This is a genomic window from Vibrio sp., from assembly GCF_038138445.1.
Lineage (GTDB): Bacteria > Pseudomonadota > Gammaproteobacteria > Enterobacterales > Vibrionaceae > Vibrio.
In genome coordinates this window covers 1-57,671 of record NZ_JAYQDQ010000010.1, presented here as the reverse complement: position 1 = coordinate 57,671, position 57,671 = coordinate 1, and the positions used below count along the sequence as shown (strand labels likewise).

The 57,671-nt window shown below is 42.9% G+C and carries 58 protein-coding genes, 1 tRNA gene and 1 riboswitch (1 of these 60 running past the window's edge); of the genes, 21 read left to right on the top strand and 38 right to left on the bottom strand.

Going from position 1 to position 57,671, the window contains the following annotated elements:
• From AAFM34_RS05145 to AAFM34_RS05130, 4 genes are all read right to left on the bottom strand, one after another.
• On the bottom strand, positions 1–164 hold the 5' portion of the coding sequence (locus AAFM34_RS05145) for a HipA domain-containing protein (protein WP_341660658.1). 1,243 nt of this gene lie to the left of the window's left edge; only the first 164 of its 1,407 coding nucleotides appear in the window; it begins with the start codon at positions 162–164; its stop codon lies off the left edge, out of view.
• Entirely contained in the window at positions 157–492 is a 336-nt protein-coding gene (locus AAFM34_RS05140; protein WP_341660656.1) for a helix-turn-helix domain-containing protein, read from the bottom strand. The genes AAFM34_RS05145 and AAFM34_RS05140 overlap by 8 nt, the downstream gene beginning before the upstream one ends.
• A gap of 198 nt (positions 493–690) precedes the next feature.
• Positions 691–1,173 carry an NUDIX domain-containing protein gene (locus tag AAFM34_RS05135; protein WP_341660654.1) on the bottom strand — a complete coding sequence of 161 codons (483 nt, stop codon included), beginning with the start codon at positions 1,171–1,173 and terminating at the stop codon, positions 691–693.
• A complete protein-coding gene (locus tag AAFM34_RS05130) occupies positions 1,170–2,108 on the bottom strand; it encodes a histone deacetylase (protein ID WP_341660678.1) in 939 nt (312 codons plus the stop codon). The genes AAFM34_RS05135 and AAFM34_RS05130 overlap by 4 nt, the downstream gene beginning before the upstream one ends.
• 158 nt (positions 2,109–2,266) lie before the next feature.
• On the opposite strand from AAFM34_RS05130, the gene AAFM34_RS05125 reads away from it, so the two are divergent.
• Positions 2,267–2,947 (top strand): SDR family oxidoreductase, encoded by a 681-nt coding sequence (locus AAFM34_RS05125; protein ID WP_341660652.1) that lies wholly within the window; start codon positions 2,267–2,269, stop codon positions 2,945–2,947.
• 37 nt (positions 2,948–2,984) lie between these two features.
• On the opposite strand, the gene AAFM34_RS05120 is transcribed toward AAFM34_RS05125, so the two are convergent.
• Complete coding sequence (locus AAFM34_RS05120) at positions 2,985–4,934, bottom strand: DNA topoisomerase III (RefSeq protein WP_341660650.1); 1,950 nt, start codon at positions 4,932–4,934, stop codon at positions 2,985–2,987.
• A gap of 90 nt (positions 4,935–5,024) precedes the next feature.
• A complete protein-coding gene (locus tag AAFM34_RS05115; RefSeq protein ID WP_341660648.1) occupies positions 5,025–5,363 on the bottom strand; it encodes a Grx4 family monothiol glutaredoxin in 339 nt (112 codons plus the stop codon).
• A 268-nt stretch (positions 5,364–5,631) separates the two neighbouring features.
• Between AAFM34_RS05115 and sodB the strand changes: the two genes are divergently transcribed.
• The 3 genes from sodB to AAFM34_RS05100 all read left to right on the top strand — a co-directional run bounded on the left by sodB (position 5,632) and on the right by AAFM34_RS05100 (position 7,717).
• Positions 5,632–6,216: a superoxide dismutase [Fe] gene (sodB, locus tag AAFM34_RS05110; RefSeq protein ID WP_152429998.1), complete on the top strand. Its 585-nt coding sequence runs from the start codon at positions 5,632–5,634 to the stop codon at positions 6,214–6,216.
• 130 nt (positions 6,217–6,346) lie between these two features.
• Entirely contained in the window at positions 6,347–6,856 is a 510-nt protein-coding gene (locus AAFM34_RS05105; protein WP_341660646.1) for a VC2046/SO_2500 family protein, read from the top strand.
• A 198-nt stretch (positions 6,857–7,054) separates the two neighbouring features.
• Positions 7,055–7,717, top strand: coding sequence for an SDR family oxidoreductase (locus tag AAFM34_RS05100; RefSeq protein WP_341660644.1), 663 nt, complete (start codon positions 7,055–7,057; stop codon positions 7,715–7,717).
• A gap of 20 nt (positions 7,718–7,737) precedes the next feature.
• On the opposite strand, the gene AAFM34_RS05095 is transcribed toward AAFM34_RS05100, so the two are convergent.
• Positions 7,738–8,199, bottom strand: a complete 462-nt coding sequence (locus tag AAFM34_RS05095) for a low molecular weight protein-tyrosine-phosphatase (protein WP_341660641.1) — start codon at positions 8,197–8,199, stop codon at positions 7,738–7,740.
• Between the two features lie 90 nt (positions 8,200–8,289).
• On the opposite strand from AAFM34_RS05095, the gene cobO reads away from it, so the two are divergent.
• Positions 8,290–8,895: a cob(I)yrinic acid a,c-diamide adenosyltransferase gene (cobO, locus tag AAFM34_RS05090; RefSeq protein ID WP_341660639.1), complete on the top strand. Its 606-nt coding sequence runs from the start codon at positions 8,290–8,292 to the stop codon at positions 8,893–8,895.
• Positions 8,896–8,959: 64 nt separating this feature from the next.
• On the opposite strand, the gene AAFM34_RS05085 is transcribed toward cobO, so the two are convergent.
• The 3 genes from AAFM34_RS05085 to apbC all read right to left on the bottom strand — a co-directional run bounded on the left by AAFM34_RS05085 (position 8,960) and on the right by apbC (position 13,234).
• Complete coding sequence (locus tag AAFM34_RS05085; protein ID WP_341660637.1) at positions 8,960–11,101, bottom strand: AsmA family protein; 2,142 nt, start codon at positions 11,099–11,101, stop codon at positions 8,960–8,962.
• A gap of 152 nt (positions 11,102–11,253) precedes the next feature.
• The gene (udk, locus tag AAFM34_RS05080; protein ID WP_152429993.1) at positions 11,254–11,895 is read right to left on the bottom strand and encodes a uridine kinase; all 642 of its coding nucleotides are present in this window, start codon (positions 11,893–11,895) and stop codon (positions 11,254–11,256) included.
• A gap of 265 nt (positions 11,896–12,160) precedes the next feature.
• Positions 12,161–13,234 (bottom strand): iron-sulfur cluster carrier protein ApbC, encoded by a 1,074-nt coding sequence (gene apbC, locus AAFM34_RS05075; protein WP_341660634.1) that lies wholly within the window; start codon positions 13,232–13,234, stop codon positions 12,161–12,163.
• A 158-nt stretch (positions 13,235–13,392) separates the two neighbouring features.
• Here apbC and metG point away from each other — a divergent pair, with 158 nt between their 5' ends.
• Both metG and AAFM34_RS05065 read left to right on the top strand, forming a co-directional pair.
• Positions 13,393–15,468 (top strand): methionine--tRNA ligase, encoded by a 2,076-nt coding sequence (gene metG, locus AAFM34_RS05070; protein ID WP_341660676.1) that lies wholly within the window; start codon positions 13,393–13,395, stop codon positions 15,466–15,468.
• A 205-nt stretch (positions 15,469–15,673) separates the two neighbouring features.
• A complete protein-coding gene (locus AAFM34_RS05065; RefSeq protein ID WP_341660631.1) occupies positions 15,674–16,486 on the top strand; it encodes a hypothetical protein in 813 nt (270 codons plus the stop codon).
• 41 nt (positions 16,487–16,527) lie between these two features.
• Here the strand turns inward: AAFM34_RS05065 and udp are convergent, their stop codons facing one another.
• The 11 genes from udp to moaA form a co-directional block, all read right to left on the bottom strand.
• On the bottom strand, positions 16,528–17,292 hold the full coding sequence (gene udp, locus AAFM34_RS05060) for a uridine phosphorylase (RefSeq protein WP_341660629.1): 765 nt from the start codon (positions 17,290–17,292) through the stop codon (positions 16,528–16,530).
• Positions 17,293–17,542: 250 nt separating this feature from the next.
• Positions 17,543–19,843 carry a zinc/cadmium/mercury/lead-transporting ATPase gene (locus tag AAFM34_RS05055; RefSeq protein ID WP_341660627.1) on the bottom strand — a complete coding sequence of 767 codons (2,301 nt, stop codon included), beginning with the start codon at positions 19,841–19,843 and terminating at the stop codon, positions 17,543–17,545.
• A gap of 57 nt (positions 19,844–19,900) precedes the next feature.
• Complete coding sequence (locus tag AAFM34_RS05050) at positions 19,901–21,367, bottom strand: MATE family efflux transporter (RefSeq protein ID WP_341660625.1); 1,467 nt, start codon at positions 21,365–21,367, stop codon at positions 19,901–19,903.
• Between the two features lie 76 nt (positions 21,368–21,443).
• Complete coding sequence (locus AAFM34_RS05045; protein WP_341660622.1) at positions 21,444–21,860, bottom strand: CBS domain-containing protein; 417 nt, start codon at positions 21,858–21,860, stop codon at positions 21,444–21,446.
• Between the two features lie 151 nt (positions 21,861–22,011).
• On the bottom strand, positions 22,012–24,561 hold the full coding sequence (locus tag AAFM34_RS05040) for a hypothetical protein (protein WP_341660620.1): 2,550 nt from the start codon (positions 24,559–24,561) through the stop codon (positions 22,012–22,014).
• Positions 24,562–25,264: 703 nt separating this feature from the next.
• Entirely contained in the window at positions 25,265–25,438 is a 174-nt protein-coding gene (nrtS, locus tag AAFM34_RS05035; protein ID WP_371833251.1) for a nitrate/nitrite transporter NrtS, read from the bottom strand.
• Positions 25,439–25,505: 67 nt separating this feature from the next.
• A complete protein-coding gene (gene moaE, locus AAFM34_RS05030; protein ID WP_341660618.1) occupies positions 25,506–25,964 on the bottom strand; it encodes a molybdopterin synthase catalytic subunit MoaE in 459 nt (152 codons plus the stop codon).
• 5 nt (positions 25,965–25,969) lie between these two features.
• A complete protein-coding gene (gene moaD / locus AAFM34_RS05025; RefSeq protein ID WP_341660616.1) occupies positions 25,970–26,215 on the bottom strand; it encodes a molybdopterin synthase sulfur carrier subunit in 246 nt (81 codons plus the stop codon).
• Positions 26,212–26,691 carry a cyclic pyranopterin monophosphate synthase MoaC gene (gene moaC, locus AAFM34_RS05020; protein ID WP_341660614.1) on the bottom strand — a complete coding sequence of 160 codons (480 nt, stop codon included), beginning with the start codon at positions 26,689–26,691 and terminating at the stop codon, positions 26,212–26,214. The genes moaD and moaC overlap by 4 nt, the downstream gene beginning before the upstream one ends.
• Positions 26,692–26,699: 8 nt before the next feature.
• A complete protein-coding gene (gene moaB / locus AAFM34_RS05015; RefSeq protein ID WP_341660612.1) occupies positions 26,700–27,212 on the bottom strand; it encodes a molybdenum cofactor biosynthesis protein B in 513 nt (170 codons plus the stop codon).
• 82 nt (positions 27,213–27,294) lie between these two features.
• A complete protein-coding gene (gene moaA / locus AAFM34_RS05010; RefSeq protein WP_341660609.1) occupies positions 27,295–28,281 on the bottom strand; it encodes a GTP 3',8-cyclase MoaA in 987 nt (328 codons plus the stop codon).
• Positions 28,270–28,405: riboswitch (molybdenum cofactor riboswitch) on the bottom strand. It overlaps the preceding gene by 12 nt.
• A gap of 175 nt (positions 28,406–28,580) precedes the next feature.
• On the opposite strand from moaA, the gene yvcK reads away from it, so the two are divergent.
• A complete protein-coding gene (yvcK, locus tag AAFM34_RS05005; protein ID WP_341660607.1) occupies positions 28,581–29,468 on the top strand; it encodes a uridine diphosphate-N-acetylglucosamine-binding protein YvcK in 888 nt (295 codons plus the stop codon).
• On the opposite strand, the gene luxU is transcribed toward yvcK, so the two are convergent.
• The 3 genes from luxU to uvrB form a co-directional block, all read right to left on the bottom strand.
• Positions 29,454–29,792: a quorum-sensing phosphorelay protein LuxU gene (luxU, locus tag AAFM34_RS05000; RefSeq protein ID WP_341660605.1), complete on the bottom strand. Its 339-nt coding sequence runs from the start codon at positions 29,790–29,792 to the stop codon at positions 29,454–29,456. The genes yvcK and luxU overlap by 15 nt on opposite strands.
• 4 nt (positions 29,793–29,796) lie before the next feature.
• Positions 29,797–31,194, bottom strand: a complete 1,398-nt coding sequence (gene luxO, locus AAFM34_RS04995) for a quorum-sensing sigma-54 dependent transcriptional regulator LuxO (protein ID WP_341660602.1) — start codon at positions 31,192–31,194, stop codon at positions 29,797–29,799.
• A 312-nt stretch (positions 31,195–31,506) separates the two neighbouring features.
• The gene (gene uvrB / locus AAFM34_RS04990) at positions 31,507–33,537 is read right to left on the bottom strand and encodes an excinuclease ABC subunit UvrB (protein ID WP_341660600.1); all 2,031 of its coding nucleotides are present in this window, start codon (positions 33,535–33,537) and stop codon (positions 31,507–31,509) included.
• A 548-nt stretch (positions 33,538–34,085) separates the two neighbouring features.
• Between uvrB and AAFM34_RS04985 the strand changes: the two genes are divergently transcribed.
• Positions 34,086–34,161 (top strand) — tRNA-Asn (locus AAFM34_RS04985).
• A 536-nt stretch (positions 34,162–34,697) separates the two neighbouring features.
• Positions 34,698–35,285, top strand: a complete 588-nt coding sequence (locus AAFM34_RS04980) for an outer membrane beta-barrel protein (protein ID WP_341660598.1) — start codon at positions 34,698–34,700, stop codon at positions 35,283–35,285.
• A gap of 49 nt (positions 35,286–35,334) precedes the next feature.
• Here the strand turns inward: AAFM34_RS04980 and AAFM34_RS04975 are convergent, their stop codons facing one another.
• The 12 genes from AAFM34_RS04975 to AAFM34_RS04920 form a co-directional block, all read right to left on the bottom strand.
• A complete protein-coding gene (locus tag AAFM34_RS04975) occupies positions 35,335–35,829 on the bottom strand; it encodes a hypothetical protein (protein ID WP_341660596.1) in 495 nt (164 codons plus the stop codon).
• On the bottom strand, positions 35,826–36,536 hold the full coding sequence (locus AAFM34_RS04970; RefSeq protein WP_341660594.1) for a winged helix-turn-helix domain-containing protein: 711 nt from the start codon (positions 36,534–36,536) through the stop codon (positions 35,826–35,828). The genes AAFM34_RS04975 and AAFM34_RS04970 overlap by 4 nt, the downstream gene beginning before the upstream one ends.
• 262 nt (positions 36,537–36,798) lie before the next feature.
• Entirely contained in the window at positions 36,799–37,239 is a 441-nt protein-coding gene (locus tag AAFM34_RS04965; RefSeq protein ID WP_341660592.1) for a polymer-forming cytoskeletal protein, read from the bottom strand.
• Positions 37,125–38,093 carry a M23 family metallopeptidase gene (locus tag AAFM34_RS04960; protein ID WP_341660590.1) on the bottom strand — a complete coding sequence of 323 codons (969 nt, stop codon included), beginning with the start codon at positions 38,091–38,093 and terminating at the stop codon, positions 37,125–37,127. Before AAFM34_RS04960 ends, AAFM34_RS04965 begins: the two co-directional genes overlap by 115 nt.
• Positions 38,094–38,263: 170 nt before the next feature.
• Positions 38,264–38,710: a flagellar export protein FliJ gene (locus tag AAFM34_RS04955; protein ID WP_341660588.1), complete on the bottom strand. Its 447-nt coding sequence runs from the start codon at positions 38,708–38,710 to the stop codon at positions 38,264–38,266.
• 9 nt (positions 38,711–38,719) lie between these two features.
• Positions 38,720–40,066 (bottom strand): FliI/YscN family ATPase, encoded by a 1,347-nt coding sequence (locus tag AAFM34_RS04950; protein WP_341660586.1) that lies wholly within the window; start codon positions 40,064–40,066, stop codon positions 38,720–38,722.
• Entirely contained in the window at positions 40,059–40,808 is a 750-nt protein-coding gene (fliH, locus tag AAFM34_RS04945) for a flagellar assembly protein FliH (RefSeq protein ID WP_341660584.1), read from the bottom strand. Before fliH ends, AAFM34_RS04950 begins: the two co-directional genes overlap by 8 nt.
• 3 nt (positions 40,809–40,811) lie before the next feature.
• Positions 40,812–41,831, bottom strand: coding sequence for a flagellar motor switch protein FliG (locus AAFM34_RS04940; RefSeq protein ID WP_341660582.1), 1,020 nt, complete (start codon positions 41,829–41,831; stop codon positions 40,812–40,814).
• Positions 41,794–43,542, bottom strand: a complete 1,749-nt coding sequence (fliF, locus tag AAFM34_RS04935) for a flagellar basal-body MS-ring/collar protein FliF (RefSeq protein ID WP_341660580.1) — start codon at positions 43,540–43,542, stop codon at positions 41,794–41,796. The genes AAFM34_RS04940 and fliF overlap by 38 nt, the downstream gene beginning before the upstream one ends.
• Positions 43,543–43,545: 3 nt before the next feature.
• On the bottom strand, positions 43,546–43,902 hold the full coding sequence (fliE, locus tag AAFM34_RS04930; RefSeq protein WP_341660578.1) for a flagellar hook-basal body complex protein FliE: 357 nt from the start codon (positions 43,900–43,902) through the stop codon (positions 43,546–43,548).
• A 13-nt stretch (positions 43,903–43,915) separates the two neighbouring features.
• On the bottom strand, positions 43,916–45,247 hold the full coding sequence (locus AAFM34_RS04925) for a sigma-54 dependent transcriptional regulator (protein WP_341660576.1): 1,332 nt from the start codon (positions 45,245–45,247) through the stop codon (positions 43,916–43,918).
• Between the two features lie 2 nt (positions 45,248–45,249).
• The gene (locus tag AAFM34_RS04920; protein WP_341660574.1) at positions 45,250–46,074 is read right to left on the bottom strand and encodes an OmpA family protein; all 825 of its coding nucleotides are present in this window, start codon (positions 46,072–46,074) and stop codon (positions 45,250–45,252) included.
• 498 nt (positions 46,075–46,572) lie between these two features.
• Here AAFM34_RS04920 and AAFM34_RS04915 point away from each other — a divergent pair, with 498 nt between their 5' ends.
• The 8 genes from AAFM34_RS04915 (at position 46,573) to lafA (ending at position 53,874) form a co-directional block, all read left to right on the top strand.
• Positions 46,573–47,388, top strand: a complete 816-nt coding sequence (locus AAFM34_RS04915) for a FliM/FliN family flagellar motor switch protein (protein ID WP_341660572.1) — start codon at positions 46,573–46,575, stop codon at positions 47,386–47,388.
• Entirely contained in the window at positions 47,388–47,756 is a 369-nt protein-coding gene (gene fliN, locus AAFM34_RS04910) for a flagellar motor switch protein FliN (RefSeq protein ID WP_341660570.1), read from the top strand. Before AAFM34_RS04915 ends, fliN begins: the two co-directional genes overlap by 1 nt.
• A 14-nt stretch (positions 47,757–47,770) precedes the next feature.
• Positions 47,771–48,529, top strand: coding sequence for a flagellar type III secretion system pore protein FliP (gene fliP / locus AAFM34_RS04905; protein ID WP_371833250.1), 759 nt, complete (start codon positions 47,771–47,773; stop codon positions 48,527–48,529).
• Positions 48,530–48,541: 12 nt separating this feature from the next.
• A complete protein-coding gene (gene fliQ / locus AAFM34_RS04900; RefSeq protein ID WP_341660568.1) occupies positions 48,542–48,811 on the top strand; it encodes a flagellar biosynthesis protein FliQ in 270 nt (89 codons plus the stop codon).
• A complete protein-coding gene (gene fliR / locus AAFM34_RS04895; protein WP_341660566.1) occupies positions 48,811–49,587 on the top strand; it encodes a flagellar biosynthetic protein FliR in 777 nt (258 codons plus the stop codon). Before fliQ ends, fliR begins: the two co-directional genes overlap by 1 nt.
• A complete protein-coding gene (gene flhB / locus AAFM34_RS04890) occupies positions 49,584–50,711 on the top strand; it encodes a flagellar biosynthesis protein FlhB (protein ID WP_341660564.1) in 1,128 nt (375 codons plus the stop codon). The genes fliR and flhB overlap by 4 nt, the downstream gene beginning before the upstream one ends.
• Positions 50,712–50,742: 31 nt before the next feature.
• Entirely contained in the window at positions 50,743–52,833 is a 2,091-nt protein-coding gene (gene flhA / locus AAFM34_RS04885) for a flagellar biosynthesis protein FlhA (protein WP_341660562.1), read from the top strand.
• Positions 52,834–53,046: 213 nt separating this feature from the next.
• Entirely contained in the window at positions 53,047–53,874 is an 828-nt protein-coding gene (lafA, locus tag AAFM34_RS04880) for a lateral flagellin LafA (protein WP_341660560.1), read from the top strand.
• Positions 53,875–54,014: 140 nt separating this feature from the next.
• Here lafA and AAFM34_RS04875 read toward each other — a convergent pair whose 3' ends face one another.
• Positions 54,015–55,022: an LD-carboxypeptidase gene (locus AAFM34_RS04875; RefSeq protein WP_341660558.1), complete on the bottom strand. Its 1,008-nt coding sequence runs from the start codon at positions 55,020–55,022 to the stop codon at positions 54,015–54,017.
• A 464-nt stretch (positions 55,023–55,486) separates the two neighbouring features.
• On the opposite strand from AAFM34_RS04875, the gene AAFM34_RS04870 reads away from it, so the two are divergent.
• The 3 genes from AAFM34_RS04870 (at position 55,487) to AAFM34_RS04860 (ending at position 57,242) form a co-directional block, all read left to right on the top strand.
• Positions 55,487–56,062, top strand: a complete 576-nt coding sequence (locus tag AAFM34_RS04870) for a VOC family protein (protein ID WP_341660556.1) — start codon at positions 55,487–55,489, stop codon at positions 56,060–56,062.
• 287 nt (positions 56,063–56,349) lie between these two features.
• Positions 56,350–56,982, top strand: a complete 633-nt coding sequence (locus tag AAFM34_RS04865) for an alternative oxidase (protein WP_341660554.1) — start codon at positions 56,350–56,352, stop codon at positions 56,980–56,982.
• Positions 56,983–56,999: 17 nt separating this feature from the next.
• Positions 57,000–57,242 (top strand): hypothetical protein, encoded by a 243-nt coding sequence (locus AAFM34_RS04860; protein ID WP_341660552.1) that lies wholly within the window; start codon positions 57,000–57,002, stop codon positions 57,240–57,242.
• A 141-nt stretch (positions 57,243–57,383) separates the two neighbouring features.
• Here the strand turns inward: AAFM34_RS04860 and AAFM34_RS04855 are convergent, their stop codons facing one another.
• Positions 57,384–57,650 (bottom strand): hypothetical protein, encoded by a 267-nt coding sequence (locus tag AAFM34_RS04855; protein WP_341660550.1) that lies wholly within the window; start codon positions 57,648–57,650, stop codon positions 57,384–57,386.
• Positions 57,651–57,671: the final 21 nt, after the last annotated feature.

Genomic DNA, 57,671 nt, shown 5'->3' with positions numbered 1-57,671 from the left:
GCCTGATCATCGAAAAGGATGCGGGGCGAAATCGGGAAACCAGTGTGTTTCCATTCTTCTTCATAGATGAATGAGAACTCTGTTTCTGTTCCGACGGGGAGAGTCAAACGACCAATTTTGGTATTCGTACCGATAAACACGTCTAACTGTTGTAACTTACTCATACCAACCTTCCTCATTGCTTCTCACGCTGTTTTCAGCTTGGGAGGTTATTTGGCTATGTGGACAAACAAATAGGTTTAAGTCAATAAGGCGTAACGACAACCCTAAGATATCCATAAGGACGAGTACATTGGCAAAGGTGACACTGGTATCGCCTTTTTCTACCTTCATGACTGTCCTACGAGATAAATTGGCTTTCGAAGCGAGATCATCAATGCGCCAGCCTCTATCGGTGCGCTTTGAGCGAATGGCGCTCCCTAACGTTTCCATACTGAACTCGGTATTCAAATCAGGCATAGGTTGTGCCTTCACCATCTTACCTTTTTTCATAAGTGCCTTTTAATGTACTTTTGCCACTATTGAGTTAGCCTTAACATATAAGTTCACTATAACTCACTTTTGTAGTAACTGAATTAAAAAATTTCTATAAGTGCAATTTAAATCACTTATAATTAATTTATTGGTTCAATCAACGTTATTGAGCAAAGAACAGAACGCCACCAAACTGACTTTGTGGCAGGAGATAGCTTACAAATAATCAACCTCTTCTTTCTCACCCTGAACATAACTGCCTAGATGGGTCGAAAATTCTTGGTTGTCGATAAGTTCGAGTAGCTTGTGGGCAAGTTCTTTGGGGTATATGCGCTTTTCGGTGAGTTCAGACAAAGGCACCCACTCTACCTTTTGGATGTAATGCTCATCGTTTAATCCAACAAGGTTATTAAGGTGGGGCTCGCCGCGATGACTTGTCACATGGTAAAACAGCTCACAGTGGTAGCGGTTTTTCTCGGTTTCTAAAAACTCGCGCACACAAACCAGATCGCCCACTTCAATCTCTAGGCCTGCTTCTTCTTTAAATTCTCTAACTAAACATGCTTTGGAGCTTTTATCCCCCTCTTCCATACCACCGCCGGGTGGCACCCAATATTCGCCGGTGAAGTCTTTGACTTTTAAAAGCAATATCGAGTGCTGATGAATAAGAATGCCTGCCGCTCTAATTCTTTGTTTCATGATTTTTCTTCGCTCTTAGCATAAACCTCAAAGGCGGCATTCAATAACTGCATATGAATAGGCACCAATTCACTGTGATCGCTTCGGTAGCCACCACCGACCACACAGGCTATCGGTAGCGCGCGTTGCTTTGCCATCTCAAACATGCGCTTATCGCGGGCAAAAATCGCTTGCGTGCTGATGTTAAAATAGCCTAGTTCATCTTCTTGATGGATATCCACACCTGCGTCATACAAAATCAAATCCGGTTGATGAAGATTAATCGCCATTTCCACAACCGACTCAAACGTGCTGAGAAATTCGCTGTCGCTGGTCTCTTTTGGCAGAGCAATGTCCATATCTGAGTCTGGCTTTCTGGCCGGAAAGTTTTTATCACAATGGAAAGAAAGAGTAACAATCGCTTGGTTGTCTTGGCATAAGGTCGCGGTTCCATCGCCATGGTGAACATCACTGTCAACGATGAGCACCTTATCGATACCCTCTTGACGCAGTGCTCGTTTGGCAGCCAACACCAAATCATTCAGCAAACAAAAGCCGCTGCCATAATCATAATGTGCGTGGTGATAACCACCACTGAGATGGATAGCAATACCTTTGTCTATGGCAAGCTCTGCGCTCAAGCATGTTCCGCCAGCGGAGGTGAGCGTGCGCTCAATCAAGCTCTCACTCCATGGAAAGCCAATACGCCGCATGGGCGAAACCGCTAACGTCCCGGAAAAAAGCTGCTCTATATACTGCTTGCAGTGGGTTTGCTCAACTTCCTCTCTTAACAGCGGCTCGGGCTGATGGTAGCAAAACCCTGCTTGCCACTGACTATCGCTTTGGCGCTTGGTTTCGATTTTTTGATAAAGGAGCCGATATTTGTGAATCGGATACCTATGCCCATCAGGCAAAGGGAGCTTGGAGTAAATTGGGTGATAGACTAGTGGAATCATTAGGTTTTGTTGACCTTTTTGAGCGACTATCTGCGCATATTTTGATGCTTGGCATGGTAACAAGTTGTCGCCCAATTGCAAAACATGCTTAAATTGATTTGCTTAGAGCAAGACGTCTTTTTTCTTAATTACCCTTCCCTAACGAATAAGGATTACCCATGACTACAGTGGTTATTACTGGCGCGAACCGAGGTATAGGCTTGAGCTTGGTTAAGCATTACCTTGCCAAAAACTATCAAGTACATGCAACGTATCGCTCGCAAAGTCATGCCAGCGAACTGTTTAAGCTCGAAAGTCCAAACTTGCATTGCCATCAGCTCGATGTCACTAACTACGCCCGTTATGAAACCTTATCAAGCCAGCTTCCTGAGATAGATATTTTAATCAACAACGCAGGATATTATGGGCCAAAAGGCTATATGTTTGGTGAAACTGATATTGAAGAATGGCGTAAGGTACTGGAAATCAATACCATAGCGCCGATGAAATTGGTTGAAGCCCTTTACCCTAACCTTGAAAGAGGCTCACTGAAAAAGATCGCCTGTATCTCTTCAAAAATGGGTAGCATGGGTGACAATACATCTGGCGGAGCCTATATCTACCGCTCTTCAAAAGCCGCGCTCAACTCTGTCGTGAAAAGCTTAAGTAACGATCTCGCCAGCCAAGGCTTTACTGTATTGGCGCTTCATCCTGGCTGGGTACTTACAGACATGGGCGGGCCGAACGCCATGATCACTACAGAGACTTCCGCTTCAGGCTTAATTGAGGTTATTGAGTCTGCAACGGCAGACAACTCGGGTGAGTTTATTAACTTCGATGGCTCGCCAATACCTTGGTAACTGATAGCTTGATAACTGATACCTTGGCAATAAGGCGTTAGCTTGCGACGCGCTTTTTACCACTGTATTTAGCGCGCCCGCCACGCTTGCGTTTATAAGCAGGCTTTTCCACTTTTGGTAAATGGCGCAGCGATTCAGGAACAGGTTGTGACTTTATTTGCTGCATCAAACCATCAATCTTTCCTTGAAGCGCCGACATAAAAGGTTGATAAGCTTGATTTCTCTCCGCCATTCCCTGCAATTGGTGCTCCCAGTGGGCGGTAATATCAGGATAGGTTGATTCAGCAGGCAGAGCATGAATAAGACCTCGCCCCGCAGGCGAACTTAAAATTGTTTTGCCTTGTCTTTTAAGAAGCTGGCGCTTAAACAAGGTATCGAGGATCCCTGCGCGAGTCGCTTCAGTACCAAGACCATCGGTCTCTTTTAAGATCTTTTTTAACTCTTTGTCAGAGACAAAACGCGCAATACCTGTCATGGCTTGCAACAAGCTCGCTTCCGTAAAATGTTTGGGAGGCTCAGTTTTACGATCTTTGATTTCCCCTTCCCGGCAAGTTAGCACACTGCCTTTGGGTAAAGGAGGAACGGTATCTACCCCTGTGTCTTCTTCATCGGTTTTACCAAGTAGCGCTTTCCACCCCGCAGAAACCAGTTGGCGCCCCTTGGCAACAAACTCACCACCAGCAATATCAAACACCAGTTTAGCTTCGGCATACACAGCCGCAGGATAGAACTGCATTAAATATTGACGCGCAATTTGCTGGTAGATTTTCATCTCATTGGCGGATAACGCATTGACTGACGCTTTTTTAGGCGTGGGAATAATAGCGTGGTGAGCATCGACCTTTTTATCATTCCAAGCTTTGGATTTGAGTGTTAAGTCGGCTTGAGAGACGGCTGAATTAAGCTCTTTGGCATTATTGCTAATGGCATCACACACACTGCTTGCCTCAGAATAATGACCTTTGGGAAGGTAACGACAGTCAGAGCGTGGATAGGTAATCAGCTTGTGTTTTTCGTACAAGGACTGACAAGTGTCAAGGACTTGCTGAGCGCTCATACCAAAGCGTTTGGCTGCATCGATTTGTAGCGCAGACAACGAATACGGCAGCGGTGCGAACTGCTTGGTTTGTTTTTGCTCTGATTCAACCACCTTCGCCGCCTGATTGGCGATTCGGCTTGCAACATTCTCCACCAGCTTTCGATTGAGTACTCTGCCCTCTTCGTCTTGCCAAGGGCGGCAAGCCTCACTGGGTTTCCAACGAGCACGGATATCAAATTGACGCGCGCCATCTTGATAAGGGATCAGCGCATCGAGCGTAAAATAATCCCGAGGAACAAAGTTTTCTATTTCTTCATCGCGTCGCACCACCAAGCCAAGTACTGGCGTTTGTACTCGCCCAACAGAAAGGACACCTTGATAGCCCGCTTGCTGGCCAAGCAAAGTATAAGCTCGTGACATATTCATGCCATACAGCCAGTCAGCACGAGAGCGCGCCAACGCTGAAATAGAAAGAGGAATAAACTCCTGATTACTGCGCATTTGATTTAAGGCGCGTTTTACGGCGGGAAGGTTGAGATCACTGATCAAAAGTCGCTGCGCACTGGTTTGCTTAGCTTTCGCCACTTTACAGTAGTCCAACACTTCATCGACTAGAAGCTGCCCTTCACGATCGGGATCGCCTGCGTGGATGATTTCTGTGCAGGTTTTGAGCAGCTTTTTTACCACGGTTAATTGCTTGCTGGCCGATTTTCTTGGTCTAAGCTGCCACTGCTGCGGCACTATGGGCAAATCTGCCATGTTCCACTTTTTGTATCTACCATCGTAGGCATCAGGCTCTACTTGCTCCAGCAAATGGCCAATGCACCAGGTCACCACATCACCATTACCGCAACGAATAAAACCCTGGTCTTTTTTCTGTGGATTAGGCAGCGCTGCCGCAATAGCGCGGCCAAGGCTTGGTTTCTCGGCGATAAATAGACGCGTCATAAATAATTTCAAGCAGATACAATAAGGGCTACATTAACCAATGTAGCCCTTAGAAATCAAGAAAAACTGTAAATTTAAACAGTAGTTCCTTTATTCTTCTTTGTCTGAGCCTGCGCGCTCTGCCGCTTCTTTGATCAATGGCTGAAGCTCACCTTTTTGGAACATCTCAATAATGATGTCACAACCGCCAATCAGCTCGCCTTCAATCCAAAGCTGAGGGAAGGTTGGCCACTGAGCGTAGGCTGGCAGTTCAGCGCGAATATCTGGGTTTTGTAGAATATCAACGTAAGCGAACTTCTCGCCACAAGCCATCAATGCTTGAGACGCCTGAGATGAAAAGCCGCAGCTAGGTAGCTTTGGAGAACCTTTCATGTACAACAGGATAGCGTTCTCTTCAATTTGCTGTTTAATTTTATCTATGGTTTCCATTGCTTCCTCTTTATATGGTATTACCGCAAATTATTAGCATATTTTAAACCATTGTCAGAGAATAAAAAGCCTATAATGTTTATGGCTTTATACCACAAGTTTATTTCATATAGAATTCTGCTGTGATGCTTTTAATAAAGTGAAAACTTGCTAAACTATAGCGCAGTTACCAAAACGACATGGCGGACCATGGTCCACCATGATAATAAATTACACTGGAAGCAATCGAGAGAGTTTAACTCTCTCATATTTAATGGAGAATCGAGCAATGGCATTTGAACTACCAGCTCTTCCTTACGCAAAAGATGCACTAGAACCACATATCTCAGCTGAAACTCTAGATTTCCACCATGGCAAACACCACAACACTTACGTTGTTAAGCTAAATGGTCTTATTCCAGGTACTGAGTTTGAAGGTAAATCACTAGAAGAGATCATCAAGACTTCTTCAGGTGGCGTATTCAACAACGCAGCTCAAATCTGGAACCACACTTTCTACTGGCACTGTCTTGCGCCAAATGCAGGTGGTGAGCCTACAGGTGCGGTTGCAGAAGCAATCAATGCTGCGTTTGGTTCTTTCGCAGACTTTAAAGCTAAGTTCACTGATTCAGCAATCAACAACTTTGGTTCTTCTTGGACTTGGCTGGTTAAAAAAGCGGACGGTTCTCTAGATATCGTTAACACGTCTAACGCTGCAACGCCTCTAACAGAAGCAGGTACGACTCCACTGCTTACTGTTGACTTGTGGGAACACGCTTACTACATCGATTACCGCAATGTTCGTCCTGATTACATGAACGGTTTCTGGGCGCTAGTTAACTGGGATTTTGTTGCACAGAATCTAGCAAAATAATTCTGCTACCAGTCTCTAACGCTTATTGCGTATCAAAAGCCAGCATCTGCTGGCTTTTTTCTTTTCTGTTCAACCATTTCACTAAAGTTTGTCTGGGTGTCGCCGTTACATAAGCATCAAGCGAGGTAAGATGCAAACTCAGATTCATACATTAGACAAAGCGGGAATAATTAACGAACTTCAGTTCGGTGATGGGATTAACCATGCCGTTCACGAAGGGCGTCGTGCTGACTTTGCTTTGATTCTATCGATGTTTTCTGATGATGTTAGAGATAATACCCCGATTGAGAAAGTCACTGAAATAGACACAACAGAAGAGGCCTTAAGACGCCGCTTTGAATTATCACAGCCTCAAGAGCTTCGCTCCAACCAAGAATCTTATCCAGTGGCGGCCACTCAAGCTGAGCTATTTCACACCTCAGGTCTGCCAAGTGCCAAACTGAGCCACTACCTCAAACCTGATGCTTTGGCTTATCTACCGGAAGACACCTTCAATCTTCCCGAAGACATCTACCACAACCTATCAGGGCACCAACGTCGCCAATTAGGTGAGACTGGCAGCAAATCTATCATGCCAATCGATCTATACAATCAATTGGTCACAGCCCAAAGAAACTTCCAAATTCAAACACAAGTTTAAAGATCTATTCAGATCACAATTACTTTCATATCACTCATTTAATAATCAACAAGTTTCTCATAAATGTGAATGAGCGCAAGTTATTTAATTTAACCCCAAGATATACACAATTTATTTGACCTTATTCACACCAAACGCACAATTAATCTACCATGATATGTGGACAAACTTTCAAGGCCGCCAATGGAGGCACAGTGTATGGACATAAAAAGTGCTGTAATATTAATAACTTCCGCAGGAACTCAACTCGGCAGCACCCTAGCTATGCACTTTGCATCTCTTGATGGAATTGTCATTCTTTGTGATACCAATAAATCTCAATTAAATGAAACTTTTGAGCGATGCAAAAAAATTTCGTCGAATATTTATCAGCATGCAATGAATGATCATTCTTTAGATAGCATTAACTCATTGTTTACCTTTATTGATCAATCCGTTCATCAATCCCCTGATGTACTGATCAATGCACTCACTAGCCAAACCATGCCAAAATTCTTTGATGAAAAAGCCAGCGATATTTTCACTCAGCATCTATCTTTGATGGCCGCCACTTTATTTACCTTTGGTCAGGCAACCGCAGAAAGAATGCGCCAAGACAAAAAAAATGGTGTGATTGTCAATGTGATTGCTCACGCAGATTACAGTGATATGTCTGGGTTTGAAAATGCTACTTCTATGGTTGCAGGTTTCACCCAAAGCTGGGCAAAAGAGCTTAATCCATTCAATATTCGTGTTGGAGGCGTGGTGCCTTGCTATGAACAGCAAAATATCCACTGGGCGAAGATACGTGATGAGTTAATTAGAAATACCGAATATATTGTTTCTAACGATTACTTTAGCGGCCGAGTTATGGCCGCCTAGTCAGATATTCGTCAAACGCTTTACTGGTTCGATAAGGTTTTGAGCAGCCCTTCTGAGGCTTGTTCAATCAAATCGACAACCAGTTCAAAACCATTGTCCCCGCCATAATAAGGGTCAGGGATTTCTTCGTGCTTGGTCTCACCATAGCTAAGAAACAGCTGCAATTTGTTTCGATATTCAACCGGGCATTGCGCGTGTAGGTCGGCAAGATTGTCCTTGTCAGCGGCCAAAATTAAATCAAAGTAAGCGAAGTCCTCATCGACAATTTGGCGTGATACGATCCCTTTAAATGAATAGCCTCGGCGCTCACCAACCGCTTTGGAGCGGGGATCAGGCGGATTGCCTTGGTGATAACCTATCGTTCCTGCTGAATCAACCTCGATATCAAGGCCCATGCGCTCAGCTTTCGCTCTTAGAATTGCCTCGCCTGTTGGTGAACGACAGATGTTACCCATACAAACAACGAGTATTTTCTTGGCCATATTTTCCTTTCCCTAACAAAGCCATGGTTTTTTGCACCACTGTGGATGCGTTATCATAGACTCAGTTTTTAAAATTAAAAAGGACTTCCCGTGACATCTGATAGCCAGAAACAAGAACGCCATCAGGCAAGACAACAAAAAGTGAAGCAGCAAGTCGATGCGAGAGTTGCAGCAGCCCAAGATGAAAAAGGTCTGCTACTTATTATTACTGGTAATGGCAAAGGTAAATCGACCTCGGGGTTTGGAACCATAGCCCGCGCCGTTGGCCACGGCTTAACTTGCTCAGTAGCTCAATTTATCAAAGGCACTTGGGATAACGGCGAGCGCAATTTGCTGGAAAAGCTTGGCGTCGAATTTCAAGTGATGGCAACTGGTTTTACTTGGGAAACGCAAGATAAAGAACTCGATACTCAAGCTGCGCAAGTGGTTTGGCAAGAGTGTAAACGTATGCTCAGCGACGCTTCAATAGACGTGATTTTGCTTGATGAGCTGACTTATATGGTTAGCTACGGCTATATCGAATTAGAGGAAGTGGTTGACGCTCTCAATAACAGACCGTCGATGCAATCGGTAATTATTACTGGGCGCGGAGCACATCGCACTCTGATTGAAATGGCCGATACTGTGTCTGAGGTTAAGAACGTGAAACATGCGTTTGACTCTGGAGTCAAAGCGCTAAAAGGGGTTGATTGGTAACCGCCTTAAAATAAAAGCGCCCAACTGGGCGCTTTACTCAAAGCTTGTTCGTAACTAGTGCAGCTTAGTTAAACAACCCTTTAATCAAGCTGTTAACCGCATCCTTGGTCTTTTGATCTTTTATCTTATCGCCGAGTTTCTCGTCTAACTTTTTCAAACCACGATCAACTTCTTTTTCGACTTTCTGTTTCAATACATCGTCAAAGACCAGCTTAAATTTAGGTTTGGCCCAAGTACCAGAAATGTTAATTGGAATAGTCACATCTCTCAGCTCATCAATACTCTTACCACCTTGACCTTCTAGTGATCCGACAACCGACGTACTGACCGTAAAGTTAACGGTTTGCTCGATGTAGTTTGCACTGCCATTTCCTCGGATACGCAGCAGTGGCGATTGCATTGATAAATCATTGGTCGAAACAACACCTTTATTAAGTTTTAAGGTCGCTTTCATCGCACTAAAATCGGTTTTTTGTGCTTCTTTAGAAGGCTCGGCTTTTTGGCCTTTAAACTTGGCGTAGTTTTCACGAATCAACTGAGCTACGTTGATGCCATTCACCGCACCATCGGTAAAGTTAATGACCACAGTACCAACTAAATTCTTTTGAATCCCTGTTGGAGTGAGACTTCGGCCTTTCACATCTACATCAATGTTACCTGTACCTTCTAACTTATCATTGTTAGCCACATCGGAAAGCAAAGGCTGAACCTTAACACCTTTAATGCGCTTTTTAACCGTGTAACTCGCTGGGCTTTTTCTTGCGTCCAGTTTTGCAGAAGCCGTGATCGAACCTTGGTACAAGTTCGAAGAAAAAGACGTCAGCTCAGCAATACCACGATTGACATAGAAACTGGTTTTGACCTTTTCCATCTTGGCATTGCTCGCCTTAAATTTATCAATGGTGATATCACCTTTGATATCTAGAGACTTAAGTGCGGACAAATCTGGTTCAACTTCTGGTTGAATTGACGCCTTTTGCGCGCTGTTTTGACTCGGTGCTGCCTCTGGTTTTTCCGTCGATGCTTCGTCAGTCTTTGCTGTATCAAGCCCTAGGAATTCATCCAAATCAATATTTGGGCTGTGCAGTGAAAAACGCACTTTAGGAATATCACCTAAGGTTACATTGGCTTTACCATCAAATGCCAAGGCGTTAGCGGTTAGCTTCTCTAACACAAAACTTAAGTGGCTTTTAGTCAAGTCAAAGGATAAATCGGAGACCATATCAACTTTCATCGGAGATTGAGGCAGAGTATCTCCTTTAAACGTGGCATCAAGGGTCAACTTGTCCATCACCACTTTTGAGATCGCTTTGTCGACGGTTAAACTGCCACTGCCTTGCATGTCAATGTCGAGATCGGCAGCACGCCCCACTAGGTGATAAGTCAAAGCATTGGCTGTATCAAAATCAAATGTCTCCAAACCGAGTTTGATCGAGTCAAACTTATTCGCTGGATCACTAAAACCTGCATTAAGTTCTATATTACGCAGTGAATACTCGGCAAAACCTTTCGCTAGCTTAAATTCAGCGCTCCCCTGTGCATTGAACTTCTGTTGATTGTTCTCACCTTTCACCGCGAAATCAGCACGGGTCCAGTTATCAATAGCAAACTCGGACAAGTTAAGAGAAACATCAAACAACTTGGTATATGAGCCCGCCTGTTTATCCTGAATTTCAATCGCTGCGTTAGATATGGTCACACCGGCAAGGTTAAGGCTCCAATCAGACGCTGGTTTCTCTGTCGTGTCAGTTGGCGAAGACTCTACTGGCGTATCAGTGGCAGCCGGCTCTTCTGATTCTGCTTGTTCTGTCTGCGCTTTGGTTAACGCATCAATGTTCTTGCGACCATCTTTAAGTGTCTCAAGATAGAACTCCGCACCATCAAGGGTAATATTACCGATTTCAAGTTGCTGGTTTAAAAGCGGTGAGACTGATACATCAATACCAACAGTATCAACTTTGAATAAATTCGGTTTAGAAAACCCTTGTGGGTTTCTCAGTTCTGTCTTACCTAGCTCAAAGCCAAGTGATGGAAAAAACTTCCAACTGATGTCACCTTCTATTACCAACTCCAAGCCAGTGTGTTTTTGAGTTTGCTCAACAATAAGCGGCTTAAACTGATTGGGGTTGACGAAAAGCACCAGCGCTACAATCGCGCCAAACAGCACGATGATTGGAATGGCAATAAATAGGAACAGTTTCTTCATCAGAATTATCCTTGCTATTCAGAGTTGTCGTAGATTGGCCAATACATCCAAAAGCGAACTTGGGTGATAAGGCTTATTACAGATAAAAAGAAAGTGGCACCTAAGGTGCCACTTCTTACGAAAAAAATAAAGCGCTTGAATAGGATTAAGGCTTAAGCTTTCAAAAGTTTTGCAATATGCGCTTTTAAAACATCAATCGCGATGCGATTTTTACCGCCACGAGGCACAATAATATCTGCGTGTTGCTTAGATGGCTCGATAAACTGCATGAACATAGGTCGTACTGTTTCTTGGTACTGTTTTAAAACAGACTCCATGGTGCGGCCTCGCTCTTCTACATCACGTCTCACACGGCGCAGCAAACAAATATCTAGCGGTGTATCCATAAACACAGTCGCGTGCATAAGTTCACGTAAACGAGGATCAGTAAGAAGAAGGATTCCCTCAAGGATGATGACTTTTTTCGGTGTCATCAAGGTCGTATTTTCAGTGCGCGTATGCTCAGCATAGCTGTATTCTGGCACTTCAACTGCGTCACCTTGGGTCAGCGTTTTTAAATGCTCACACAATAAGTCATGGTCTAATGCGTTCGGGTGGTCGTAGTTGGTTTTAACACGCTCTTCCATGCTCAGGTGACCCTGATCGTTGTAATAGCAATCTTCCGTAATTACACCAATTTGATGATCGCCTACTTTCTCACGAAGTTCATTATAGATAGTACTAGCGATTAAACTTTTTCCAGAAGCCGATGCGCCAGCAATACCGACGATGACGCATTGATTATTATCAGACATTATTCTTGCACCCGATGAATTGAATTGGTGTCGTGTTCTAATACTTAAACTGGACAACATATGCCCATAAAGTGTTAGTGTGTAATATATAAACCGCCTGATTATAGGGAGTTCGCCTTTGACATGCTAGTGAGGATTTCATCCAAATCACTAATTAGAAGCAATAACGGTAACGCAAACGATTACCGCATATACCTCAAATTGAGTAATATCCTAAAAGCCATAGCAAGCATTAGCACAAACTCATCCCTAACTAGGCGAAACATTATTCAAGCATTGTAAACTGAATTGACTGTGGCTTTTCTTTTCCATGCCAATACATTCTTGCACACACCGACTCTGCTAACTGAATATAGTCAGCAGCTTGTTCTGAATCTGGTCTTGCGACAACGCTTGGACAGCCATTATCCGTGTCTTCTCTTAACGAAATATGTAAAGGGATTTGAGCAAGCAAATCGAGACCAAACTCGCTAGCCATTTTTTGCGCACCTCCAACACCAAAAATGGCTTCTTTACCCCCGCAATGGCTGCAAATGTGATAACTCATATTCTCAACCAGCCCAATCACTGGTACCTGCACTTTTTCAAACATGCCCGCACCTTTGCGCGCATCTGCAAGCGCAAGATCTTGTGGTGTAGTGATAATCACTGCCCCTGTTACTGGCACCTGCTGAGCAAGGGTTAATTGAATATCACCTGTACCTGGCGGCATATCAACCACAAGGTAGTCGAGCTCTGGCCACTGGGTTTCATTGAGCAGTTGAGCGAGAGCTTTCGAAGCCATTGGACCACGCCAAATTGCCGCTTCATCTTTTGACACCAAATAGCCTATGGAGTGGGTATAAATACCGTGCGCCAAAATAGGCTGCATCCATTTATCATCTTTAACTTGAGGAGAAGCGCCCTGTTGTCCAATCATAAGAGGTACGGAAGGACCATAAATATCCGCATCCAACAAACCAACTTTTACACCGGATTTGGCGATCGCTAGCGCAAGATTGACGGCGGTAGTTGACTTGCCGACCCCACCCTTTGCTGAAGTGACGGCAATAATATTTTTAACACCGCTGACTTCATGGCTGACATGAGTTTGCAAAGCCTTTGGCTGCACAATTATTTCATACTCAACTGGGGCAGTTTGTCCATTGCGATGTTGCGACTCTATCCAGCTCGATAAGCTTTCAACTAGAGACGATGCCGCAAAAGGGATAGATACAGTGAGCTTAGTCGCTGTGACCGAAACCATACCCGGCACACTAGCCCATTCTTGAGTAAGACTTGGATGCTCAAACTGATTAAGCCAACGACAAAATTCTTCTTTGTTCGACAATTGACGCATAGGTCCTCCTTATGCCTCTAATCCTAGCATTGCTCTTTAATGGACTGAACCCTGAAAAAACTAAGGTATTCGAGCAGATGATACCTTGGAGTCGTAATGTGGATAAGGTAGTATTAGGGTCAATTTTTTATATCTATCAGAATAAGCGAATATTAAGTATGGCAAACGATCAAAGAAACCTTGATCCAAGGAAACTGCTGGTAACTTGTGCCCTTCCGTATGCTAATGGTTCGATCCACTTAGGTCATATGCTTGAACACATTCAGGCTGATATCTGGGTTCGCTACCAACGCCTACGTGGTAACACGGTAAACTTCATTTGTGCTGACGATGCCCACGGCACGCCAATTATGCTAAAAGCACAACAGATGGGAATCACACCAGAAGAGATGATCGCTGCCGTCAGTGAAGAACACCAAAAAGACTTCGCTGGTTTCGATATTAGCTTTGATAACTACCACAGCACTCATTCTGAAGAAAACCAGCAGCTCGCATCACATATTTATTTGGAACTGAAGAAAAATGGGTTCATCTCTAGCCGTACGATTTCTCAGCTATTTGACCCAGAAAAAGAAATGTTCCTACCTGATCGTTTTGTTAAAGGTACTTGCCCTAAGTGTAAATCTGACGATCAGTACGGCGATAACTGTGACAGCTGCGGCGCAACTTATAGCACCACTGAACTGATTGACCCTAAATCAGCGGTCTCTGGCGCAACGCCAGTGATGAAAGACTCTGAGCACTTCTTCTTTGATTTGCCACAGTTTGAAAGCATGCTCCAAGAATGGACTCGCTCAGGTTCACTGCAAGCCGAAACAGCCAATAAGATGCAAGAATGGTTTGAGTCAGGCCTACAACAATGGGATATCTCTCGCGATGCCCCTTATTTTGGTTTTGAAATTCCAGGCGAAAAAGACAAATTCTTTTATGTTTGGCTCGACGCACCTATCGGCTACATGGGTTCATTTAAGAACCTGTGCGATAAGCGCAGTGATTTAGACTTTGACGAATACTGGAAGAAAGACAGCACAACCGAGCTTTACCACTTCATTGGTAAAGACATCGTTTATTTCCACTCTCTATTCTGGCCTGCCATGCTCGAAGGCAGTGGTTTCCGTAAACCAAATAATGTGTTTGTTCACGGCTACGTCACTGTTAACGGTGCCAAAATGTCTAAATCGAAAGGCACATTTGTTAAAGCCAGCACTTACCTTGATCACCTCGATCCTGAGTGCCTGCGTTACTACTATGCAGCCAAACTCAACAGCCGTATCGATGACCTAGACCTTAACCTTGAGGACTTTACTCAACGTGTTAACGCTGATGTAGTAAATAAAATTGTTAACCTTGCGTCGCGCAATGCTGGTTTTATCACTAAACGCTTCGAGGGTAAGCTTTCTGATGAGTTTGCCGAGCCAGAATTGTATCAAGAGTTTGTTGCCGCAGCCGATCGCATAGCTGAGCTTTACGAAACTCGTGAATTTGGCCGTGCAATACGTGAAGTAACTGCACTGGCTGATAAAGCCAACCAGTATGTTGACGAAAAAGCACCTTGGGTTGTGGCGAAAGAGGAAGGCAAAGATCAACTGCTACAAGATATTTGTTCTGTTGGTATCAACCTGTTCCGCGTGCTGATGACTTACCTCAAGCCTGTTATGCCTGCTTTAGCCGCACGTACAGAAGCTTTCCTAAATGAAGAGCTAACGTGGGAAGGAATAGCCAAACCATTAACAGGTCATGAAATCACCAAATTCAAGGCTCTGTTTAATCGTATCGATCCGAAAAAGGTTGAGGCTATGATTGAAGCATCAAAACAAGATGCTGCTGCAGAAATGGCAGCCAAGGAAAAAGCTGAAGCCGCTAAGAATCAAGCAAGCCAAACCGAATTGGATAAAGACCCAATTGCAGAAGAAATAGATTTTGATGCTTTTGCCGCTGTTGATATGCGTATTGCTCGTATTATCTCTTGCGAAGAGGTACCAAAAGCGAACAAGCTACTGAAGTTTCAGCTTGATATCGGTGGCGAGACTCGTCAGGTTTTCTCCGGCATTAAGTCGGCATACAAGCCAGAAGAACTTGAAGGTAAGTTGACCGTCATGGTTGCAAACCTTAAGCCTCGTAAGATGAAGTTTGGTATGTCAGAAGGTATGATTTTGGCTGCTGGCCCAGGTGGAAGCGATCTTTGGATTCTAGAACCTCATGAAGGTGCTCAACCTGGTATGCGCGTCATGTAATAGCGCTGTATAGCATTGCTTTAAAGCCCTGCCCTAAGTAGCAGGGCTTTTTTGTAGGTCGTGTCACCACATTGGTGAAGATTTGCACCGAAAACAAGCAATGCACTATCCCTACATATATTAAAATACTGAAATATAATAAATAATTATCTGGCATTAAAGCTGCTCCCATACATCAGTACTCGCTAGCAATAAGGAGCAGCTTGTGTTCGCACTCATTTCTATTTTGTTATCATTGTGTGTCTTGATCGCTCTATTTCAGGTGTCTCAACACCGGCAATCAGTACAACAGAGAAAATTGGACATTCTTATCTTACTCAGGCAGATACTGCTACTTTGCAGAAAGCATCGCTCGTTAACTCATCAAGCCATTACCTTGCCAACCTCAAGCACCCAACATCACACCTTAAAAGATCTAGACCATCAACTAATCCAAATATCCAATCAATTAATCACGGTTGCCCATTTTGATAACAAACCTATTTATCGTATTTTCCAGCAAAGTCTTAATAAATTGCGTCATGACTGGCAGGAGTGCTCACCAGCACGTAATCAAATTATCCATGGGAAAGCCATACGCCACTGCATGTTTTTAATGGATGACATTGTGATTGCTTGGCTCGCTGAATCTGGCCGAGATGAGTTAACTGAAGAGTACCATATGAACTGGCAGATAATACTTGATGGTATGGAAATACTGACTCAACTTAGAATTGCGATTGAACATATTCATCAACCCAAAGGGCTGCAATGTGTACAAGGCTACTGCGAAAAAATGAAGCGAAAGCTCAATCAACTATCGCTAATCTGCCCTATCTCTCTTGCGTCACCTCATAGCACTCAATGTGTTAATGAGCTGATACAAGTTATTGAAAATAAGACCAACGGGATAGAAACAGAACACTTATACCAACTGACAACAGATTTATCTTTGGTTTTGTCACAGGTATATGATCAAGTTTTATCAGACATCACGCAAAATTTATATTTGCCTCTACCAGAGTTGACATTGAACTGATAAAAAGCCCTATTCACAAGAGTAGGGCTTTAACTACAATATTAGTCTTGAAGCATCTTACGCGCGGCCTCAACAACCACTTTAATTGAACGAGCTTCCGTCTCTTTCAGGGTTGAGTGATCGGGGATTTCTTTTTGAGAGCGGTTGATGATCACTCCCGCGACACAGCCTGCTTTAAGGCCAAAGCTTGCACACATTGTCAGTAGAGTCGCTGATTCCATCTCAAAATTCAGAACACCCATATCTTGCCATTCTTTCATTGAACCTTGAAAACGTCTCACTACGCGGCCAGAGAAAGTATCATAGCGCTCTTGTCCAGGGTAGAAAGTATCACTAGATGCAGTCACACCCATGTGAACTTTTGCACCAGACTCTTCAACCGCAGCTTTCATTGCTGTTGCAACCTCAAAGTCAGCCACCGCTGGAAATTCCATTGGAGCAAAGTGCAAGCTAGCGCCATCTAGGCGAACTGAAGCTGTGGATACAATCATGTCTCCCACTTTCACATGTGGTTGGATTGCACCAGTAGTACCGACACGTAAGAAAGTATTGATGCCAAGTTGAGCCAACTCTTCAACCGCGATAGAGGTTGAAGGACCACCAATACCAGTTGAGCAGACAATAACTGGGTTGCCGTCAAGCTCAGCACGATAAAGCGTGTACTCACGGTGACTAGCCAAAAAAACAGGATTATCCATTTGTTCAGCAATTTTTTGAACGCGAGCAGGATCACCTGGGATAATTGCCAGCTTGGCATCAGCAAGATCGTCTTGAGTGACTCCTAAATGGAATACAGCTTGAGACATAAAATAGCTCCTTTTATAACGAAATAGGTGGCGTTGCCTATCTTTTCGTCTTATTCATTTGGTTGGGTACGGAGCATAATGTATCCAACTGAGCTGATTTTAATGGTGACTTGAGTCACAAATAATTGACAACTCATTAGACTTATTGCAAATAAAATCGTTTTGCATCACATTTTATGGTCTTATTAATGCCTAGATTACATAAAAAAGCCTGAGAAGATCTCTCAGGCTTGGTTGCGTAACTAAACACTTATGCTTGTGGCTTAAACTTAAGCAGCCTGAGTGCATTGAGGGTCACGATCGCTGTTGCTCCACTATCAGCGAGAACAGCCACCCAAAGCCCAGTTATACCAAGCAAACTAGTGACAAGAAAGATCCCCTTGAGCCCCAGCGCAAGAGCAATGTTCTGACGTATATTGCTAAGCGTAGCGCGAGACAACTCAATCATACTGGCCAACTCTACCAAACGATTGTGCGTGATAGCGGCGTCCGCAGTCTCAAGTGCCACATCTGTTCCTCCACCCATAGCAATACCAATACTGGATGCTTTCATCGCAGGTGCATCGTTGATGCCATCACCAACCATGGCTACATTTGCTGTTGATGACAAACTCTCAACATAAGTCACTTTATCTTGTGGTAGCAATCCTGCTTTATAGTCGATATCTATCAGTGAGCTAATGGCCTTTGCACTGCGAGCATTGTCTCCAGTCAGCATAATTGCATTAACGCCAAGATTCTTAAGCGCTCGAACGGCATTCGCCGAGTCTTCTCTCAGGGTATCTTGCCAAGCAATGAGGCCAATAACTTTATTATCTCCTTGAATCGCAACCACCACCGTTTTGCCCTGCTGTTCTAACTTACGCACATCCTCGGCGACATCACTCGACAATACAAAACCAATCTTGCTTGGTGCGATTGCCTGATATTCAACTCCATCAACCAAACCTCGCACACCAAGACCTATTAGCGCTTGTTTGTCATCTGCCTCGGGGATCTCGATGCCAGATAGTTTGGCTTTATTCACCAGCGACATAGCAAGTGGATGGCTAGAACCAACTTCAATGGCAGCAATATTGCGCAGAAGCTCTGCCCCTTCAACATTACCTATGGCAATAATATCTGTGACTTCAGGTTTCCCCTTTGTCAGAGTACCCGTTTTATCAAAAGCAACGGTTTCTATTTTTCCCAACTGTTCAAGCGCTGCGCCGCCTTTGATTAGAGCACCTCGTTTAGCGCCAGCCGCAAGCCCAGATGTAATGGCTGCAGGTGTGGAGATCACCAAAGCACATGGACAAGCGATAAGCAGTAAAGCGAGTCCTCGATAGACCCAGGTTTCCCATGGCTGAGCAAAAAATAGCGGCGGTACAAGAATGACAACTAGAGATACCAACATCATTAAAGGTGTATACCAACGGCTAAACTTATCGAGAAAGCGCTCTAGTGGTGCTTTGCGCGATTCTGCTTCCTCAATAAGATGCAAGATTCGATCAATGGCGTTTTCCCCTTGCTTAGAGGTGATCACAAAGCGCACCACTTTATCAACCACTACTGCGCCTGCCATCACTGAATCATTTTCAACACGTTCAACTGGTATCGATTCACCGGTTAATGCACTTTCATCAAAACTGGCGGTTTGTCCTATCAGTTTTCCATCTGCGGGAAGTCTAGCCCCTGGTGAAACTTCAATAATGTCGCCAGGTTGTAATTCACTCGCAGAAACTTCAACACGCTCATCATTGATTATTTTTGTCGCAGTTTCAGGCACTAGCTCCATCAATGACTGGACACCACTTCGCGCTCGAGAAGCAGCAAATGCTTCTAAACGTTCACCGATCATGAACAGCAAGAGTACCATGGCAGCTTCCGCTGTTTCACCTAGATAGAGAGCACCTATAGCAGCAACACTCATTAGCGTTTCTATCGCAAATGGAGTCCCTGATTTAGCCAACTGGAGTGCTTTCTTGCTAATTGGGTATAAGCCTGCCAAACAGGTTAAAGTAAACATCCATTCACTGAATACAGGAGATATAGGTTTAAGAAGTGCAGCGATAGCCATAGATAGTGCAATCGCAATAATCGAAGAGTTTTGTTTAACTAAGGCTTTCCAGCCTGATTTAGTTTGTGGCTTTGTTGAAGTTAAGTCGCTACTACAACGAAAGCCTGCATCCCGAATGGCTTGTCCAACATTATCAGCAGTACTTTTGTTATCTAGCTCTACTACAAGTTTTTCTGTGGCAAATAAAACTTTGGCGTCCATGACACCAGCAACTTTATTAACCGCTGTTTCAATTTTTTTTGCGCATGACGGACAGTCCATGCCCGTAATTTTCCAACTGTGAGTACTACCTTTTGCAAAACTTATGGGGTCGCTTTCCTCATCAGAAGACTCAGCACTACTTGAACAGTTATTAGAACCGCAGCATCCAGAATCAGACTCTCTGATCCCTTCCATTTGTATATTAGTCATTTTAGGGTTCGAGCAAGAGGCTTCATGGCTAGGGTTGAAGGTCACTTTAGTTGAACGACATGCTTGATGTTTAGTGCACATAATATTCTCTCCACTTAATGTACACTGTAATCATAAACCTTGGAGTCCACTCCAAGGTCAACTATTTTTTTCGTTTGATAACAAACTTTCTTTCTGGCTAGCTACTTCATCAATTAAAACCGCATCATGGGTACAAAAGGGCTGTGAGTTAATACTTGTAATCGAGGGATCCTCTTCTTCCAATTCTAATGTGTCACTTTGGATCAAGTCACTGATGTGTTTACGCAATACAATAAGCGCCAACACACCAAATACTATCGACCCAACGGCTTGCCCATAGAGAACACCAAGGGCGCCAAACCAAACAGAACCAAGGTATACAAAAGGTAAAGTTCCTAATGTCGCTTTACCTAGATTTAATGCTGTTGAGTAAAACGGTTTACCAAGATTATTGAATGATGTGTTGGCCACAAACTGAGCGCCATTAAACACAAAACTAAACGCCACATAAGTACAAAAAGCAGAAACAATAATGGCGGCATCACCTTGTAAACTAAATCCTGTAATCACAAGGGATTGAACAAAATAGAGAAGAGTACAAACCACCAATGTATAAACTGTAGTGACAATTAAAGAGTTGATTAACGTATCCCTAACTCGATCCAGCCGCTCGGCGCCAAAGTTTTGCCCAATAATTGGACCAACGGCTCCTGATAACGCAAATATGACAGCAAAGCAAACAGGAATAAGGCGCCCTATCACAGCATAGCCAGCAACAAAATCTTCTCCATACTTTGCAATTGATGTGGTTACGATCGCGTTGCCAATGGGTGTCGCAATATTGGTAATAATCGCAGGAATAGATATGGTTAATATCGCTTTGAGGCTATTTTTACACGCTGACAGCGAGGGTAAGGCAACCAAGTCATGATTACGAATAAGAGGGTAAAGCGAGAAGAAGAATACGGTAAATCGAGCAAAAACTGTCGCAACAGCGGCACCTTCAACATTCCAACCAAAGCCAAAAATAAAAATTGGGTCCAACACTGCATTGGTGATACCTCCCGCAAGTGTTGCCCACATAGATCGCTTGGCATCTCCCGCAGCCCTAAGTCCAGCACCTGCAGACATAGCGATGGCAATAAGAGGACCGCTTGGGAGCAGTATTTGTAGATAAGCTTGTGCGCGCTCCGCCACATATCCCTTAGCACTAATGGCAGCAAGAAGTTCGGGAATGAACACATACATCAAAGTACTCACAACACAGCTGATAAGAAAGGCGGTAAGCATAATGGTGCTGCTTAGCCTTCTAGCATGATCACGCTGCTTGGCACCAATCGCTTTGGAAACCAAAGCACCCATGGCTATTGAAGTACCAATCGAAATAGATGTAGAGAAAAAGACTAACGTACCAGCGAATCCTACCGCAGCGGCTAACTCAACCTGACCCAACATACTAATGAAGAGCATATCAAGTAAATCAACCACAAATAATGCCATGAGGCCAACAGATCCTGCCCCTGACATCACCAAGATATGGCGCATGGTCGAGCCTTCAACAAACTTCGCGCTCTGATTCTCCATGTTAAGCCTCAACTCCATTTTACCCAACAAAAAAGAGGCGCTCAACAGCGCCTCTTTTTGCTATTTACTTTTATTACTATACCGGATGTTTAAAGCAATCGTCTAGATTCTTAGCAACCGCACGCAATACATCACGACGAGTAATAATTCCAACCAACTTACCACTATCAATAACTGGATATACCTTAGGCTTTCCAGATTTCATCATATCGGCTAACTCGATTATCGATGTATCAGGCCCAACAGAAAGCACTTGTGAGTGCATACAATCGGAAACAATATGTGTGTCTTGGCAGTAGTAACTGACTTTAACTAGCTTGTCGAGCAAATCATGGCCTGAGAGAAATCCTATCACTTCTTCTCTTTCATTAATCACCGGTCCACCAAGATAGCTCGACTTCAACATTTTTTCCAATGCCGCACTCAATGACATTTCAGGGGTAAATTTCACCGCCTGTAACGTCATATAATCTTTCACTTTCAATGATTCCATTTGCGTCTCCTTAGCGTGCAAATCTCATTTTCTATAGTGTAATTGTTGTCTAATTTCTTGATTTTACTAAATTGAAATCAACAATTTTTCCAATAGTTCAGGCCTATCACGCAAAAGAGCCCTCCAAATTTTATGAAAATGTAAGGTAACTTTACTGACTTTGAAACTTATTCGCTCTGAGGTGCACTCCTAGTCCTTTTAGAAGTTTCGACTTCAAATCCAAGCCAGAATCAGCCTTCGATTTAAACTCCAAATCCTTCCAACGGCCAGTGTGCGCTTCCCACCAAGGCGCCGTTTGTTGCTCTAAATATTTTTCTAAACAATCTTGTGCTCGCTTAAACTTATCCTCATTGTCTTGGTCTTGCTTAAACGCACTCATCGCAACAAAAAAGTCGTCCTTTTGCTTTTCTAGTTTTTCTTGTTCTGATTGCGGAGCTCGGTCAACAAGCTCTTTGAAGAAAAATTTCACTTCCTCTTTCATTGGATGTTGTTGGTTTGAGCCAAGTTTTGTAAACATCTTCTTGTACTCAGCTTTGTTGTCTGTGAAAAACTGCTTCCATTCTGCATTATTGGTGTTTAATTTAGCATCACGATATAAACGATTGAAACGTACCATGGTAAAGGTCAAATCATCACTGGCAATTTTTTCGCTTACTACCGTCGTTTTACTCTTATTGACGCCAACATTAGCCCCTGAGTGAACACCTGCTGCTACCGTACCAGAGCCTCCCACATTAACATTCGCTGATAAGGTCTTGGTGGTACGAGAAAACTGTTTGCGCCAGCCCTTCTCACCTTTGTAGTCTTCAGCTTTGCTGTAATCGGGCTTAAATGAGCGGCTAGTGTATGAAAATGAAACCCCACCACCAATATCAGGAGCGATATCAAGATCTCCCGGTAACTCAATTCCCTGTTCAGCTATCGCTTGCTGTAGTGTGGCTACATTAATCAAACCTTGGAGTGAGCTGGCTACTGAGCCTGTAAACACCACATCGATATAGCGACCTTCACGAACTCTACTAGGGTGGATACGCTGACGCTCAACGATATCCAACTTACCTGTAATAGGACCAGCATTGATAGAGAAGCTCGAGCGAGTGTCTGCAACCTGCAAATAAATTTCTTGCTCAAAAGTTGCAATCTTGTCCAAACGTGACTTTGAATACTCAATTGACGGATTTTGCACCAACACACCCGTTTGACCAATCAAGTTTGATAACTCTTGCTCTCTCTTAGGATTAATCCCAGAAACAAGGTGTTTGTTTGGCATGATTGTACTAGCAAAAAGTGCATGAGATGCTGAAGCAAACTGTAAAAACTGATGCCGACCAATTGCTCCCCAACGATTTTCAATTTCATGCTTTTGGCTTCTTAGCTCTTTTAACTCTGATTTTTTAGCACTGCCGGATGACTTAAAGTAATCGTATTTTTGTACCACCTCACAGTACTCATTCATGTCCCTTTTTAGTAGATTCAGTCCACCTATTGCAGCCTTGGGATCGTTATCATTATTACTCATCAATATTTGTCTAGCGTGATGGGTAAAGTTATCCGGCAACTCTTTAAGCCTATCTTTGTTTTTAAGAACAATATCAGCAAGCTGATTGGGTACAAATTCGTAAATATCCGTGGTGCTTTTCGAGCGATTGGCGCCAAACCCACCGCCAAAGTTGACATCCAGACTACCAACATTGAAAGTGGTGCCAGCATTAACAGATAGCCCAACATCTCCCGCTTTAGTGGTATAGAAACCTGTCAGTGGTTTCGTCCTCTCTGGGGCGGGAGCATTAACACTTGCATTGATCTTTAAAGCAGATTTTAGTAGTTGATTAAGCCGATGCTGACTATTGGCCGCAAGTTGTTTTTGTTTCTTCAGTGCTTTCGTTTTTTTGGCATCAGGGCCATTTTGCGCAATATAGTCTTTTGAATTGTTCCACTCTTTAAAGTAAGTAAGGCTACCCTGAGCTCCAGCCTTGGCTTGGGCCTTCAATCCAACATTATCCGACAAGCTCGCCTGCACACCAGCTTTCAGCCCAGAACTTAAGCTTTGGCTAATTTCCTCAAATACGAGACCTTCATCATCAGCATTGAAACGTGTCTCTGTTGATATGCCTAGTGAAACATCCGCAAAAGGCCCCACCTTAGCGTCTGTACCTGGCACTGCCAACAAGCTTGCGCCTGCATTAACACCAGCAATGTATGTTGTGGCTTTCCCAGCACCCGGTTTTCCTAGCGCAAGATACTCACCTAACTGCTTAGCTTGTAGTTTTTCATGTTTCATTTGCATCCAATCACATTTAGTGTGCTGGGCAAGAATAGTAGATAACTCTTTCAGCTCACCTTTTGGTAACTGCTTGCTCAACTTCTTAAATACGACATGGATTTGCTTGGTATCTTGATAAGATAAATGACCGTTTGGACCCTGATACTCTTTTAGTACAGGCTCTAATCCAGTTTCCAACACATGGATAGCTTTAAGATCATGCTTGTTATTTTTGTTCAGTTTTTCTATGAGCTTAGAATGGATGATTTTGACATCATCAACGATGACTCTACGTTCTGGCGTTCCGCCTTTATCTTTACCTGAACTGCTCAATTTCACTTCGGGCGGTGGCGGGGTTATTGCAGCAGGCGCACTATTTGAGCGAGCTAGGCGAATTCGCTTACTCGGCTTGCTCTCTTGTAAATCAGAACTCGCCACTTGATGAAGATTCTTTGAACTTTTGCTAGAGAATGAGAAACCCCTTAGTTGGGTCACTTTTTTAATTCTTTTTCCTACTTCCTGGCATTCATTCTTTGACTTCAACGCATTGGAAGAATTGGTACTCTCACTTCTATTTAGGTTATAAGCTGCGCTTGTTCTCATGGTAATACAACCCTCTTTTTTCAGGTTACAAAACACTCACTAGTCAAAAATAAAAACTTCTTATATCAATGCAATAGTCAAGTGCCGTGAAATGACATGCCATTCATACAACCACATAATGAATAAAAATGCACTTCGGCATGTTAACAAGCCGTTTCAAATGCTAATTCGAGCTGTATTTCATAAATTTTCCGGGATTTTCACATACAAAAAAACAAACTATTTGATAATACTGTATATAAAAAGCCTATTTTTGGTTAAACAAAACAACATAGAATAAATCATAATTATCAATAGGGGTACTTATTGTTGGCTTCTTGAAATGAAACAATTAATTTCACTTGTCAAAAAAATATTTACGGGGAAGTGATTAGGACAAGGGCTTTAAAAATAGTTAACATAATATAAGTTCATGTTATTCATTTATAAAGGTGAAGGAAATGTCACTGAGGATGTTGAGAGATAATAGCACCAAGTTAGCCGCTACGTTTTCTTTCTGCTACTAAGTTTACAAACAAAGACTAGAAACCACTATCTACTAAGGACAATTTGCCTTAGCATCACGAGCTGCCAGCCAACTACTAAACAGAGAGACACAAAAAGGGACACAGTAGGTTAGAAGGGCTTTAACCCAGTTGACCCCACTATCTCCCACAAACGCATCGTATTGGTTAATAAGATTGAGCAGTGTACCCACCACTATTGCTATCATTACAGCCCGTTTAGCCATCTGTTTGTTGATACAAACTCCTTTGATAAAAGTAGGTTACCAACGGGCTCTAAGGGTTTGCCTTCCAACGCTGCGCAGCGAGTTGGTCGGAATTACGCGATTCAATCCACCGAGTTGCTCCATCTATACGTTCCTTTTTCCAGAAAGGAGCCTTGGTTTTAAGATAGTCCATTATAAATTCACAAGCTTCAAATGCTGCACTTCGGTGAGCGCTTGCTACTCCAACAAACACTATTTGGTCACCAACCTCGAGATCGCCCACACGGTGAATCACTCGGACACCAGATAGCGACCACCTTTGAATTGCTTGGTCGCAAATCTCCACCAAAGCTTTTTCCGTCATCCCTGGGTAATGCTCCAAAGACAAGCCTGTCACACTGTCACCAAGGTTCATATCTCTAACCTTACCCACAAATGTAACAACAGCACCGGCTGTGCTGTTGTCGGCTAACTTTTGATACTCAGAACCTACAGAGAAATCTTCAATTTGCACAGAGATGCTGTTCACCGGATTTATCCCCCTGTCACTGGTGGGAAAAAAGCCACCTCATCACCATCAACGAGGGGGTGATCCAAAGACACAATAGATTGATTCACAGCCGCAAGAAGTTTGCTAGAGTCTAAAGCCAAGTCCCATTTCCCTTTTCGGCTAGCAAGGCTCGAGCGCAAAGCTTCTACTGTGTCAAAACAGGGTTCAATGTCTAACTTTTCTACACCCACTAGTTCTCTAGTTTGGGCAAAAAACAAAACCTTAATCATACACTAGCCTTATAATGCCCAGACTTTCCGCCTATTTTTTCCAGTAAACGAACCTGTTCAATGACAATGTCTTTCTGTACCGCTTTACACATGTCATAGATGGTCAACGCGGCAACCGAAGCCGCCGTTAAAGCTTCCATTTCAACACCTGTTTTGCCCGCTAATTTACATACTGACTCAATGCGCACTTTACTCTCTGATGGAATAGCTTCAATTTGCACCTCCACTTTAGATAATAACAGTGGATGACACAAAGGGATCAAGTCCCAAGTTCGCTTAGCCGCTTGAATTCCTGCAATACGAGCGGTTGCCAGAACATCTCCCTTATGGTGCTGTCCAGAGGTTATCAGTTCAATCGTTTCTGGTAACATTTGCACTAGAGCCTCTGCACGAGCCTCTCTCACCGTTGATACCTTCTCTGATACATCCACCATATTGGCTTCACCTGAAGCATTAATGTGAGTTAACTGACTCATAAGGCTCCTCACCCGCCAATGTGTGGCATAAAATTACATGGACGGTGTGTGGCATCTAACTGAGGCTCAATGATCTTGGTCCACCCAGTGCGGCAAGCTCCCGTTGAGCCTGGCATTGCAAAAATAACCGTATTGTTAGCAAACCCACCTACAGCGCGTGACTGAATCGTTGAGGTGCCAATTTCCTCATAAGACACATGGCGAAATAACTCACCGAAACCTTCAACCTGTTTATCGAACAGTGGGATCAATGCTTCAGGAGTACTGTCTCGCGACGTAAAACCTGTTCCCCCAGTAACCATCACAACTTGTACTTTAGGGTCTGCAATCCACTGTGAAACAATGGCTCGAATTTTGTACTTATCGTCAATAACGATCTGTTTATCTATGATATTGTGTCCTGCTTGAGTAGCACTTTCGACAAGGTAAAATCCCGATGTGTCATTATCTTCTGTACGTGTATCCGATACTGTCAAAACAACAATATTGGCGGGTTGAAAACTATTTTCTGCATGCCCCATTTGTTCACCTACTTTAGTTAAATTTTTGTCGTACTGCCTAAACTTGGCATTTAATGAAATTAAAACTGGTAAAGTCTTACTTTTAGCCACCGATAGACGCGAGATGAGGCGTCATACCGGGATTACCTTCGTGAAGAAAGTGACTCACCGCTTTGGTTTGTAATTGACCTTGAATACGCTCAATTAACGCTTGCTCTTGAGAGTCTTGCTGCAATAAATCGCGCAATTCAATACCTTGCTCTCCAAACAAGCATAAATGAAGTTTCCCTTTTGCTGATACTCTCAAACGATTGCAACTCACGCAGAAGTCTCGTTCATACGGCATAATCAAACCGACTTCCCCCACATAATCAGGGTGATAGTAGACCTGAGCTGGACCATCGTTGGATTGCCTTTGTTTTAGCAACCAACCATCAGCCATGAGCTGATTGCGAATCGACACACCTGACACGTGCTGACTTTGAAATAACTGATCCATTTCACCAGTTTGCATCAGTTCAATAAAACGTAACTGAATTGGTCTGTCTTTGATCCAACACAAGAAATCCGGCAACGATCGAGAGTTCCACTCTTTAAGTAAAACCACATTCACTTTCACTTGCTCAAAACCAACTTCGAACGCTCGATCTATCCCTGACATCACTTCAAAATACTTATTCTCACCAGTGATCTGGTGGAACATTCGAGGGTCTAAGCTATCCACGCTAACATTAATATGGGTTAGCCCAGCATCTTTCCAACTATGGATCTGCTTTTTCATTCGGTAACCATTAGTCGTCATCGCAACTTTGGTTATTCCGTGAGTTTGTGCCACAGTGTGAATTATTTCAGCAAAGTCTTTACGTAAACTGGGCTCTCCTCCAGTGATCCTCACTTTGGAGGTGCCGCAGTCAGCAAAAGCACGAGCTACACGCTGGATCTCGGGAAGCGTTAAGAAAGAATTACTTCTCCCTGACGGTTTGTAACCATCAGGAAGGCAATACTGACACTTGAAATTACAAACATCAGTGACCGATAGGCGCAAATAGTAAAATTTGCGCTGAAACTTATCTTCAAATTGTTGCGCCATTGAACACCTTTCCAAATACGGGAGGCATAGCCATTTCTAGTTATGCCCTGGTGACACCATGTCACGGCTTAGCGCGCATATTCTTGAAGAACTTAGCCCGATAAGCTCGGAGTTATGGCAACTGTTTAGTCTTAGCGACAAAAACAGCAGCTGACAGTAAAATACTCAATATCTGTTGGCGTTACCACCCCGAAAAAGCGAAAAACGCAACCCAGCAGTAAAAACCATGGCATTGAGTACTTGGGACGAATCAATTACTCTAAATTGTAGATGAATATGAAAAAATAAGAACATATTGAATGAATTTGTATAAACAAAAACACGTGGTCGCAATTGGAGGCGGTCACGGCTTGGGGCGTATGCTCTCTGCTCTTAAAGACTTTGGAGAAAATGCGACTGGTATCGTCGCCACTACAGATAATGGAGGTTCAACGGGCCGAATTCGCCACTGTCAAGGCGGGATAGCTTGGGGAGATACACGCAATTGCATCAACCAGCTTATTACTTCTCCTTCGATTAGCTCTATGATGTTTGAGTATCGCTTCAAAGGCTCTGGTGAACTAGACGGGCACAATCTAGGCAACTTAATGTTAACCGCTTTGGATAACCTTTCTGTCCGTCCTTTAGATGCGATTAATCTGATCCGAAATATGCTCAAGGTCGATATAAATATTATTCCCATGACAGAACATCCTTGTGATCTCAAAGCCCTCGCAGAAAATGGTCATTGGGTTACCGGAGAAACGAGTGTCGATGAAATGCCCGACAAGCTAGTTCGTTTAGAACTCTCTCCAGAAGTTCCCGCAACCAGCGAAGGTGTGTTCGCTATCGAACAAGCCGATGTAATTATTCTCGGACCTGGAAGCTTTTTGACCAGTATCATGCCACCTTTGCTTTTACCTGAAATAGGTCGAGCAATAGAAAATAATTCAAACGCAAAGCTTGTGTTTATTGAGAACCTATCACCTGAAAATGGTCCTGCAGGGAAAACAAGCTTAAAAGAGAAACTCGAATGGTGTGAGAGATCTTGTCGAGGACGAAAAATCGATATCGTAGTCGGGGAAGAGGAACACCTTGAGCTCAAAGGATGGCGATGTCTAACTACACCTCTCGCGTCACCAAACCGAGAGTGGCGACACGATAGAGATAAGCTGCAATCCGTGATTGAATCGCTACTTAGCGACTAATGCTTGATAACGCTGCTGCGTTTGAGTCAGCAGCGTTATCATTGCTTTCTGCGTTTCGACCACATCGATCAGTTCACCTAGTTTAGCTTTAGCATCAATTTCTATGGCAAACGCACACAAGGATTCAGCCCCAAAGCTTGCAGCACTGCTTTTTAATGCGTGGCAAATCTCTTTCAGATAGGCTTCTTGATCTCGCCCTTCATCTTGTAAAGCTTCGAGGTACTGATTCATTTCATTGATGAATATATCAAGTAATATGGGGACATTGCTGGCACCAATTTCGCTCGACAGTTGATCGAGCTTATGTTTATTAAGTAGTTCCATTTGCTTACTGAGTTTCCTTTGCTGCATTCCAGTTTTGAAGCTTACGATAAATCGTCGATGGACTGACATCCAAATAGCCTGCCGCTTTCGGAATGTTTCCATCACATGCATCGATAGCTTGTTCTATGGCCTTTTTCTCTGTCATCCAAAGCGGGAATATATCATTGACCGTAAAACCGCCTTTGTCTTCCCAATCAACCCTAATGTGGTTATCTGTCGGTACATTCAATGGAGGAGGTAACATATCTAACGAAATATGTTCACCATTATTAAGCACAACAACATTCCGTAACACGTTTTGCAATTGACGTACATTACCAGGCCATTCGTATTGCGCAAAGCGATTAACAACTTCAGGTGTTAACCTCACAAAATCTTTACCTTCCTCTTTAGACATAAAGCCGAGCAAGGAGTACGCGATTTCTATCACGTCGTCACCACGATCCCTCAATGGAGGTAAATGCAGTGGGATTACGTATAGTCGATAATACAAATCCTCTCTAAACCGCCCTTCTTGAACCTCTTTCCATGGATCCCGGTTAGTTGCACAAACAAAACGCACATCCACACTCTTCATTTTTGAGGAGCCTACTTTCTGAAACGTACCTGTCTGAATAAAGCGCAGGAGTTTAGTTTGTAGATCCAGATCCATCTCACAAAGCTCATCGAGAAATAATGTTCCACCGTCAGCAAGCTCTGCTGCGCCTTGCCTATCGGTTGCTGCTCCAGTGAAAGCACCTTTGACATGTCCAAACAACTCACTTTCGATTAGATCTTTAGGAATTGCAGCACAGTTAATTGCAATAAAGGGCTTGTCCCCACGCTTACTCGCAGCATGAATCGCTTCAGCGCAGACCTCTTTACCTGTTCCACTCTCACCCGTAATAAAAATACTGGCTTTACTTGAGGCTGCAGAATCTATAGTTCGATACACCGCCTGCATTGTCTGGCTACTACCAATAAAGCCCTGGTAATTTTGGTTTCCAGGATTATTGGCCGCATTCCTTAGCTTACTCGCTTTGCGAATAGCATTATTAACGGTTACGCGAAGCCTGTCAGCCTCACAAGGCTTGATCAAAAAGTCCTGAGCACCATGGCGCATGGCTTCCACTGCAGTATCTATTGAGCCATGAGCAGTCATGAAAATAACCGGAATATCGGCATTCTTCTGCTTAACCGCATGTAAAACATTCATCCCCGTCATGTCCGGGAGTCTCAAATCGAGTAAGATGAGATCAGGAGTACGAAAGCTGATGCTTTCAATCGCGTCTCGACCCGTACCGACAATGTTAATATCGATACCAAGAGGCGAGAGGTAAGAACGATATAGTGCTGCTACTGAAGCAGTATCTTCTACCATCAACAAATATTTGGACTTTTGCGTATCAGTATTTTGATGCATAACTCAGCCAGACTCTTCTTTGCAAATTGTATAAATAATTGCATTGCGCTTTGCATTATGCAAATTTAATGCGTAAAAAATATGTAAAACCCAATAATATCGGGACTTATAAGTTGGCATGGTTAATGCTGTAGTACTTATGACCCTATGGGTCACCTAGCCAACTGACGTTGTTAGTGAACAAAGTATTCACAAAAATAGCCAATAGACGATTACTACTGGCTTTTTTTTGCCTGCAAAAAAACAAGCTCAAAATCCTTTATAAACTCAACAAAGCTCAAACGGTAAAACAGCTGATCACGCTCTGTTATATTAACTGTTGGTAATGAACTGCTTGCGGAGTGTTTCTATTTCATCACGTTTTTGCGCTGCAAATTCAAATTCCAAATCCTGAGCATGTTGATACATCTGTGCTTCTAGTTTTGCAATCTCTTTTTCGATTTCCTGTGGAGTCATAGCCTTATATGACTGTGACGGTTCTGCCACCTTAGATAATGGAACAGGTTTAGCTGCACGCTGTTTTTTACTCTTGGTAATATCACCAAGCTCCATAATATCTTTAACATTGCGCTTAAGTGCCTGAGGTTCGATACCCATTTGATCATTATAAGCTTGCTGTTTTTCTCTACGGCGATTCGTTTCGTCAATTGCTTTACGCATAGACTTGGTGACACTGTCAGCATAGAGAATCGCTTTACCGCGAATATTACGCGCTGCTCTTCCTATAGTCTGAATGAGGGAACGCTCAGATCGTAAAAAACCCTCTTTATCTGCATCTAAAATCGCCACTAAAGACACTTCTGGCATATCTAAGCCTTCTCTAAGTAAGTTAATGCCCACCAAGACATCAAACTCACCTAAACGCAAATCTCTAATGATCTCTACTCTTTCAACCGTATCTATATCCGAATGTAGATAGCGAACCTTTACATCGTGCTCGGTCAAGTACTCTGTTAAGTCTTCAGCCATGCGTTTAGTTAATGTGGTCACTAAGACTCTTTCATCTTTCGCAGCTCGGACCCGGATCTCAGACAGTAAGTCATCAACTTGGGTAGCCACTGGCCTTACTTCTAGTTCAGGATCTAACAACCCAGTGGGTCGAACGACTTGATCAGCGATTTCACCATCCGATTTTTCTAACTCATAGTTACCTGGGGTTGCTGAAACAAATATGGTCTGCGGAGCCAAAGACTCAAACTCTTCAAACTTTAGAGGACGATTATCCAAAGCAGAAGGCAACCGGAAGCCAAATTCTACCAAAGTTTCTTTACGCGACCTATCCCCTTTGAACATGGCTCCTATCTGCGGAACCGTCACATGAGATTCATCAATAACCAGTAGCCCATCGTGTGGCAAATAATCAAATAAAGTTGGTGGCGGCTCTCCCTCATTACGACCACTAAGATATCGGGAATAATTTTCGATTCCAGAGCAAAAACCCAACTCCATCATCATCTCAACATCAAATTGGGTCCGCTGGGAGATACGCTGCTCTTCAAGCAACTTATTATTGTCGAGTAAGTATTTTTTTCTATGTTCCAGCTCAACTTTTATATTTTCGATAGCCTCTAGGATTTTATCCCTAGGTGTCACATAGTGAGTTTTGGGATAAATCGTAAAGCGTGGAAGATCGCGTTGTTTTACTGCACCTGTCAAAGGATCAAAAACGCTAATACAATCAATTTCATCATCAAACATCTCAATACGAACTGCATCTTGATCAGACTCTGCTGGAAACACATCAATAACTTCACCACGCACCCGAAACTGTCCACGCTCAAATGCTACGTCGTTACGGCTGTATTGCAGCTCCGCCAGGCGGCGCAAGATATCACGTTGATCCATGATGTCACCACGACGCACATGCAGCATCATCTGCAAATAAGATTGAGGGTCTCCGAGACCGTAGATTGCTGAGACAGAAGCAACGATAATCGCATCTTTTCGTTCAAGTAACGCCTTTGTGGCTGATAAACGCATTTGCTCAATATGGGCATTAACGGACGCATCTTTCTCAATAAACGTGTCCGTTGTGGGCACATAAGCTTCTGGCTGATAGTAATCATAGTAAGAGACGAAATACTCAACGGCATTATTTGGAAAAAATGCTTTCATCTCACCATATAACTGCGCTGCTAACGTTTTATTCGGGGCAAGTAAAATTGCTGGACGTTGAGCTTTAGCAATCACATTGGCCAAGGTAAAAGTTTTCCCTGATCCCGTCACACCCAAAAGGGTTTGGTGTGCAAGGCCCGAATCTAAACCATCAAAAAGCTGCGCTATCGCAGCAGGCTGATCGCCTGACGGTTGGTAATCCGAGATCAACTCAAAAACTTTACTCATATATCCCTCGATCCAGTTTAAAGATATGCTCATTCTATTTTGTCTGTATATATGTACAGATACAATAGTTTAAAAAAGTTTTTCTTGCTGGATGCACTTCTGCTCATAACTCTAAAACTCTACATAAAGCGAAATTTTATATATGACTAATAATGGCCTGAATGCATTGCTTTTGAAGCCCTCTAAAAGCAATCACATGTTATCCACATTTTTTCAATGTTTAAAAAACATTCATTCAGCTAAGTTTTGCCTAGATAACTAAAAAAATGCCTTTAAACTTGCCAAGCGCCTCAACAAACATAGGATTTGGGCGTATTTAATTGGATTTATTGGTAGGCAGAAAGTCTTACTTTAAAAGTGGGATTTTATTTCTTCATAGTAATCAACATGGTTATCCACAATTTTGGTGGATAACTGAATTGAGCCTTTGAGCCAAAAGGCCTAGTAAAAAGTAAAGTACTTTTTTTAAAAAAAATCTTTAGTTAATCCTATTTTCTTGTTGACACCTATCAACCTGATCGCTAATATTCACGGCGCTTTAGAGCAATTCCCCCTTAGTTCAGTTGGTAGAACGGCGGACTGTTAATCCGTATGTCGCAGGTTCGAGTCCCGCAGGGGGAGCCAAATTTAGAAAAGACGCCAAAAGGCGTCTTTTTTCGTTTTATCCTATACGTATTGTTACTGCCAAATATCTTCATATCCAGACTACGTATATCGATTTTCCACTACAGCACCATCAGTTCAATAGATGTTATTTAAGCACTGTAATGGCAAAATAGAACATGCCGCGTTAATACTTTTTCCTTCTGTAACCCCTCTGTCGTCTCTCTGAATCGACTATATCGCTTTTCTAAACCGCTCAAGTGCAATCCCATACCAGAATGTGCGCCGAATTTTTCTAAAAATGCTCGTTACTAGTAAGTAATGTCACATTGACTTTAAAGATATAAATTCAATTTAAACAATAAGATAAGATGACAAAATAAAAAAAATGTAAAAAATCATGCTTGATGTTTTTTCTGCGTGATTCCGCGTAATTCCTTTCTGTTTTTAGGCTCAAGGCTCTAACTTAGTCGCCACTTTCACCATAGCGTGAAACAAAAAATCGATAACAACAGAGTTAGCTACTTGTTAGCTTTAGATACTTAGGGAAATACATAATGCAAAACAAAACAGTAAAACTTTTCGCTTTAGGTGCATTGGCAGCAACAACAACGTTTGGTGCAAGTGCAGAAAATACATATGACTATTTTGTCGGTTTTGATGCTGGTACTCATATTAGTGGTAAGTACAAAGGTGAAAACAATGCGGGTAGAAGTGATTCTATAGACACAGATCCTTCTGCAATTATCGGCCTAAGTGGCGGTGCTATTATTAACGATCACCATAGAGTTAAATTCGGGATTGCATACGACGCTCTAACATTAGATGATGACTCGGATGATGATACTGCTGACCGCACTGACCTAACAGCCAGCTATGATTATATGTTGCCAGTAGCTAACAAGCTAAACTGGACTGTGGGCGCACATATGGGTTACGAGATCTTTGAAAGCGATGCAGATTACCTTGATGGCTTCACCTATGGTGTTCAAACTGGTCTAGATTATAGACTGACTAAAAACTGGAGCCTAGGCACTGAGGTAGCTTATACAGTGCATCAAGAACAAGACCTTGATTCAGGCTATGCCACAGTTCAGATCGAAGACGATGTAACAGTTATGGCTAACGTTCAATACCACTTCTAATTGAACCTAAACACTGTCCTTATCACTCCCGGCATTTGCCGGGAGTTTTTTATCTCAGTACAGAATTTGTACTACGCGTCAACATGACAGCGCCTCTAGGCCCTTCCAACATGACGATATTTTCATCCTGAAAAACCAACACATTGTTTGTTTTCCCAGATAGAAACAGCGATGTATAACTAACCGCGTGATATCCATCGATCACTTTTGACGTTTGAATAGGCTCGGTTGAATAGGACAGCTGAAGCGCTCCATCATTGAATAGTGTGACTTCATCATTGAATAGTGTGACTTCACCATTGACCGCAAACAATGCCACACCCTCAAGCCCATCACCTTCAACAGAAATTGTTGACTCAAGGTGTTCTTGATCGAGGTTAACCTCAATTCTCTCTCTCCACTGGCCATTGGCCTCTGAATACCCCTGAATACTAGCAGTATAACGTCCTTCGATTAACAATCGTTGACTACTAAAGTATAACGAACTGACATAAATAAACAGAGAAGCAATAAAAATACCTACCCAAAACTTGAGGCTCTTCATTTCTCCAACTCCTTTGCTATCTTGGGAAGCATTACTTCTTCTACAAAGTAATTTTCACTGCGATGAGTTATTTTGTCGTGAACGGATATATTGTAGCGCCCATTGTTAAAACCAAAAAAATACAAACACCCACACTGAGAACTCTTAATCATCTCTAACACTTGTGGAGGTATTTCAACATCATGTCTGTGAAGAACCTTCTTACCATCGAGGTTGAGAAGTTCATATGCTGGGTTAAGATAAGAAATTAGCCGAGTGTTAGTCACCTTAGTAAACTCCAGTGATGAAGCGATAAGCAACGTAGCACTGGCTACGCCAAGCACTAATTTGGCCCATGTTGTGGGTTGCCATTTGTTATTTTGGGGTTCTGGATGTGAAGTATCCTCTGCTTCTGTCACCCGTTCAGCGCAATTACACGAGAGCATATACCCAACTCCCACCACAGTTTTTAATTCAACAGAATTGGAGATAGCAATCACCAAGCGGATCTTCTGAATCGACTTTTGCAAGGAAGAGTCCGTCACTATGGTGTCTGGCCAACCTGCCGACTTAAGCGCTTCTTTTCCCAATACCTGATTGGCATTATCTAACAATGCTTTCAGTAATAAACATTCGTTGTAGTTAAGAGAACGGCTATGGTGCGTGGTGCTCACCGTCATTTTTTCTACGTCAAATATCAAATCGTCACATGTGTACTGGCTAGTCACGTTTATCCTTGTTTCGATGCAAAAATGGTCTCAAGTTATCCTCCCACAAAGCACTTCAACATCCATATTGGTCAATCTGAACTGCTGATTGTGGGCCACCTATCATAAAGAGACAGGTAAATTGTCTAAACTCAAGACCTTATATATGACAATAAAATAACATTGCTTAAAGCTTAGCGCAGGTTAATATAAATAAACTTATCAAAAAGTAAAAAACCGTGTTGCCTGCACACGGTTTTTTCTATTTCTGTTGGTATTGCCATCAAGCGTATTTTTCAGCCGCTTTTTGAGGTTTTGCTGAAGAGGATTTATCACGTTTTTTCACGCTATCTAAAGGCACAACTTCTTCCGTTTTGATATTCTTTGAGCTACCTAAAAACACGCCCCCTTTCTCAATCGTAAACTCGGTCGCTGACACTTCTCCCTCTAGATAACCATGTTCAAGTATTTGTAAACTCTTAGAGTACACTTTACCGACAAAGCGGCCGTTAACAATTAGGCAATCACAACGAATTGAGCCTTCTACCAAGCCAGATGCACTTATGGTCACGCACTTATCTGTCTCTATGTTACCCTTGATTTGACCATCTATCTGGATGTGACAAGTAAGCTTGAGTTGTCCTTCGATAAAGGTGCCCTCTGCGATGACAGTCTGAGAGCCGTGGCCATTTGATTCTCTATTCTGTTTACTAAGTAATCCCATTGTACATCCTCGTTTGATTCAAACATTGCATCGAAGTTATTCATTTTCCACTTGGTAAAAGGCAAAGGATCTAAAGAGCGCCCTACCAAACGAATCTCATAGTGAAGGTGATAGCCCGTTGATAACCCTGAGTTCCCCGTTAAGCCAATTAATTGGCCCTTTTTTACATAATCGCCACGCTTGACCTTAAAGGCACTCAAATGCGAATACGAAGAGGCAAAACCGAAAGAGTGAGTCACACGAAGAAAATTTCCCGACCCTTTATTACTCTTTCTGACCACTTCGATTACGCCATCCGCAGGCGCATAAATTGGCGTACCCACATTGACCGCATAATCAATGCCGTGATGCATCGCTTTTTTCTTGGACACGGGATGAAGACGGTACCCGTAATGCGATGAAAGGTAGCCTGTTTTAACTGGGGGCCCATTGGGTACCAATTGCATCATTTGGTGACGAACAGCAGTGGACAACGCGACACTGTCTACTCTGTCTCTTAGGTTAAAAGAGTCATCAGATAGAGCTAAAGTTGACTCAATCTCGCTCAACTTATCCGCTACATAGCTAAGGTCTTGCTGCTTCCTTTGCAAATGAATCTCAAGCTCGTCTTGAGAAGCATGAGAGCGACTCAATGCATTTTCCAGAGATTGCGCTTGATGAATCAACTTGGTTTTCTCTTGGTTTGATTCGGATACATCACCCACAAGTAGCGAAATGGCAGTAACTAAGCCAGCAATAACCATCATAAAAAGTACAAGTCCGTACTTAACAGCCGCCACTGTCCGCCGAGAAAAATAGAAAAAGCGCGTTCCTTTTTGACTCGGAACAATAACTGTAAAATGAGTAGGCTGCATAACATCCTCTATCGCAACGTACCATCACTGGGTTTTATCACCTTGGATTGATTTGTTACTCTACCAATACTGGTCTTTAGAAAAAGTGTATTGTTTAGAAATCTGAATCTGCATTCCAGAGACTCAAACACTGTTTAATCTCGAATGGGGAAGTGCCGCCTTTCTGTTATCTAAACCTCTAGCACTTTTCGGGCAGCAAGATTATTCACCATTTCTTCAAGGATCAGCTCTTCGTTTTTCTGCGCCACTAGCCTTTGCTCACGTTGCCAGTCATCTAACTTGCTCTCAAGACCTTTAACTTTAAGGTGTTTTTTCTCAAGTAAACCTTTTAATGAATGGTATTGAGCATGCATGAGTTGGAGTTCATGCTTTTGATGGTCAATCATCTTGCTTAACATTCCTTCCACTCGACATTGGTTGAGTAGCGTCTCCCGATGAAAGCCGGAATGAATTCCCCCTTGGGAACGAGTTTGCTTCTTCAAGTCTTGCAACTGCTCTATCTGCAAAAATGTTTGGTCAGTTTGCTGGCGAAGTGTGTCAAGTTGCACTGACATAGCATCGCGCTGCTTCTGCGTTAATGCGCAAAATCTACTTATCGCCCTTTGCTTTGGTTGCATGTACTTCCCCTATGGTGATTGAAAAATCTGCGCCAACTCTGCCAAGCTATCTGTAAACCCAGCCGAAGAGTCATATTCTTGCTTGAGGTAGGCCGTGAGTCTTGGCTGCAAAGCAACAAAGCTGTCTAACTTAAGGTCCTGACCCGGCTGGTAACCGCCCAGTGGAATCAGGTCTTTTACTTCAAGATAACCTGAGTAGGCTTGTCTAAACTCACTCGCTAACGCTAAATGCTTTTTGGCAACACACGACGCCATACATCGGCTAATGGAAGCACCAATATCGATTGCGGGATAATGTCCCTGCTCTGCCAATTTTCTCGATAAAACGACATGGCCATCTAAGATCGCTCGCGCTGAGTCAACCACAGGATCTTGTTGATCATCTCCTGCCGCAAGAATGGTATAAATCGCAGTTAAGCTACCTGCTTGGTTTTCTCCATTCCCAGAACGTTCAAGCAACTGAGGTAAAGCGTTAAAAACAGAAGGTGGGTAGCCTCGAGTCGCCGGAGGCTCACCCAATGACAAAGCAATCTCTCGCTGCGCCATCGCATAGCGAGTGAGAGAATCCATCATCAACAGCACATCCTTACCCTTGTCACGATAATATTCGGCAACTCGATGGCACAATAATGTCGCTCTGAGTCGCATTAGCGGTGAGTCATCTGCTGGGGCTGCAATAACAATGGCTTTGCTGCGAGCCTCTATGCTTAGGTTAGTTTCAATAAACTCTCGCACTTCACGCCCGCGCTCACCTATCAAGCCAACCACTACAACATCGGCAGCGGTATTTTTAGCCATCATTCCGAGCAGCACACTTTTGCCAACACCACTACCCGCCATTAAGCCAATCCTTTGACCTTTACCGACAGTGAGTAATCCATTGATCGCTCGCACGCCTATATCCAAGGGAGAATCAACGGGGCGACGTTTGAGCGGATTAACCACCTTAGACTCTAAGGAAACCCGATCGCCACCGCGCAACACTGGGCCATCATCCAATGCCTCGCCTAAACCATTAACTACGCGTCCTAGCCAATGATCCCCTAATTCAACAGTACTGTCGCCATCCAATGGGATCACTTTTGCTCCAGCAAATAAGCCACCAAGACGGCGTATCGGCATTAAAAAAGCAATGGCATGGTCAAAACCAACCACCTGCGCTTCTATCATATCGCCATCGGATGTTTCCACTAGGCAGCGCTGCTCAAGCTTGAAGCGGCAGCCTACTGCTTGCAGCATGTTGCCTGTGACCTTGACTAATCTCCCCGTCACTCTCGCTACAGGAATCGAGTCAAGCGACGCTATCGCTTCATTAGTACGCTCACAGAGTAATTCAAATGCTTGTGTGTTAGTCATGAGCCTCGTCGCTTACTTGAGTCACCTCATCAAGCAAATGTTGCTTAACATTATCCATACAAGCTTGCAGCCTTGAGTCACAACTTGCGTCAGCTTCTGCCTCCTCGGTCACTAGATGGCATCCTCCCGGTTGCAGATCGGGATTTGCCACCAATTTCCATTCTTTAGCAAGTTCTGAATTAATATCTTCAAGTCGTTCTAAGTCTTGTGGATTAAGATGAACCGTGACCTTTTCTGTCTTGCCTGGCATCGCTTCAAGGGTTTCATCCACTAAGGACAAAATCTGCTGCGGCATGAGGGTTAGCTCTGCGCGAATCACTTGTTGAGCCACTTTTTGCACCAGTTCACAAATAACATGCCTTTGCTGCTGCTCTCGTTCCGCCTGCCAATGGGACAATGACTGGTAGATTGCATTTACAGGCTTAGTAGCCTCAACAAATGCTTGCTTTCCCGATTGTTCTCCCGAGACAAAACCTTGCTGAAACCCTTCCTTTTGTCCTTCAAGTAAACCCTGCTGCTGCCCTTGACTTACCCCCTGACGAAGCCCTTCTTCATGCCCTTGCTCAAGACCAGTTTGAAAACCTTCTTGCAGCTTTTGCTGAAGCTCAGCTTGCGGATCTTGCCATTGGTCATCGAGAGCGAAACTATCATCAACCTCTACAGGCTTTGCCAGTGGCGGGAAACGATGAATGCGGTAATCGGTCGCCGGCCCATCAAAAAATTCAGATTTGGTTAGTGACATGGCTTACTCCACTCTGGGCTCATCATAAAGAACCAGCTCTATCTCATCAGCTTCATCCAATTCACGCACCATTTGCATGATGTCATACCTTGCTCGCTCTACACGGCTCAATGGTACGGCTCCTCGAACTTCCATATCATCTTCCAACGCCTTAACCATACGCTGTGGCATGGCGCTTTTAATTGCTAGCTGAAGCTGGATCTCGGCTCCTTTTAGCGCTAGTGACCAAAGCTCCATAGGCACTTGCTGCACGAGGCGATCCATTGTTTCTTCGGGTTGGCGACCTAATACCACAAAATCAAACATATTCTGCTCGATCTCACTGACGACTTCTTCATCATGCAGTTTGAGCATTTCCATCAGTGATCCTCTGTCACCCTCAAATCTATTTATAATGTCAGCCACTTGTTTGACTCCCGATAATGGAGCGCTTTGACTAACAGAAACTTGCTCAATACAGCGTTCAATCAAGTCATTGAGATCACTTGCCACTTGGTGGTCAATGTCTTGCATTTGGGCAATGCGAAATAACAACTCATCATGTTCATCTTCCGGCATACACTTCAAAACAGCGGATGAGCTTTCTGCTGGTAAGTAAGCAAGAAAGATGGCTTGCATTTGAGGGTGTTCTTTGGCGATAAACCTTGCTAACACATCAGATTCAACCCATTGCAATCTTTGCATGTTGTTACTGATTTCATCACCGTAGAGCGTATTGAGTAGTCCTTTCGCTAAATCGTTGCCCAAGGCTTTGCGCAAGGTTTTAGATAAATACTCTTTCGACGCTCCTCTAATGCCACTGTGTTGACGAAAGTCATCGAAGAAGCTTTGAATAGCACCATTAGCGCTATCACTTTTGATACCACTTAACTTGGCCATGGCCTTGGTAACTCGCTGAGTTTCATCTCGAGTGAAATGGCGTAGTACCTTAGCGGCAGCATCTTCCCCCATTCCCAATAAGACAAGAGCGGTTTGTTCAACGTAGCTAAGCATTGGCTTTTGCTTTAATTCTGCTGTGTTCATTTACATTCACCCATTGTTTTAATACTTCAGCGACTCGTTCAGGTTCTTCATTAGCAATCAGTTGTAGATGTTTGAGCTGAATTTCTAACGGTGAGCCCGCCGGCGGTAACATGTCGTGTCCCATATCCAATCCAGATGACACGGAAATACCTTTTTCAGACAGTTTTCGATTGAGCACTTCTTCTCTTTCCCTTTCCTCTCGGGTTTGTATATCGTCAAATACGGTGTCTTGCTGCGGGTCCGCAAACTCTAGCTCTCGCGAGTTAAGATCAGAACCAGTTAAGTGAAGAATCAAAGGACGTAAGACAAAGAAAATCATTGCCATACCCAACATACCGCCAATCACATATCTCATTGGTTGCTGTACTGTGGGATCTTGCCACCAAGGGATACTTGGCGGAGCTTCAATGGCTAAAGGAGTAAAACCAAAGCTCATTAAACTTAGCGTGTCACCTCTATCCGCGGAGATACCTATTGCATCAGTCACCATAGTGGATATTTGTGCTTTCTCTTCGTCAGTCCAAGCTTGCCCATTGGGAGCAACGGCTTGATTGAGCAACACTGACACACTCAACTTATTTATCTTACCTTGTTGATACTGGGTACGGCGCACGCTACTGCCCACTGCGTACTGACGGTTTATTTCTGATCGCGCGTTCGTGTTTTGGCTATCATGGGTTGGAGCTTCACCGGTTACAGGGGGCTGGTTACTCAGAGTTCCCGGAACACCCAAAGCAATTTGGTCAATCGAGTTGTTTGTGATGGTGTGTTCATTGCGCACGATTGGACTATCATCAAGAATTTCCTGTGTTTCTTCGACCTGACTAAAGTCCATATCAGCAGCAACTTGAACACGGAAATTACTCGGCCCAACAATAGGAGTCAGCATATCCGATGCGCGTTGGATAATCTGCTTCTCAACATTACGTTGATACTCTAAATACTTAGCATTCACTTTTCCCGCTTCGGCAGAACCAACATCTGCACTGAGTAAACGACCATACTGGTCAATCACTGATACTTGCTCTGGTTTCATTGCAGTGACACTGCCCACAACCAAGTTAATAATGGCTTCAACTTGTTCTGGTTTTAAGTCCTCCCCGGGTTTAAGTTCCAACATAACTGAGGCAGAAGGCGCTTCGCTATTTTGTCTGACAAATAACGTTTGGCGAGGTATAGCCAGATGAACTCGAGCATTGGATACTGCATTGAGCGAGATAATGGTACGAATCAACTCTCCTTCAAGACCATGACGATAGCGCGCTGTTTCCATAAACTGACTGGTTCCGAGTGAGCTATCTTCTTTAAGCGAGTCTAGGCCTGTTGGTAGCTTGGCCTTAACACCCTTAGCTGCTAATAACATCCTAATCCTAGCAACCTCTCCTTCCGGTACTAGTACTTGACCATTTTGTTCTTGTAGTCGGTAATTGATCCCTTCAGATTCAAGTACAGAAACGATCTCTCCAGTATCAAACCTTTCTTGTTGACTGTATAAAGGGCGGTAGCTTTGTGTTGAACTCCAAAGCGCCACCACAATTATCGCGGCAACAATGGCTGCTAGCACCGCTGACAAGACTAAATTTCGTTGGCTGTTAGACCAAAGCTGCTTTAGTTTATCCGTAAAATCTTGAATCCCTCTTTGCGAAGAGGAATCAGCACTCGTTACATCAAGTGCTGCGCCACTGGCGACTTGTGTGGTTAATTCTGACATGGGCTACACCGGCATCTTCATGATGTCTTCAAATGAGGTCACAACCTTGTTACGAACTTGCATCAAGGAATCGAAGGACAAACTCGCTTTTTGACTGGCTATCATAGCGCCAACCAGATCGTCACTTTGGCCTGTTTCAACCGCAGTCATCTTCTTACTGGCGAGTGATTGATACTGATTCACAGAATCAAGAACATTCACCATGGCATCGGAAAATGACAGAGACGATGTGATATTATGCGTATCAAGAGGATTCGCTGAGATAGCAGGTTGAGGCTGAATAATGGATTGCATCGCTTCCATTTTGGACAACATCAACTGCTCTGCGCTTATCGCATTGTGGATAGGGTGACTTGCCATTCGTTTTCCTCCTTTAAGCAGCCGAGCCAAGGGCTGACTGTAAATCAATGCCTTGTTCACGCATTGCGGCTAATTTGTATCGTAATGCGCGCGTGGTTACACCAAGCGCATTTGCTGTTTTAGTGCGATTTCCGCCAAAATGGCGCAATTGTTCAAGAATGTACTGATACTCTGCTTGCTTTTTAATTTCGACATGCCCCATGCTTTGTGGAGATGCCGCTTGCGGTGCTGAGGAAAGTAACTCCATCGGTAACATAAGATCCTGCGCAGTAATATAATCACCATGGCGCATAACAAGCGCTCGTTGAATGACGTTTTCTAATTCACGAATGTTGCCTGGCCAGTTGTACTGGCACAAAGCGGTTCTGGCATCGTGAGAAAGGTGGCATTGACTACCATCCTGATACTTATTGATAAAAAATTGACTGATGGGCAAGATATCTTCGCTTCGTTCCCTAAGCGGAGGCCAATGCAGAGGCAAAACATCTAAACGATAATAAAGGTCTTCACGAAACTGACCACTTTTCACTTCTTCACGCAGATCTTTGTTGGTTGCAGCAATGACTCTGATATCAAGCTTGACGGCTTTATGGCTTCCGACACGCTCAACCTCCCGCTCTTGAAGTACGCGCAATAATTTAGCTTGTACTGATGGTGACATCTCACCAATTTCATCAAGGAAAATAGTGCCCTGTTCCGCCTCTTCAAACTTACCGCTTTGCGACTGAGTTGCCCCCGTGAAGGCACCTTTGACATGGCCAAACAAAACTGCCTCAAGCATCGACTCTGGAATAGCTGCGCAATTGACCGCAACAAAAGGTCCATCTACCCGAGGTGAGTGCTGGTGAACATATCGCGCCAAAACTTCTTTTCCAGTACCAGACTCCCCAGTGATTAAAACACTGGCTTTAGTACAGGCTGCTCTGTGTGCAAGTTGAAGAACTTGCTTACTGCGCCAAGATTCAGCCACAAGGTTTGCTATCGGTTTACCTACCACTTCAATGCGGCGAAGTAAGCTGATCAGTTGGCAACTTTCAAACGGTCGTAATAGATAATCGGTCGCACCAGCTTTCATGGTTTCTGCAGCAAGTAGCCCTTGGTTTTGCTCGACAATCGCAATAGCAACACCTGCTCCTAGCTGTTTGTTGTGACAATGAACGAATTCACGCACACACATATCTGGTAAATTTGAACTCACCAAGGTAATGGCAGTAACGGGTTCAAGTAATGCACTGCGGCCTGTGCGAACATGAGTCACTCGATATCCAGACTGATCGAGTACTTTTATGATCGGCTGTGCGAATTCATCCTTGGGCTCGACTAACAAAATACTTGTGCTTGTCATCTTTAAGCCTCTTCCATGTCGTTAATTATTTGAGTTTGTTTGGGAACCACTTTTTCATCATGTCGGACTAACCTAACGGTCACACGACGATTCTTCGCTTGTCCTTCTAATGTGTCATTATTCGAGACAGGGTAACGAACACCATGTGATCGTATTTGTATCTTTGTCTTCGAGATACCGTCATTTAAAAGAGCGTTAGCGACTGCATTTGCTCTTCGCTCAGATAAAGATAAATTGCTTAAGTCTGAGCCTGTATTGTCGCTGTATCCATCGATAAGAATGCGGGTAACACCATCATCTGCTTTAAGGTAGGTAGAGAAGGCATATATGGTCTTTTGCTGTATATCATTAAGAGTATGGCTTCCCTTAGAAAAAGAGAAAGTAAGGTCTCTTGCTGTTGCATAGGACATTAGGGGGAGTTTGGATAGACAACGCTGAAACTGGGTGAGCGGCTTTTGAATACGAGTTGTAGGCAGTAATAATGATTGAAGTTCGGAAGCTTGTTTTCCGCTGAAACTGAATTTAATCCAGCTACCTTGCTTTATATTATCTAAAAGAAGGTTTATATCTTGATTAAATGTTAACCTTCCATCTGTAATTGGCACATGATGGCCAATGCCCTTAGATTTATTATTGTCATTCCAAGGCTCAGGAGTACTATATAGTTTTCCATATTTCCAACGATAATTATTTCCTTCGAAATTAACTTTTAAATTGGTCTTACCTATTTCCTCTGAGCGGAAAGAAAACTTCCCATAGGAAGGGTTAGAAAAAATTAAACTACACTTTAAGCTACTCCCTTTATAAATCCAATTTACTTCATCCATTGGAACTTCCTGCTCAAAATTCGCTAGAGCGGACGAACAGTAGAAAATAATAAGAAATAGATATTTTTTTTTGACATCGATATTCATAACTATTCTTTAAGGACCATTTAATTAGTGAGGCATTTAATTTTGGCAACTATTTAGTATGAGCGACTGTATAAGCCATAAGGTTTAACCTCTAAGTTCAATAACTTAAACATTTGTTCATTTATGCGTCAATTATGTAACAAATCAATAAAAACCCTTTAAAACCAATTGCATAGAAACATTCATTATGCATCAAGAATCAGATTAAGACATTCATCATTTGCATATATTGCAAACTACCCTTTTTTATTTTTAATGAGAAGATGTGAATTAGGAATTAAAATCAACATATGGAGTAAAATCACAAATTTTATAAACAAGACTTATTTACAACAAAAAAATGTATGTAGATTACTATAAATTGATGTAGAAAATTATATAACCACTTTGTCAGAACATGGTAAAATATAAATGGAACGATTAAGAAATACTTCTATTCCAGATTTTCAAACATTAGGTATTGAATCCTTAGGAAAGCCAATTCACATTATTCGAGATAAGTTGGATAGCCTAATATCAAACTCGTGCAATATTTTAACCTATGAACTTCAGAACTGGCTAAAATCATATAACATCAAATGTAATATAAATGTTGTTTCACTTCACACCTTCTCCGCAGATGAAATGAAAAAATCATTAATAAGTACATTTAAGCATCAATCAGGCGGTAGAATATTCACCTATATCGACAGTCCAACATTAATTAAACTTGCTGATAGTTTCTATGCCACAAAAGTAGAAAGGAGCTGTAGCGAGCTAAGTAACAGCGACCTACGTCTCCAAGAAAAAGTCGGGACTATTATCGGAAGTTGGTTAGCACCACAGAAAATGTGGACTCGATGCGAATTTGAACCAACCCAAGGTACGGGGCTTTATGCCACCATCAATATCACCTTCGACGACCATCACGGCAGTATTCATATCAAACTTGATGAAGCACTTGTCGATACTTTGACTCAAGAGTTAGATTTGCAACCTAAGGAGTCCATGTATCTTCCTTTTTGCCAATCTCTAGAGTCCACACCAGTAAAACTCACCGCTTTACTGTGTCAAAAACGCATGCCCCTTAGTGAGCTTTTGTCGCTAAAACCTACAGATATATTACCCGTTGAATTGTTATCTTCGGTTCCTGTCAGTATTGGGCAACAGCATTTATTCAACGGCACTGTAGCGGACAATGACGGTCAACTTGTTTTAATTCTTAACCATGATAAGGAATCTTTGTAATGAGCGAGTCAACGGATATCCCAGCCTTTAATGCTGATGAATTGGACTTCGACGATTTTCAACTAGAGGAAACACCCAACGAAGACTTAGAGTTCACCACCCACACTCCAGAGCGTGACTTAAGTTTCTTTAAAAATATCCCTGTCACAGTCACATTGGAGGTCGCCAGTAGAGATATTGCTCTTGGTGAGCTGATGAAAGCTGGCTCAGGAAGTGTTATTGAGCTTGATAAACTCAACGGAGAGCCGCTTGATGTCAAAGTCAATGGATCATTAATGGGGCATGCTGAAGTAGTCGTAGTAAACGAAAAGTATGGCCTAAGACTTATTGATGTTGTCGATTCAGCCCTTACCTCTGCGATTCAGTAAAGGCTTATACAAAAATGACTAAATCTTCTTCTTTGATGAGGTGGATAACGCCTATTGGTTGGTTAACTCTCTTCATTGGTTTCCCTTGTGCTGCCAGTGAATCTGGCTTAACCATCCTATCTGTTACAGATGGTGCATCACAGCAAGAATACAGCGTTAAATTGCAAATTCTGCTTTTGATGACTGCGCTAAGTTTTCTGCCTGCCTTTATTCTTATGGCCACCAGCTTCACCCGCATCATAGTCGTGCTGGCTATTCTTCGTCAGGCACTTGGCCTACAGCAGAGCCCACCCAATAGGGTGTTAGTGGGTATTGCTCTGGCACTTTCTTTGCTGATCATGCGACCTGTTTGGACCGATATCTACCAAAATGCTTTCCAACCTTACGATAACGGTCAGATATCTTTAGTCGAAGCCTTTTCAATAGCAGAAAAGCCTGTAAGACATTTCATGCTCTCTCAAACGCAGCAAAACTCTTTAGAGCAAATGATGCGTATTGCTAATGAACCTATAGACTCAAAAGTTGAAGATATTTCACTGGCCATCATTCTTCCAGCCTTTGTGATCAGTGAACTCAAAACTGCGTTTCAAATTGGCTTCATGCTGTTTATTCCTTTCTTAATCATTGACCTGGTTGTAGCGAGCGTCTTGATGGCAATGGGGATGATGATGCTGTCACCACTGATTATTTCTTTACCCTTTAAATTGGTTGTTTTTGTCTTAGTCGACGGATGGGCCATGACAGTGGGTACCCTATCGGCCAGTTTCGGTTAGCAAGGAGACATAATGACACCAGAAATGACCGTTACTCTGTTTTCCAATGCCGTGTGGCTAATCATCCTAATGGTTGCAGTATTAGTTTTACCTGGACTGATTGTCGGGCTAGGCATTGCTATTTTTCAGGCTGCCACACAAATAAACGAGCAAACTCTAAGCTTTTTACCCCGCTTACTGATCACTCTTCTTATGGTGATATTCGCAGGTCACTGGATGCTGAGAAAAATCATGGAACTGTTTGACTACTTGTTCCATAACATCCCAGGAATGATCGGCTAATGGATATTACCTTTGCAGATATTTCACGCACGATTGGTCAGTTTTGGTGGCCGTTCTTTCGAGTGGGTACAGTATTTATCTCAATGCCCTTCTTTGGTGATGCTCTGATACCTGTCTGGGTTCGCAGCCTATTGGCGCTATCGATTGTGGTGGTTGCTGCCCCTCTAATGCCTGCAATGCCAGCGGTTGACCTTTTTTCATTCACATCGCTTTATTTAGCCTTTGAGCAAGCAATTTGGGGACTGTTTTTTGGCCTAATTCTCCATTTACTCTTTAGTATTTTTACCACTCTAGGCCAAACTATTTCAATGCAAATGGGGCTAGGTATGGCCATTATGAACGATCCTGTCAATGGCATGTCTGTCGCCATTCTTGGTCGTTTGTTCTTAATCTTTAGTACCTTGTTGTTTCTCTCTTTAGAGGGACACCTTGTTGTTATTGATGTTCTTATTCAGAGCTTTACCCTATGGCCAGTTGGCTCTGGGCTGACATCTGCTTCACTCAAAGGCGTAGTTAATATTTTTGGTTGGATGTTTGCTTCAGCACTCGCTCTCGCTATCCCTGCGATTGTTTCCATGTTACTGGCAAACATCAGCTTTGGCGTTATGAATCGAGCAGCGCCCTCCCTTAACGTCTACGCTCTGGGCTTTCCTATGACTATGCTGTTGGGCTTATTCAGCGTATTGATCTCCATATCCGGCGTTCCAAGTCGTTACACTATTTTGGTTAACGATACATTGCGCTTCCTAAACCAGTATATGATGGGGGGCGGATGAGCGAATCTTCTTCTCAAGATAAAACTGAAAAGGCCTCACCACAAAAGATTAAAAAAGCTCGTGAACAAGGCCAAGTTCCTAGAGCGAAAGAGTTTACGACCGCCGCGCTATTTCTGGTTGTTGCTGTATACTTTGACAGCCAAATCTCTGTGATCTGGGACAATATCGCCGGTATCTTTCGTTTTAATATGTCCCTGACAAGGCAAGATTTAGAAAATCCAATGCAAATGATCGAGCATCTTGGACATAGCCTCGGCGTGATCATTGCTTTACTCCTTCCCCTATTTATCGTCATTATTCTAGCAACATTAGCCAGTACCATGGTGCTTGGAGGCTGGATGTTTCGAATGGCCAATACGCTACCAAAACTGAGTAAGTTGAACCCTATTACGGGAATCAAAAGAATGTTTTCGAGCCGTTCCTTGGTTGAGCTTATCAAGTCATTTATTAAAGTTTTGGTTATTTTCTCTATTCTCTATGCCTATTTGAGTAATCACCTTCAGCCTCTGCTTGGTATGCAAAGGCTGCCTCTTACACAAGGAGTCGTTAATGTCATGCAAATCTTATTCGACGGCTTATTATTGATGGGACTCGCTCTTCTCATATTTGGTGTGATCGATATTCCTTATCAAAAGTGGGAGCATGGAAAAGAGCTCAAAATGACCAAACAAGAGCTAAAAGAAGAATTTAAAAATAACGAGGGTCGACCTGAAGTCAAGCAGCGCATCCGTCAAATTCAACAGCAATTTGCTCGCCGAAAGATAGACAAAATGGTGCCTGACGCTGATGTCGTGATCACTAACCCTACTCATTATGCTGTGGCGATCAAATATGATTTAAGCCGCTCAGATGCCCCCTTCGTTGTAGCAAAAGGTATCGATGAAACAGCAATGCATATCCAAAGGGTGGCTCGCGATAACCAAGTTGAAATCATCAATGCGCCGCCCTTAACTCGCGCCATTTACCACACTACAGCGATAGAACAAGCAATACCAAGTCAGTTATACGTTGCCATTGCTCATATTCTTACTTACGTGATGCAACTTAAAGCATTCAAAACGGGCAAAGGTGAAAAGCCGATGCCTTTACCTTATTTAGCAATTCCTAAGCACTTACAACATTGATCATCCGTTATTAACCCAAGGACACCCGCTCATGCTCAATCGGATAGCGCAGATACAAAACTCCACCAAAGGCTATGTCGGCATACCGCTGGTCTTACTCATGATATTGGCGATGGTTATCCTCCCTCTCCCACCATTGTTACTTGATGCCTTATTTACCTTTAACATTGTGCTCGCCATTTTGGTTTTATTAGTAAGTACGACAGCCAAGCGGCCGTTGGACTTTTCAATTTTCCCAACTATTTTGCTAGTCGCCACACTACTCAGGCTCACACTCAACGTTGCTTCTACTCGTGTGGTATTACTTGAAGGCCATAATGGTGGTGATGCTGCTGGTAAGGTCATTCAAGCTTTTGGTGAAGTTGTCATTGGCGGTAACTATGTGGTGGGTATGGTCATTTTTGTCATTTTGATGATCATTAACTTTGTCGTCATTACCAAAGGGGGAGAACGCATTTCAGAAGTGTCAGCCCGCTTTACTCTTGATGCCTTACCCGGCAAACAAATGGCGATAGATGCGGATCTCAATGCAGGACTGATTGATCAACAAGGCGCTCGTCGACGCCGACAAGAAGTCGCCAATGAAGCCGATTTTCATGGTTCTATGGATGGCGCATCAAAATTTGTACGGGGTGATGCGATTGCTGGTCTATTGATCTTATTCATCAATATTATTGGCGGTATCAGCATTGGTGTTTTTGAACATGGGCTTGCCGCCTCTGAAGCATTTAAAACCTATGCCCTGCTGACCATTGGTGACGGGCTAGTCGCACAAATACCCTCTCTGTTGCTTGCAACCGCTGCTGCAATCATAGTGACTCGCATTAATGATAGTGATAACGCGCTATCAGACACTATGCAAAAACAATTGTTAGCCTCTCCTAAAACACTATTTACAGTCGCGGCCGTTATGCTCATTATAGGCATGGTACCCGGCATGCCACACCTAGCTTTCTTTAGCTTCGCGGCGGCATTAGCTTTTGCGGGTTGGCGACAAAACAAAGCTGCTTTTTACGATCCCGAGCTTGAGCAAGTTGAAGTCATGACTCAAGCAATGCAGCAAGATGAAACACCGCTGAGTTGGGATGACATTCCGCACGTACACACACTTTCTCTCTCTCTTGGCTATCGTTTGGTTCACTTAGTCAATAAAGATCAAGGCGCACCACTCACCCAAAGAATAAGAGGCGTAAGACGTAACCTTTCAGAGCAAGTTGGCTTTTTACTGCCTGAGGTTCGCATCCGTGACAATTTAAGCCTTAAGCCAAATCAATATACTATCGCTCTAAATGGGGAAGTAATTGAGCAAGGTTTGATCGAACCTCAGCGCTTAATGGCGATTGCCGTAGGAGAAACCTATGGTGAAGTAGATGGCATTCTTGGCAGCGATCCCGCCTATCAATTACCTGCAGTGTGGATCGAACACAGTGATAAAGCCAAAGCACTAAATATGGGTTATCAAGTCGTTGATGACGCAACAGTCATTGCAACCCATATTAGTAAGGTCATTAAAACTCATCTCTCAGAGCTGTTTAATCACGATGATGTTGATGCCATGATGCAAAGGCTCACCCAACAAGCCCCCAAACTAGCTGAAGCTCTGGGTGCAGCGTTAAATCCAGCTCAGCAACTTAAAGTATTTCGCCAGTTACTGCTTGACCAAGTGCCTCTGCAAGACATTAGAACCATCGCCAACACTATGCTTGAGTCATCAGAAAAAACCAAAGATCCGATATTACTGGCCGCGGATGTTCGCTGTGCATTAAGGCGAACTTTAGTCAATCTCATTGCAGGAACCAGCGATGAGCTAAAGGTCTATACCTTATCAGATGAATTGGAACAGATGCTGATGACTTCACTACAGCAAGCACAGTCTAACGGCAGTGTGAATCTAGATAGCTTTCCGGTTGAGCCAAACATTCTTGGGCAGTTTCAGCAAAACTTACCTTTGATTAAACAGCAACTAAAGCAGCAAGGGCTAGCACCTATTTTACTTGTCATGCCACAGCTGCGCCCATTGCTTGCCAGGTATGCACGTACTTTTTCAGCAGGTCTGGCCGTTTTATCTTACAACGAAATTCCCGAAACTAAGCAAATTAATATCGTCGGAAACTTAGGGTAACCGAAATAATCGATTGATTCTCAACCTCCATTAATTGGTCCGAATGGGTCAATTAATGGAATGAATATCACTAAAAACGTCTAATAATCATCAATTTTAATCGAAAGTTAAATTTTTTATTAATTTCAAACAAGCAGCGTCCGCCTCTTGTTAGTGACCAGGGGAAATCCTGAAGCCAACATCTGAGTATTGTTACCAACCAAGGAGACCAAGATGGCTTTATCAATGCACACTAACTACGCTTCACTTGTTACGCAAAACACGCTAAGCAGCACAAACGATCTATTGACGACTGCTATGGAGCGCCTAAGTACAGGTATGCGTATTAACTCTGCATCTGACGATGCAGCTGGCCTAACTATCGCTAACAAACTTGAAGCACAAACTCGTGGTATGTCTGTTGCCATGCGTAACTCTCAAGATGCCATTTCTATGCTTCAAACTGCAGACGGTGCTCTAGAAGAGTTGACTAACATTGCATACCGCATGAAAGACCTTGCAACTCAAGGTGCGAACGGCACAAACGGTACAACTGAGCTTGCTGCGCTAAACGCAGAGTACCAAGAGCTTGAAAAAGAAGCTGTACGTATTATGGGGGAAACAACCTATGGCGCAGGTCAAAAGCTACTAGCTGGTGGTAAACTCGCTGGAGCAATTGATTTCCAAATCGGCGCATCGGGCAGTGAGAAGCTCACCGTTGATGTATCTGCTGCACTAGGCGGCATCGGCTTTACGTCAACTGGTGACCTTACTTCTAATGCTGACTCTAACGCTGAAATCGCTACTGTTGATGGTTTATTCGACCAAATCAACACTGTGCGTTCATCACTAGGTGCAAATATCAACCGCCTTGAGCACACAATCAACAACCTAGCGAATATCTCTGAGAACACAGCTGCGGCGAAAGGTCGTATTACTGACGCAGACTTTGCTGTTGAGTCTTCTAACATGACAAAGAACCAGATGCTGATGCAAGCAGGTACAACTGTACTTTCTCAAACTAATCAGCTACCTGGAATGGCAATGTCTCTACTTCGTTAATAGACATCCATACCCTTCTAATATTTACTCCGTAAACTTGTTACTCCGCATTCTATCATACCCGTTGAATGCCTCAGGTAACTTTGCCCTCAAGCCAAGCTTGAGGGCTTTTTTACATTCTTACAGGCAATAAAGTCTCTTCAGTTTATTTTCTGTTTTAGGGTGCAGTATTCGTTATTATCTTCACATACCAACGAAGCCTTAGCACCCAATATCAGTGGATGATTTTCTCTGCCATGGCCTATCGCTGGATAGTAATAAACCGGCTTGTTGAATTTTTTAGCAAACTCAGCAATCACAGTTTTAAAAATGAGTCTGTCAGCATCATCGGCTTCTAGAGGAAAATACTGGCCAAACACAATACCGCTAACGTTAAAATCATTCAAAAACAGTAACTGCTGAAGCGACCTATCAAGCTGGCGATAAGACACGCCCACATCCTCTAGAAACAAAATTTTTCCGTTAAAATCTGGAGAAAATCGAGTGCCAATAGTTGCTGCAACAAGTGTGTGATTTCCACCAATTAATACTCCCTCCACGGGAGTCATCTCTGCAGCTTGGTTCATTGGTAGTAGTTGGTCATAATCAATGCCATCTCTGACAATTCGACCAATATTTGGTAAAGGCTCCAAATCATTGATACGAAGCTTGGGCTCATCAGAAGTAACTTGCTGCGTATCGAACACATTGGTGTTGAAACTGGCTACAACACCATGCACAGAATTCCAGCCCAATTTCTCATTTAAGTAATTATGAATCGCAGTGACATCACTGAAACCAACAATTATTTTGGGTTTTGCTTTGACTAGTTGGCTATGTGCTTGCTCTAAATATGGGAGAAGATTCATTGCCCCTCCTCCACCTTTTACGAACCAAACCACGTCAATATCGTCATCAAGTAAGGCATCGATTAAATGTTTTGCTCTCGATTTATCACTAGCAACATAGCCAAAATCTGAGACAAATTGATTTAAGTACTTTGTAGAAACTTGGTAGTGACATTCTGTCAATGATTCTTTAATTTTATCTACTTTTTGGACATTATATTTAGACGACACTGAGACTAAAGCTACTTTTTTGTAATCGGCGGAAAATGAAGGGGATGAGCTAATAAAAAAAACTAATAATACTAAAATTACTCTATACACTTACAAACCTCGTTACTATTTATGTTCTATGTTTTATTTAACTCTTTACCAAATCCATTATTTTTAGTTTTATAAACTTGCTATTATTAATGGATTACTTAGCCAAGTAACCAGCCACAATCTTAGTAATGGCGGAACATCAACAGGGTTAAGTGCAGACCAAAATATAGCTTATTCATTGTTTTTTATCATTTTAACAAGGATAAGAGAAAAGAAAGCCATCAAATTACTATATCAATAGTGAACAATAACTCAGGTAAACACCTGATATTTAGAGTAGAAAAAGTCATTTATATAGAGCAAGATTTACAGATATTTATTCATCATTTAGCTTTGCTTAATTAGATCTTTTATTCTAGTTTATTGCACGACGCAATTATGATTTAACTTTAGGTTAAAAATAAAACAAAACCTTTGCATAAAGTTAATCTGATTAACACTTTCCACTTAAATAGGAAACAATGATGGCAATAAAAAAATTTGGTCACATCAATATAGTTGTTGAGGATATTGATGAGGCATCAAAATACTATTGCTCACTGCTTAAAGGTACACCCGTTCAACGCTTCGATCATTTCAAAAATGAAGGCTTCGCAAAGTCTGCTGGATTTATGGATAACCACGATAAAGTCGATGTTTCAATCGAGTTCATCGAGATAGATCAAAGCGGCATATTTATCGAGTTAATGCAATATCACTACCCTGATACAGGGGCAAACGCTATAAACACAGATAAACAAGCACACCAAATTGGCGGTGTTGGACATATATGCCTCAAAGTAGAGGGGATTGATGAAGAATTTAGCCGCATAAAAGCAATCAGTGACGCCCAATTGATCAGTGGTCATAAGGACTATCAACCATTTGTCATCTCTCCAATTAGCAAAGATGACTTCTACTTCTTCAACCCAGAGCACGAAAGTAATAGCCAAATGAAAGACGAGGTTGTCGAGGTCATAGGTGGTATAAGGTACTTCTACTTTATCGACAAATATGGCATCCAATGGGAGTTTGAAGAAGGCCATACTGATATCGGTTAAAGCCTTTTAGACACTCACGACCAAAAACACTAAGCGCTACTTTCCAAGTAGCGCTTTTTCGTAGCCGACCCAGTCCACACTCACTTCTCCTATCAATTATCACCTAGATAAACTCTAGCGATTTACTTTTGAACAACCCAAAAATGTCATATTGACTCAACATATCATTATGACACATGAAGAAGGTGTCATAATGACTCCAGGCATTGTAAAAAACCACCTATTTTCAGTAAATTAGAACATGGCATGAAACATGTAAGTTAACTATCAGAATAGGAGACTTTGCTATGAACTTTGAACATAAACATTATCAACCTAATAGTATTTCAGAAAAGATTGCGCTGCTGGTAACCAAGCTGCTTAAAAAGACATTAAACCTTTTCTACGGCGGTAAGTATGCTCGACGAGCTATGTTACTTGAAACTATTGCAGCCGTTCCCGGTATGGTCGCTGGTGTATTTAATCACCTCAAAGCACTGCGCAGAATGAAGGACGATGGTGGTTGGATAAAAGAGCTACTTGACGAAGCTGATAACGAGCGAATGCATCTGATGATATTTTTACGCATTACTCAACCATCAATCTTAGAACGTGCATTAGTGATGTTGATACAGTTCTTCTTCGTTTTAGTGTACGGCGTCATTTACCTTCTCTCTTCAAAAACCGCACACCGTATTGTTGGTTATTTTGAAGAAGAAGCCTGTAACAGCTACAGCGAATTTATCGAAAAGGTATTGGACGGCACAGTTGAAAACTCTCCCGCACCAGAGATCGCTGCTCGCTATTACCAGTTGGGTGAAAACGCAATGTTGTTAGATGTATTGGAGTGCATCCGACAAGACGAGGCCAAGCATCGAGATAAAAACCATGATATTGCCGATGCCTATAAATTTCAGGACCTTCCAGATCACCAAAGCTAAAAAGTATTGGAGGTATTATGTCAGTAAACAATCACCATATTGATGAAGCTGAATTTGGACTTTCCGTTGGTATTTCACACTTGATGACAGAAAAAGGCGAGCTTTTTTACTCCTCTATACCTGCTCAGAGTATTGAAAAACATTGGCAGGACTGCGCCGCGCAATACCCTGAGCCAATAAGCTCGCTAAAGATGCAAGCTCTTAAACCAAATAGGTGCGCATCATGGTTATCCGTCTTAGCTAAAAAGTTATTTTCATAAACTGATGTAATAGGCATTCCCTTCTGAGATAGCCAAGTATAGTTTTTAGTTATTCACTAGAGCCATGCTTTATATGTTTAAGGCCTAACTCACATCGTTAGGCCTTAAAGATGGAGTAAGAGATCTATGGTATTCAGTAGTTTATACTGCTTCACGCTCGTCTTGGGTTGACCACCACCCCATAAGGCCAAGCTTTGTAAGAGTAACGGCAAATATACCTATGGTCATTACCATGGTACCCATAGCAATATGCTCTTGTATCGCAGGTAAGATAAAGAAAAGCATCTCTGGGACAAACACGCACATAGCCAGCACCAAACAGTCCATCAACAAATGAAAGCGTGTCGATACTTTTATCCCTTTACCAATCAAAAAAAAGTAAGCTGGCGGTAAACCCCATCTAATCATTTCCTTTTAAATTCGGTATTG

Bases quoted from the DNA above. Each gene is read 5' to 3' on its own strand.
- AAFM34_RS05140 (WP_341660656.1), bottom strand. From the start codon at position 492: ATGAAAAAAGGTAAGATGGTGAAGGCACAACCTATGCCTGATTTGAAT.
- AAFM34_RS05135 (WP_341660654.1), bottom strand. From the start codon at position 1,173: ATGAAACAAAGAATTAGAGCGGCAGGCATTCTTATTCATCAGCACTCG.
- AAFM34_RS05130 (WP_341660678.1), bottom strand. From the start codon at position 2,108: ATGATTCCACTAGTCTATCACCCAATTTACTCCAAGCTCCCTTTGCCT.
- AAFM34_RS05125 (WP_341660652.1), top strand. From the start codon at position 2,267: ATGACTACAGTGGTTATTACTGGCGCGAACCGAGGTATAGGCTTGAGC.
- AAFM34_RS05120 (WP_341660650.1), bottom strand. From the start codon at position 4,934: ATGACGCGTCTATTTATCGCCGAGAAACCAAGCCTTGGCCGCGCTATT.
- AAFM34_RS05115 (WP_341660648.1), bottom strand. From the start codon at position 5,363: ATGGAAACCATAGATAAAATTAAACAGCAAATTGAAGAGAACGCTATC.
- sodB (WP_152429998.1), top strand. From the start codon at position 5,632: ATGGCATTTGAACTACCAGCTCTTCCTTACGCAAAAGATGCACTAGAA.
- AAFM34_RS05105 (WP_341660646.1), top strand. From the start codon at position 6,347: ATGCAAACTCAGATTCATACATTAGACAAAGCGGGAATAATTAACGAA.
- AAFM34_RS05100 (WP_341660644.1), top strand. From the start codon at position 7,055: ATGGACATAAAAAGTGCTGTAATATTAATAACTTCCGCAGGAACTCAA.
- AAFM34_RS05095 (WP_341660641.1), bottom strand. From the start codon at position 8,199: ATGGCCAAGAAAATACTCGTTGTTTGTATGGGTAACATCTGTCGTTCA.
- AAFM34_RS05085 (WP_341660637.1), bottom strand. From the start codon at position 11,101: ATGAAGAAACTGTTCCTATTTATTGCCATTCCAATCATCGTGCTGTTT.
- udk (WP_152429993.1), bottom strand. From the start codon at position 11,895: ATGTCTGATAATAATCAATGCGTCATCGTCGGTATTGCTGGCGCATCG.
- apbC (WP_341660634.1), bottom strand. From the start codon at position 13,234: ATGCGTCAATTGTCGAACAAAGAAGAATTTTGTCGTTGGCTTAATCAG.
- metG (WP_341660676.1), top strand. From the start codon at position 13,393: ATGGCAAACGATCAAAGAAACCTTGATCCAAGGAAACTGCTGGTAACT.
- udp (WP_341660629.1), bottom strand. From the start codon at position 17,292: ATGTCTCAAGCTGTATTCCATTTAGGAGTCACTCAAGACGATCTTGCT.
- AAFM34_RS05055 (WP_341660627.1), bottom strand. From the start codon at position 19,843: ATGTGCACTAAACATCAAGCATGTCGTTCAACTAAAGTGACCTTCAAC.
- AAFM34_RS05050 (WP_341660625.1), bottom strand. From the start codon at position 21,367: ATGGAGAATCAGAGCGCGAAGTTTGTTGAAGGCTCGACCATGCGCCAT.
- AAFM34_RS05045 (WP_341660622.1), bottom strand. From the start codon at position 21,860: ATGGAATCATTGAAAGTGAAAGATTATATGACGTTACAGGCGGTGAAA.
- nrtS (WP_371833251.1), bottom strand. From the start codon at position 25,438: ATGATAGCAATAGTGGTGGGTACACTGCTCAATCTTATTAACCAATAC.
- moaD (WP_341660616.1), bottom strand. From the start codon at position 26,215: ATGATTAAGGTTTTGTTTTTTGCCCAAACTAGAGAACTAGTGGGTGTA.
- moaC (WP_341660614.1), bottom strand. From the start codon at position 26,691: ATGAGTCAGTTAACTCACATTAATGCTTCAGGTGAAGCCAATATGGTG.
- moaB (WP_341660612.1), bottom strand. From the start codon at position 27,212: ATGGGGCATGCAGAAAATAGTTTTCAACCCGCCAATATTGTTGTTTTG.
- moaA (WP_341660609.1), bottom strand. From the start codon at position 28,281: ATGGCGCAACAATTTGAAGATAAGTTTCAGCGCAAATTTTACTATTTG.
- yvcK (WP_341660607.1), top strand. From the start codon at position 28,581: ATGAATTTGTATAAACAAAAACACGTGGTCGCAATTGGAGGCGGTCAC.
- luxU (WP_341660605.1), bottom strand. From the start codon at position 29,792: ATGGAACTACTTAATAAACATAAGCTCGATCAACTGTCGAGCGAAATT.
- luxO (WP_341660602.1), bottom strand. From the start codon at position 31,194: ATGCATCAAAATACTGATACGCAAAAGTCCAAATATTTGTTGATGGTA.
- uvrB (WP_341660600.1), bottom strand. From the start codon at position 33,537: ATGAGTAAAGTTTTTGAGTTGATCTCGGATTACCAACCGTCAGGCGAT.
- AAFM34_RS04980 (WP_341660598.1), top strand. From the start codon at position 34,698: ATGCAAAACAAAACAGTAAAACTTTTCGCTTTAGGTGCATTGGCAGCA.
- AAFM34_RS04975 (WP_341660596.1), bottom strand. From the start codon at position 35,829: ATGAAGAGCCTCAAGTTTTGGGTAGGTATTTTTATTGCTTCTCTGTTT.
- AAFM34_RS04965 (WP_341660592.1), bottom strand. From the start codon at position 37,239: ATGGGATTACTTAGTAAACAGAATAGAGAATCAAATGGCCACGGCTCT.
- AAFM34_RS04960 (WP_341660590.1), bottom strand. From the start codon at position 38,093: ATGCAGCCTACTCATTTTACAGTTATTGTTCCGAGTCAAAAAGGAACG.
- AAFM34_RS04955 (WP_341660588.1), bottom strand. From the start codon at position 38,710: ATGCAACCAAAGCAAAGGGCGATAAGTAGATTTTGCGCATTAACGCAG.
- AAFM34_RS04950 (WP_341660586.1), bottom strand. From the start codon at position 40,066: ATGACTAACACACAAGCATTTGAATTACTCTGTGAGCGTACTAATGAA.
- fliH (WP_341660584.1), bottom strand. From the start codon at position 40,808: ATGTCACTAACCAAATCTGAATTTTTTGATGGGCCGGCGACCGATTAC.
- AAFM34_RS04940 (WP_341660582.1), bottom strand. From the start codon at position 41,831: ATGAACACAGCAGAATTAAAGCAAAAGCCAATGCTTAGCTACGTTGAA.
- fliF (WP_341660580.1), bottom strand. From the start codon at position 43,542: ATGTCAGAATTAACCACACAAGTCGCCAGTGGCGCAGCACTTGATGTA.
- fliE (WP_341660578.1), bottom strand. From the start codon at position 43,902: ATGGCAAGTCACCCTATCCACAATGCGATAAGCGCAGAGCAGTTGATG.
- AAFM34_RS04925 (WP_341660576.1), bottom strand. From the start codon at position 45,247: ATGACAAGCACAAGTATTTTGTTAGTCGAGCCCAAGGATGAATTCGCA.
- AAFM34_RS04920 (WP_341660574.1), bottom strand. From the start codon at position 46,074: ATGGATGAAGTAAATTGGATTTATAAAGGGAGTAGCTTAAAGTGTAGT.
- AAFM34_RS04915 (WP_341660572.1), top strand. From the start codon at position 46,573: ATGGAACGATTAAGAAATACTTCTATTCCAGATTTTCAAACATTAGGT.
- fliN (WP_341660570.1), top strand. From the start codon at position 47,388: ATGAGCGAGTCAACGGATATCCCAGCCTTTAATGCTGATGAATTGGAC.
- fliP (WP_371833250.1), top strand. From the start codon at position 47,771: ATGACTAAATCTTCTTCTTTGATGAGGTGGATAACGCCTATTGGTTGG.
- fliQ (WP_341660568.1), top strand. From the start codon at position 48,542: ATGACACCAGAAATGACCGTTACTCTGTTTTCCAATGCCGTGTGGCTA.
- fliR (WP_341660566.1), top strand. From the start codon at position 48,811: ATGGATATTACCTTTGCAGATATTTCACGCACGATTGGTCAGTTTTGG.
- flhB (WP_341660564.1), top strand. From the start codon at position 49,584: ATGAGCGAATCTTCTTCTCAAGATAAAACTGAAAAGGCCTCACCACAA.
- flhA (WP_341660562.1), top strand. From the start codon at position 50,743: ATGCTCAATCGGATAGCGCAGATACAAAACTCCACCAAAGGCTATGTC.
- lafA (WP_341660560.1), top strand. From the start codon at position 53,047: ATGGCTTTATCAATGCACACTAACTACGCTTCACTTGTTACGCAAAAC.
- AAFM34_RS04870 (WP_341660556.1), top strand. From the start codon at position 55,487: ATGGCAATAAAAAAATTTGGTCACATCAATATAGTTGTTGAGGATATT.
- AAFM34_RS04865 (WP_341660554.1), top strand. From the start codon at position 56,350: ATGAACTTTGAACATAAACATTATCAACCTAATAGTATTTCAGAAAAG.
- AAFM34_RS04860 (WP_341660552.1), top strand. From the start codon at position 57,000: ATGTCAGTAAACAATCACCATATTGATGAAGCTGAATTTGGACTTTCC.
- AAFM34_RS04855 (WP_341660550.1), bottom strand. From the start codon at position 57,650: ATGATTAGATGGGGTTTACCGCCAGCTTACTTTTTTTTGATTGGTAAA.